This window comes from Halorarum sp. SLYT50, from assembly GCF_059821265.1.
In genome coordinates this window covers 2,657,418-2,710,182 of the sequence record NZ_CM187555.1, presented here as the reverse complement: position 1 = coordinate 2,710,182, position 52,765 = coordinate 2,657,418, and the positions used below count along the sequence as shown (strand labels likewise).

The 52,765-nt window shown below is 71.8% G+C and carries 62 protein-coding genes (2 of these 62 only partly in view); 25 read left to right on the top strand and 37 right to left on the bottom strand.

The window, feature by feature from the left end:
• Nucleotides 1-586 carry the 5' portion of a thermosome subunit alpha gene (gene thsA / locus AC6RUA_RS14200; RefSeq protein ID WP_499813653.1) on the bottom strand. The gene continues 971 nt to the left of window position 1, outside the view, so only the first 586 of its 1,557 coding nucleotides appear in the window; its start codon is at nt 584-586; the stop codon falls past the left edge of the window.
• Nucleotides 587-819: 233 nt separating this feature from the next.
• Here thsA and AC6RUA_RS14195 point away from each other — a divergent pair, with 233 nt between their 5' ends.
• The gene (locus AC6RUA_RS14195) at nt 820-1,650 is read left to right on the top strand and encodes an amidohydrolase family protein (RefSeq protein ID WP_499813652.1); all 831 of its coding nucleotides are present in this window, start codon (nt 820-822) and stop codon (nt 1,648-1,650) included.
• A gap of 43 nt (nt 1,651-1,693) precedes the next feature.
• On the opposite strand, the gene AC6RUA_RS14190 is transcribed toward AC6RUA_RS14195, so the two are convergent.
• Both AC6RUA_RS14190 and AC6RUA_RS14185 read right to left on the bottom strand, forming a co-directional pair.
• A complete protein-coding gene (locus AC6RUA_RS14190) occupies nt 1,694-2,605 on the bottom strand; it encodes a glycosyltransferase family 2 protein (RefSeq protein WP_499813651.1) in 912 nt (303 codons plus the stop codon).
• 79 nt (nt 2,606-2,684) lie between these two features.
• Nucleotides 2,685-2,957 (bottom strand): MarR family transcriptional regulator, encoded by a 273-nt coding sequence (locus AC6RUA_RS14185; RefSeq protein ID WP_499813650.1) that lies wholly within the window; start codon nt 2,955-2,957, stop codon nt 2,685-2,687.
• Nucleotides 2,958-3,087: 130 nt separating this feature from the next.
• On the opposite strand from AC6RUA_RS14185, the gene AC6RUA_RS14180 reads away from it, so the two are divergent.
• Nucleotides 3,088-3,480 carry a PPOX class F420-dependent oxidoreductase gene (locus AC6RUA_RS14180; protein WP_499813649.1) on the top strand — a complete coding sequence of 131 codons (393 nt, stop codon included), beginning with the start codon at nt 3,088-3,090 and terminating at the stop codon, nt 3,478-3,480.
• 392 nt (nt 3,481-3,872) lie between these two features.
• On the opposite strand, the gene AC6RUA_RS14175 is transcribed toward AC6RUA_RS14180, so the two are convergent.
• Nucleotides 3,873-4,169, bottom strand: coding sequence for a hypothetical protein (locus tag AC6RUA_RS14175; RefSeq protein WP_499813648.1), 297 nt, complete (start codon nt 4,167-4,169; stop codon nt 3,873-3,875).
• A gap of 315 nt (nt 4,170-4,484) precedes the next feature.
• Nucleotides 4,485-5,825 carry a hypothetical protein gene (locus AC6RUA_RS14170; RefSeq protein ID WP_499813647.1) on the bottom strand — a complete coding sequence of 447 codons (1,341 nt, stop codon included), beginning with the start codon at nt 5,823-5,825 and terminating at the stop codon, nt 4,485-4,487.
• 298 nt (nt 5,826-6,123) lie between these two features.
• Between AC6RUA_RS14170 and AC6RUA_RS14165 the strand changes: the two genes are divergently transcribed.
• Nucleotides 6,124-6,828: a class I SAM-dependent methyltransferase gene (locus AC6RUA_RS14165; RefSeq protein ID WP_499813646.1), complete on the top strand. Its 705-nt coding sequence runs from the start codon at nt 6,124-6,126 to the stop codon at nt 6,826-6,828.
• A 40-nt stretch (nt 6,829-6,868) separates the two neighbouring features.
• Here the strand turns inward: AC6RUA_RS14165 and AC6RUA_RS14160 are convergent, their stop codons facing one another.
• The 3 genes from AC6RUA_RS14160 to AC6RUA_RS14150 all read right to left on the bottom strand — a co-directional run bounded on the left by AC6RUA_RS14160 (nt 6,869) and on the right by AC6RUA_RS14150 (nt 8,564).
• Nucleotides 6,869-7,180, bottom strand: coding sequence for a hypothetical protein (locus AC6RUA_RS14160; protein WP_499813645.1), 312 nt, complete (start codon nt 7,178-7,180; stop codon nt 6,869-6,871).
• A 72-nt stretch (nt 7,181-7,252) separates the two neighbouring features.
• Nucleotides 7,253-7,657 (bottom strand): TRAM domain-containing protein, encoded by a 405-nt coding sequence (locus tag AC6RUA_RS14155; protein WP_499813644.1) that lies wholly within the window; start codon nt 7,655-7,657, stop codon nt 7,253-7,255.
• A gap of 97 nt (nt 7,658-7,754) precedes the next feature.
• Nucleotides 7,755-8,564, bottom strand: coding sequence for a YkgJ family cysteine cluster protein (locus AC6RUA_RS14150; protein WP_499813643.1), 810 nt, complete (start codon nt 8,562-8,564; stop codon nt 7,755-7,757).
• Between the two features lie 121 nt (nt 8,565-8,685).
• Between AC6RUA_RS14150 and AC6RUA_RS14145 the strand changes: the two genes are divergently transcribed.
• Entirely contained in the window at nt 8,686-8,898 is a 213-nt protein-coding gene (locus AC6RUA_RS14145; protein WP_499813642.1) for a DUF7511 domain-containing protein, read from the top strand.
• 42 nt (nt 8,899-8,940) lie between these two features.
• On the opposite strand, the gene AC6RUA_RS14140 is transcribed toward AC6RUA_RS14145, so the two are convergent.
• The 3 genes from AC6RUA_RS14140 to AC6RUA_RS14130 form a co-directional block, all read right to left on the bottom strand.
• Nucleotides 8,941-9,735 (bottom strand): MBL fold metallo-hydrolase, encoded by a 795-nt coding sequence (locus AC6RUA_RS14140; RefSeq protein WP_499813641.1) that lies wholly within the window; start codon nt 9,733-9,735, stop codon nt 8,941-8,943.
• Nucleotides 9,735-11,534: a radical SAM protein gene (locus AC6RUA_RS14135; RefSeq protein ID WP_499813640.1), complete on the bottom strand. Its 1,800-nt coding sequence runs from the start codon at nt 11,532-11,534 to the stop codon at nt 9,735-9,737. Before AC6RUA_RS14135 ends, AC6RUA_RS14140 begins: the two co-directional genes overlap by 1 nt.
• A gap of 104 nt (nt 11,535-11,638) precedes the next feature.
• Nucleotides 11,639-11,866 carry a hypothetical protein gene (locus AC6RUA_RS14130; RefSeq protein ID WP_499813639.1) on the bottom strand — a complete coding sequence of 76 codons (228 nt, stop codon included), beginning with the start codon at nt 11,864-11,866 and terminating at the stop codon, nt 11,639-11,641.
• Between the two features lie 231 nt (nt 11,867-12,097).
• Between AC6RUA_RS14130 and AC6RUA_RS14125 the strand changes: the two genes are divergently transcribed.
• Together AC6RUA_RS14125 and AC6RUA_RS14120 are read left to right on the top strand one after the other, a co-directional pair.
• Nucleotides 12,098-12,256, top strand: coding sequence for a DUF7559 family protein (locus AC6RUA_RS14125; protein WP_499813638.1), 159 nt, complete (start codon nt 12,098-12,100; stop codon nt 12,254-12,256).
• A 20-nt stretch (nt 12,257-12,276) separates the two neighbouring features.
• On the top strand, nt 12,277-12,906 hold the full coding sequence (locus tag AC6RUA_RS14120; RefSeq protein ID WP_499815453.1) for an Hsp20/alpha crystallin family protein: 630 nt from the start codon (nt 12,277-12,279) through the stop codon (nt 12,904-12,906).
• 34 nt (nt 12,907-12,940) lie between these two features.
• On the opposite strand, the gene AC6RUA_RS14115 is transcribed toward AC6RUA_RS14120, so the two are convergent.
• The 4 genes from AC6RUA_RS14115 to AC6RUA_RS14100 all read right to left on the bottom strand — a co-directional run bounded on the left by AC6RUA_RS14115 (nt 12,941) and on the right by AC6RUA_RS14100 (nt 16,886).
• Nucleotides 12,941-14,113, bottom strand: coding sequence for an NAD(P)/FAD-dependent oxidoreductase (locus AC6RUA_RS14115; protein ID WP_499813637.1), 1,173 nt, complete (start codon nt 14,111-14,113; stop codon nt 12,941-12,943).
• On the bottom strand, nt 14,110-14,877 hold the full coding sequence (locus AC6RUA_RS14110) for a creatininase family protein (protein WP_499813636.1): 768 nt from the start codon (nt 14,875-14,877) through the stop codon (nt 14,110-14,112). The genes AC6RUA_RS14115 and AC6RUA_RS14110 overlap by 4 nt, the downstream gene beginning before the upstream one ends.
• A gap of 102 nt (nt 14,878-14,979) precedes the next feature.
• Nucleotides 14,980-15,936, bottom strand: a complete 957-nt coding sequence (locus tag AC6RUA_RS14105) for a phosphotransferase family protein (RefSeq protein ID WP_499813635.1) — start codon at nt 15,934-15,936, stop codon at nt 14,980-14,982.
• A 92-nt stretch (nt 15,937-16,028) separates the two neighbouring features.
• Nucleotides 16,029-16,886 (bottom strand): DUF7388 family protein, encoded by an 858-nt coding sequence (locus AC6RUA_RS14100; protein WP_499813634.1) that lies wholly within the window; start codon nt 16,884-16,886, stop codon nt 16,029-16,031.
• A gap of 230 nt (nt 16,887-17,116) precedes the next feature.
• On the opposite strand from AC6RUA_RS14100, the gene AC6RUA_RS14095 reads away from it, so the two are divergent.
• Nucleotides 17,117-17,269 carry a hypothetical protein gene (locus tag AC6RUA_RS14095; protein WP_499813633.1) on the top strand — a complete coding sequence of 51 codons (153 nt, stop codon included), beginning with the start codon at nt 17,117-17,119 and terminating at the stop codon, nt 17,267-17,269.
• A 9-nt stretch (nt 17,270-17,278) separates the two neighbouring features.
• Here AC6RUA_RS14095 and AC6RUA_RS14090 read toward each other — a convergent pair whose 3' ends face one another.
• Together AC6RUA_RS14090 and AC6RUA_RS14085 are read right to left on the bottom strand one after the other, a co-directional pair.
• Complete coding sequence (locus AC6RUA_RS14090; RefSeq protein ID WP_499815452.1) at nt 17,279-17,923, bottom strand: DUF2270 domain-containing protein; 645 nt, start codon at nt 17,921-17,923, stop codon at nt 17,279-17,281.
• Nucleotides 17,924-18,106: 183 nt separating this feature from the next.
• Entirely contained in the window at nt 18,107-18,706 is a 600-nt protein-coding gene (locus tag AC6RUA_RS14085) for an NUDIX hydrolase (protein ID WP_499813632.1), read from the bottom strand.
• Nucleotides 18,707-18,811: 105 nt separating this feature from the next.
• Here AC6RUA_RS14085 and AC6RUA_RS14080 point away from each other — a divergent pair, with 105 nt between their 5' ends.
• On the top strand, nt 18,812-19,438 hold the full coding sequence (locus AC6RUA_RS14080) for a class I SAM-dependent methyltransferase (RefSeq protein ID WP_499813631.1): 627 nt from the start codon (nt 18,812-18,814) through the stop codon (nt 19,436-19,438).
• A gap of 20 nt (nt 19,439-19,458) precedes the next feature.
• On the opposite strand, the gene AC6RUA_RS14075 is transcribed toward AC6RUA_RS14080, so the two are convergent.
• Nucleotides 19,459-20,568, bottom strand: a complete 1,110-nt coding sequence (locus tag AC6RUA_RS14075) for a glycosyltransferase family protein (protein ID WP_499813630.1) — start codon at nt 20,566-20,568, stop codon at nt 19,459-19,461.
• Between the two features lie 87 nt (nt 20,569-20,655).
• On the opposite strand from AC6RUA_RS14075, the gene AC6RUA_RS14070 reads away from it, so the two are divergent.
• Nucleotides 20,656-21,180, top strand: a complete 525-nt coding sequence (locus AC6RUA_RS14070) for a DUF8526 domain-containing protein (protein WP_499813629.1) — start codon at nt 20,656-20,658, stop codon at nt 21,178-21,180.
• Between the two features lie 22 nt (nt 21,181-21,202).
• On the opposite strand, the gene AC6RUA_RS14065 is transcribed toward AC6RUA_RS14070, so the two are convergent.
• Complete coding sequence (locus AC6RUA_RS14065; RefSeq protein WP_499813628.1) at nt 21,203-21,871, bottom strand: ArsR/SmtB family transcription factor; 669 nt, start codon at nt 21,869-21,871, stop codon at nt 21,203-21,205.
• Nucleotides 21,872-21,997: 126 nt separating this feature from the next.
• Nucleotides 21,998-22,684, bottom strand: a complete 687-nt coding sequence (locus AC6RUA_RS14060) for a DUF1405 domain-containing protein (RefSeq protein ID WP_499813627.1) — start codon at nt 22,682-22,684, stop codon at nt 21,998-22,000.
• 173 nt (nt 22,685-22,857) lie between these two features.
• Here AC6RUA_RS14060 and AC6RUA_RS14055 point away from each other — a divergent pair, with 173 nt between their 5' ends.
• The 4 genes from AC6RUA_RS14055 to AC6RUA_RS14040 all read left to right on the top strand — a co-directional run bounded on the left by AC6RUA_RS14055 (nt 22,858) and on the right by AC6RUA_RS14040 (nt 27,710).
• On the top strand, nt 22,858-23,652 hold the full coding sequence (locus AC6RUA_RS14055; protein WP_499813626.1) for a DUF1405 domain-containing protein: 795 nt from the start codon (nt 22,858-22,860) through the stop codon (nt 23,650-23,652).
• 24 nt (nt 23,653-23,676) lie between these two features.
• Nucleotides 23,677-24,771, top strand: coding sequence for an enolase-like domain-containing protein (locus tag AC6RUA_RS14050; protein WP_499813625.1), 1,095 nt, complete (start codon nt 23,677-23,679; stop codon nt 24,769-24,771).
• Nucleotides 24,772-24,947: 176 nt separating this feature from the next.
• On the top strand, nt 24,948-27,047 hold the full coding sequence (locus AC6RUA_RS14045) for a S9 family peptidase (RefSeq protein WP_499813624.1): 2,100 nt from the start codon (nt 24,948-24,950) through the stop codon (nt 27,045-27,047).
• A 249-nt stretch (nt 27,048-27,296) separates the two neighbouring features.
• Nucleotides 27,297-27,710, top strand: coding sequence for a carboxymuconolactone decarboxylase family protein (locus AC6RUA_RS14040; protein WP_499813623.1), 414 nt, complete (start codon nt 27,297-27,299; stop codon nt 27,708-27,710).
• A 122-nt stretch (nt 27,711-27,832) separates the two neighbouring features.
• On the opposite strand, the gene AC6RUA_RS14035 is transcribed toward AC6RUA_RS14040, so the two are convergent.
• The 4 genes from AC6RUA_RS14035 to AC6RUA_RS14020 form a co-directional block, all read right to left on the bottom strand.
• The gene (locus tag AC6RUA_RS14035; protein ID WP_499813622.1) at nt 27,833-28,750 is read right to left on the bottom strand and encodes an HFX_2341 family transcriptional regulator; all 918 of its coding nucleotides are present in this window, start codon (nt 28,748-28,750) and stop codon (nt 27,833-27,835) included.
• A 74-nt stretch (nt 28,751-28,824) separates the two neighbouring features.
• Nucleotides 28,825-29,034 (bottom strand): hypothetical protein, encoded by a 210-nt coding sequence (locus AC6RUA_RS14030; protein ID WP_499813621.1) that lies wholly within the window; start codon nt 29,032-29,034, stop codon nt 28,825-28,827.
• A gap of 112 nt (nt 29,035-29,146) precedes the next feature.
• Nucleotides 29,147-30,655 (bottom strand): sodium:solute symporter family protein, encoded by a 1,509-nt coding sequence (locus AC6RUA_RS14025; RefSeq protein WP_499813620.1) that lies wholly within the window; start codon nt 30,653-30,655, stop codon nt 29,147-29,149.
• Nucleotides 30,648-30,872: a DUF3311 domain-containing protein gene (locus AC6RUA_RS14020; RefSeq protein ID WP_499813619.1), complete on the bottom strand. Its 225-nt coding sequence runs from the start codon at nt 30,870-30,872 to the stop codon at nt 30,648-30,650. The genes AC6RUA_RS14025 and AC6RUA_RS14020 overlap by 8 nt, the downstream gene beginning before the upstream one ends.
• A 288-nt stretch (nt 30,873-31,160) precedes the next feature.
• Here AC6RUA_RS14020 and gatD point away from each other — a divergent pair, with 288 nt between their 5' ends.
• From gatD to AC6RUA_RS14000, 4 genes are read left to right on the top strand one after another with little or no spacing between them, the layout of a single operon-like run.
• On the top strand, nt 31,161-32,420 hold the full coding sequence (gatD, locus tag AC6RUA_RS14015; protein ID WP_499813618.1) for a Glu-tRNA(Gln) amidotransferase subunit GatD: 1,260 nt from the start codon (nt 31,161-31,163) through the stop codon (nt 32,418-32,420).
• A complete protein-coding gene (locus AC6RUA_RS14010; RefSeq protein WP_499813617.1) occupies nt 32,411-33,352 on the top strand; it encodes a GNAT family N-acetyltransferase in 942 nt (313 codons plus the stop codon). Before gatD ends, AC6RUA_RS14010 begins: the two co-directional genes overlap by 10 nt.
• Nucleotides 33,353-33,407: 55 nt before the next feature.
• Nucleotides 33,408-33,647 (top strand): hypothetical protein, encoded by a 240-nt coding sequence (locus tag AC6RUA_RS14005; protein ID WP_499813616.1) that lies wholly within the window; start codon nt 33,408-33,410, stop codon nt 33,645-33,647.
• 45 nt (nt 33,648-33,692) lie between these two features.
• Nucleotides 33,693-33,914 (top strand): hypothetical protein, encoded by a 222-nt coding sequence (locus AC6RUA_RS14000; RefSeq protein ID WP_499813615.1) that lies wholly within the window; start codon nt 33,693-33,695, stop codon nt 33,912-33,914.
• A gap of 13 nt (nt 33,915-33,927) precedes the next feature.
• Here AC6RUA_RS14000 and AC6RUA_RS13995 read toward each other — a convergent pair whose 3' ends face one another.
• Complete coding sequence (locus AC6RUA_RS13995) at nt 33,928-34,386, bottom strand: DUF7975 family protein (RefSeq protein ID WP_499813614.1); 459 nt, start codon at nt 34,384-34,386, stop codon at nt 33,928-33,930.
• A 134-nt stretch (nt 34,387-34,520) separates the two neighbouring features.
• Between AC6RUA_RS13995 and AC6RUA_RS13990 the strand changes: the two genes are divergently transcribed.
• Nucleotides 34,521-35,138: an adenylate kinase gene (locus AC6RUA_RS13990; RefSeq protein ID WP_499813613.1), complete on the top strand. Its 618-nt coding sequence runs from the start codon at nt 34,521-34,523 to the stop codon at nt 35,136-35,138.
• A 340-nt stretch (nt 35,139-35,478) separates the two neighbouring features.
• Nucleotides 35,479-36,411, top strand: a complete 933-nt coding sequence (locus AC6RUA_RS13985; protein ID WP_499813612.1) for a DUF106 domain-containing protein — start codon at nt 35,479-35,481, stop codon at nt 36,409-36,411.
• A gap of 54 nt (nt 36,412-36,465) precedes the next feature.
• Here AC6RUA_RS13985 and AC6RUA_RS13980 read toward each other — a convergent pair whose 3' ends face one another.
• Complete coding sequence (locus AC6RUA_RS13980; protein ID WP_499813611.1) at nt 36,466-37,191, bottom strand: SDR family NAD(P)-dependent oxidoreductase; 726 nt, start codon at nt 37,189-37,191, stop codon at nt 36,466-36,468.
• Between the two features lie 85 nt (nt 37,192-37,276).
• Between AC6RUA_RS13980 and crtID the strand changes: the two genes are divergently transcribed.
• Genes crtID through cruF form a run of 3 tightly spaced genes read left to right on the top strand, consistent with a single transcriptional unit; the run spans nt 37,277 to nt 40,556 of the window.
• The gene (gene crtID, locus AC6RUA_RS13975) at nt 37,277-38,773 is read left to right on the top strand and encodes a bifunctional phytoene desaturase/3,4-desaturase (protein WP_499813610.1); all 1,497 of its coding nucleotides are present in this window, start codon (nt 37,277-37,279) and stop codon (nt 38,771-38,773) included.
• Nucleotides 38,770-39,666, top strand: coding sequence for a prenyltransferase (locus tag AC6RUA_RS13970; protein WP_499813609.1), 897 nt, complete (start codon nt 38,770-38,772; stop codon nt 39,664-39,666). The genes crtID and AC6RUA_RS13970 overlap by 4 nt, the downstream gene beginning before the upstream one ends.
• Nucleotides 39,663-40,556: a bisanhydrobacterioruberin hydratase gene (cruF, locus tag AC6RUA_RS13965; protein WP_499813608.1), complete on the top strand. Its 894-nt coding sequence runs from the start codon at nt 39,663-39,665 to the stop codon at nt 40,554-40,556. Before AC6RUA_RS13970 ends, cruF begins: the two co-directional genes overlap by 4 nt.
• Nucleotides 40,557-40,636: 80 nt before the next feature.
• Here cruF and AC6RUA_RS13960 read toward each other — a convergent pair whose 3' ends face one another.
• Nucleotides 40,637-41,590 (bottom strand): phytoene/squalene synthase family protein, encoded by a 954-nt coding sequence (locus AC6RUA_RS13960; protein ID WP_499813607.1) that lies wholly within the window; start codon nt 41,588-41,590, stop codon nt 40,637-40,639.
• Between the two features lie 132 nt (nt 41,591-41,722).
• Nucleotides 41,723-41,884, bottom strand: a complete 162-nt coding sequence (locus tag AC6RUA_RS13955; protein ID WP_499813606.1) for an HVO_2523 family zinc finger protein — start codon at nt 41,882-41,884, stop codon at nt 41,723-41,725.
• A 611-nt stretch (nt 41,885-42,495) separates the two neighbouring features.
• Between AC6RUA_RS13955 and AC6RUA_RS13950 the strand changes: the two genes are divergently transcribed.
• The 3 genes from AC6RUA_RS13950 (at nt 42,496) to AC6RUA_RS13940 (ending at nt 45,350) form a co-directional block, all read left to right on the top strand.
• Complete coding sequence (locus tag AC6RUA_RS13950) at nt 42,496-43,599, top strand: molybdopterin-dependent oxidoreductase (RefSeq protein ID WP_499813605.1); 1,104 nt, start codon at nt 42,496-42,498, stop codon at nt 43,597-43,599.
• A gap of 43 nt (nt 43,600-43,642) precedes the next feature.
• The gene (locus AC6RUA_RS13945; RefSeq protein WP_499813604.1) at nt 43,643-44,497 is read left to right on the top strand and encodes a ZIP family metal transporter; all 855 of its coding nucleotides are present in this window, start codon (nt 43,643-43,645) and stop codon (nt 44,495-44,497) included.
• Nucleotides 44,498-44,558: 61 nt separating this feature from the next.
• Nucleotides 44,559-45,350 carry a DUF3267 domain-containing protein gene (locus AC6RUA_RS13940; protein WP_499813603.1) on the top strand — a complete coding sequence of 264 codons (792 nt, stop codon included), beginning with the start codon at nt 44,559-44,561 and terminating at the stop codon, nt 45,348-45,350.
• Here AC6RUA_RS13940 and AC6RUA_RS13935 read toward each other — a convergent pair.
• The 9 genes from AC6RUA_RS13935 to secY all read right to left on the bottom strand — a co-directional run.
• Nucleotides 45,286-45,606, bottom strand: coding sequence for a DUF8060 family membrane protein (locus tag AC6RUA_RS13935; protein ID WP_499813602.1), 321 nt, complete (start codon nt 45,604-45,606; stop codon nt 45,286-45,288). The two genes, AC6RUA_RS13940 and AC6RUA_RS13935, sit on opposite strands and share 65 nt — an antisense overlap.
• Nucleotides 45,603-46,610 (bottom strand): DUF7490 domain-containing protein, encoded by a 1,008-nt coding sequence (locus tag AC6RUA_RS13930; RefSeq protein WP_499813601.1) that lies wholly within the window; start codon nt 46,608-46,610, stop codon nt 45,603-45,605. Before AC6RUA_RS13930 ends, AC6RUA_RS13935 begins: the two co-directional genes overlap by 4 nt.
• A gap of 98 nt (nt 46,611-46,708) precedes the next feature.
• The gene (locus AC6RUA_RS13925) at nt 46,709-47,632 is read right to left on the bottom strand and encodes an alpha/beta hydrolase (protein ID WP_499813600.1); all 924 of its coding nucleotides are present in this window, start codon (nt 47,630-47,632) and stop codon (nt 46,709-46,711) included.
• 440 nt (nt 47,633-48,072) lie between these two features.
• On the bottom strand, nt 48,073-50,340 hold the full coding sequence (locus AC6RUA_RS13920) for an amino acid permease (protein ID WP_499813599.1): 2,268 nt from the start codon (nt 50,338-50,340) through the stop codon (nt 48,073-48,075).
• Nucleotides 50,341-50,460: 120 nt separating this feature from the next.
• Nucleotides 50,461-50,898 (bottom strand): universal stress protein, encoded by a 438-nt coding sequence (locus AC6RUA_RS13915; RefSeq protein WP_499813598.1) that lies wholly within the window; start codon nt 50,896-50,898, stop codon nt 50,461-50,463.
• Between the two features lie 173 nt (nt 50,899-51,071).
• Complete coding sequence (locus AC6RUA_RS13910) at nt 51,072-51,563, bottom strand: universal stress protein (RefSeq protein ID WP_499813597.1); 492 nt, start codon at nt 51,561-51,563, stop codon at nt 51,072-51,074.
• Complete coding sequence (locus tag AC6RUA_RS13905; RefSeq protein ID WP_499813596.1) at nt 51,560-51,793, bottom strand: hypothetical protein; 234 nt, start codon at nt 51,791-51,793, stop codon at nt 51,560-51,562. Before AC6RUA_RS13905 ends, AC6RUA_RS13910 begins: the two co-directional genes overlap by 4 nt.
• 85 nt (nt 51,794-51,878) lie before the next feature.
• Nucleotides 51,879-52,067: a DUF7511 domain-containing protein gene (locus AC6RUA_RS13900; RefSeq protein ID WP_499813595.1), complete on the bottom strand. Its 189-nt coding sequence runs from the start codon at nt 52,065-52,067 to the stop codon at nt 51,879-51,881.
• 144 nt (nt 52,068-52,211) lie between these two features.
• Nucleotides 52,212-52,765 carry the final stretch of a preprotein translocase subunit SecY gene (secY, locus tag AC6RUA_RS13895; RefSeq protein ID WP_499813594.1) on the bottom strand. 925 nt of this gene lie beyond the right edge of the window, so the window shows 554 of its 1,479 coding nt (coding positions 926-1,479); the start codon falls outside the window, past its right edge; its stop codon occupies nt 52,212-52,214.

Sequence of the window (52,765 nt, the reverse complement as noted above, 5' to 3'; positions counted from 1 at the left end):
TAAACACGTGGATGTCGTCGCGGTCGACGCGACCCTCGCGACCGACCTGCGTGACCGCCGCGACGACGAGTTCCGCGAGGCGGTCGGCGGTGAGGTCGCCCGTCCCCTTGCCGGTCATCGCCGACTCGGCGACCGCTCGGAGGACGTCCTCGTCGGCCTCCCCGTCGAGGACCATGCCGTCGACGGCGTCGAGCGCGAGCCGGAGCGCCTCGTAGTACCCCTCAACGATGGCCGTCGGGTGGATGTCGTCGTCGAGCAGGTCCTCGGCCCGCCCGAGCAGTTCGCCCGCGAGCACCGCTGCCGTGGTCGTCCCGTCGCCGACCTCGGCCTCCTGCGTCTCGGCGACCTCGACCAGCATCTGGGCGGCCGGGTGTTCGATGTCCATCTCGGTCAGGATGGTCGCGCCGTCGTTCGTGATGACGACGTCGCCCGAGGAGTCGACCAGCATCTTGTCCATGCCGCGCGGGCCGAGTGTCGTGCGGACCGCGCTGGCGACCGCACGGCCGGCCGCGATGTTCGCCGTCTGCGCGTCGGTACCGTGGGTTCGCTGGCTGCCCTCCGCGAGGATGTAGAGTGGTTGTTGCATGTATGCCATGATGCTCGAAGAGATAGATGGCGGCAGTTCTATATGAAGATTTCGTAAATGAGGGCGCGAAAACTGCCAGACGGTAGCGTGATACGGCGTTACACTCTGCGGGGCGGTATCGGGCAATTCCCGATCGCGCGACCGGTCGGGACGTCGCGTCGACACCTCCCCGGGCTCCCCTGTCGGACGCCGCAGCGAACACTCAAGACGGCCGGCGCACACCCACCGCTCGGATGCTGGAACTGGAACACGGGTTCCGGGTCGTGGACGTTCACGCGCGCCTCGACCCGGACGAGGCCGCCGTCGAGACCCACGGCCGGGACGTCTCCCCGGAGCGCCTCGAACGGGAGATGCACCAGGCGGGGGTCGTGCGGGCGGCCGTCTCGCCCGGGCCGCGGCCCGACGGGGACGGCTACCTCCGGGTCAACAACGCCGTCGCGCGCCTCTCGGTCGACCGGCCGTTCGTGGCGCTCGCGCGGGTGAACGGGCCGCGAGACCCCGCCGGGACGGCGGCCGCGCGCCTCCGAAACCTGACCGCCACCGCCGCGCAACACCACACCGACCCCGAGAGCGTGGAGCGGTACGCGTACGACGACCGGTTCCACGGCTTCGTCCTCGACCCGGCGCGTGACGGCCTCCCGGCCGCGGGCGTACTCGACCGCATCGCCGACGCCGGATCCCCAGTGCTGCTCCACGCCGGGCGGCGGTTCCCACCGGCGGCCGCCGCCGAGACGGTGCTGCGGTACGACTTCCCCGTCGTGCTCGCCGGCTTCGGCGGCTTCCCGCTCGACCGCGGGCTGATGGCGGACGCGCTGGCGCTGCTCGATTCGAACGACGACCTCCACCTGGACACGAGTTTCGTCCGCTACCGGGACGTACTCGAACGGGGTCTGCGCGAACACCCCGACCGCGTGCTGTTCGGGTCGGGCGCGCCGGCCGCCCACCCGGACGTGGGCGTGATGGAACTGTTGACGCTCGACGTCTCGGAGGACCTGATGACCAGGGCCTTCTCGAAGAACCCCGCCCGCGTGGTTCCGGCGCTCGGACACGGCGCCGACGGGTGAACCTCGGGTTCGGTGGGCCGCGCGGGCGACGGGGGACCGGCGGCTACCGGTGGTCGTACGTCGCCACCGCGCGGTCCGTCCGCTTGCTCAGCCCGTTCGGGTTCCGCGTGGGCGAGCGGTCCTTCGCCCGCGCGACGAGTCCGGCGGACGCACCGGTCAGCGTTCCGGCCGCGACGTCGCGGCCGTTGGCGGCCCACACGGTGGGCGTGACGGTCCCGCGAACCATCTCCCGCAGCGTGTCTCGCGCGTCGCCCACGGCGTGCGAGAGCGTTCGACGGACCACCGTCGGGCGCACGCCGTAGTTCTTCACGAGCCGGTACGCCAGCGCGCGATACTTCCAGTCCCAGTGGCGCGTCTCGCGCCCGCCGTCGGCCTCCGCCTCCACGTCGCGGCGCGCCGCCATCGCCGGTCGCCACGTCACGTCGATGTCCATGCCGGCGAGCCGGTGGGCCGCGTCGCGCGCGCCCCCCGTCTCCAGGTACTCGTCGAAGCCGTCGAGCGACTCCAGCACGTGCGACCGGAACGCGACGTTCCGCCCGTTGAAGTACGTCACCTCCCGGTCGGCGATGGAGCGCCGCTCCGCGTCCTCGCTGGTCGCCCCGCCCTTCACCGTCCGCCGCAGCGGGCCGGTCACCACCTCCGCGCCCTCGACGAGCGCCTCGCGGGCGCTGGCGAGCCAGCCGTCCTCGACCCGGTGGTCGTAGCCGAGTAGCGCGACGGCGTCGCCGCTGGCGACTTCGATGCCGGCGTTGCGCGCGACGTTGACGTTCCGCGCCGAGATCTCCACGAGCACGTCCACGTCGTCCCGGTCGCGAATCATGCCGGTGGTCCCGTCGGCCGAGGGGCCGTTGACGACGACCACCTCGGCCCCCGGGGCGCGCTCGGCGAGCGAATCGAGGCTCGCCGCCAGCCGGTCCCGGCCGTTGAGAGTCGGGACGACCACCGTGAACTCCATACCCCCCAGTAGACGCTCGGGAACTTAAAAGGGGGGAATTCGACCGGCCGCGCGTGTCGTCGACTGGTGAGACGGGGACTCAGACGTTCAGGAAGTACACCTGCTTGCGCGCGTCCTTGAAGGAGTAGCGCGAGCCGACGAGGTCGCACTCCTCCAGCCGGTTCAGCGCGTACCGGACCGTCCGGTCGGGCAGCAGCGACTCCTCGGCGAGCTGACCCTGCGAGAGCGGAGCGTCGCCCTCCAGCACCTTCGCGACGAGCTTCGCGCTGGGGGGGAGCTCGCGGAGTCGCTCGCGGTACTCCGTTTCCGATAACAGGTCTGCGCTGTCCGCGTCCGCCGTGCTTGTGCTCATACGTCCAGCGAATCCGAGCTCAGTGGTAAAGGTTGCCTCAATACAGGGCAATATGCACCATATCATATACACATAATATGTTTCGACGACGGCAGGAACTGTGAAGTGCCGTCCGGGCGAGGACGAGACCGTGATTCCGGAGTCCTACCGCGACATCTTCGAGTCGGAGGCGTTCGCGCACATCTCGACGGTCATGCCCGACGGCACGCCGCAGGTCACGCCCGTGTGGGTCGACCACGAGGACGGGGAGTACGTGCTCGTGAACACGGCACGCGGCCGACAGAAGGAGCGGAACATCGCGCGGAACCCGGAGGTCGGCCTCTCGGTGCTCGACCCCGAGGACCCGTATCGGTACGTCTCCGTCCGAGGGGAGGCCGAACTGACCGAGGAGGGCGCCGACGACCACATCGACGCGCTGGCGCGGCGCTACATGGACGTCGAGGAGTACCCCCATCACGACGACGAGGCCGGTCCGCGGGTCATCGTCCGCATCCCCGCCGACCACGTCGTCACGAGCGGGTAACCCGGCCGCTCACAGGAACTCCGAGAGGCGGTCGAACGCCCCGAAGAGCCGCTCGGACGCCCGTCGGCTCGTTTCGGCGGCGGCACGTCTCGGCGGCGAACCGGTCCGCAGGAATAGCGTGCCGTCGAGCGTGACCTCCGCCCCTCCGGAGAACGAGGCGGACGCGAGCCCCGGAGACAGTACGCGTCCCGGTCGGTCGACTCGACGACTCGCGAGACCGACCGGGTGACGGCCTCCGTGTCCCTCCGCTCGGAGTCGCCGACGCGGACGGTCGCCCCCGGCGTGGGGACGAGTTCGTACGCCACGGGGTCGGTCCCGGCCTCGGCGACCGCGATGCCGACGAGGGACGCGTCGGGAACGAAGAGGGTCGGCCGCTCGGTCAGCAAACCGTGCTACGTCGCGGCGTCGGTCCGCCGCGAGACGTTCCGCCGCGTGAGTCGCGGAGCGTCGACCGACGGGACGACCGCGTCGGAGCCGTCCGGGTCGACCACGGTGGCCGGGTCGCCGCCGCCGCCGACGTCCCGACCGGCCACGTCGACCGCCGCGTGTGCTGCGCAGTCGCCCGAGAACCGAACCGTGTCGAGCGCGACGTCGTACGGCGGGGCGGACCCGTCGTGCCGGAGGTAGTCGGGACTGACCGCTCCGGGGCGCTGCGCCTCGATGGCCGGTGCGCTGGTGTCGCCCCGCACGTCGATAGTCGCCCCTTCGGAGAAGGGAGAGCGCCCCGCGTCGGGTCGGACGACGACGTCGGTGTTCGGACCGACGTCGTCGAGACGGAGGGGGTCGTCCCGTCCGGCGTCGTGCCGAGGTCGTCGACCGCGTGGAGCGTCGTGTCGTAGCTCGGGTCAGTCATCGGGTCGACCCGCGACACTCGGAAGTGGTGCCGTGGAGTGGACGGTCGTGGGGGGCATACAGTAATTATTCGGCCAGTAGGTTGACAGCGTGATGTGTCTTCTGCCGGGCGAGGCGCGCGTACGTCGTCCGCCACTCTGCCGAGCGTGCCGTCACGGGCGGGTGAGCAGGTCGTGCCACGTCGCTGCGTCGACCCGCGTCGAGACGCCGCGCTGGACGAGTCGCGGGCGCTCCCCCGGGAACGTCCCGGGACCGCCCGACGCGGTCACCACGGCGGGGTCGCCGCCGACGCCGACGTGACAGTCCATGAGCGTGCAGTCGCCGTCGACGACCCGGAACCCGTCGCGGTCGTCGTCGAACGCGACGAGCGTCCGCCGCGCGGCGACGTCCCGACCGGTCACGTCGACCGCCGCGCGCGCGTTCCCGTTCCCGTTTCCGGAGAGGCGAACCCTGTCGAGTGCGACGTCGTACGGCGGGTCGGGTTTGGCGTGTCGCGCGTAGTCGGGGCCGACGGCGCCCGGTCGGTCGGCCCTGATAGCCGGTGCGCTGGTGTCGCCCTGCACGTCGACGACAGTCCCCTCCGAGACGGAGAGCGCACCCGCGTTCGGTCGGACGACGACGGCCCCGTGCCCGGTCGGGACGTCGCGGACGACGACGACGGAGTCCGCGATGCGCACCCGGCCCGGCGAGTCGAGCGCCGCCTCCTTCGCTTCGACCCAGACCGCCCGGAGGTTGAACGCTCTCGACTCGAACCACGGTTCCCGCGGCCCGGTGTACCGTTCGGCGTCCACTCCGACGACGGTACGCCGTATCTCGCAGCCGTCGGAGCCGAACCGGAGTGACGCGATATTGTTGTTCCAGAACGCGCTGTCCTCGACGACGATGCGGCCCGGCGCTTCCGACCCGTACACCCCGTTGTTGCCGAACTCGGCCGCCCGGCAGTTCCGGACGCGGAGCGTACCGACGTGCTGGGAGCCGACCCACATGAACGCCCGCCCGTCGCCGTTCTTGTACCGCGCCCACGCCGACCCCTCGAGGGCGGTGACGTTCCGGACGGTCCCCACGCCGTCGGGGTCGGTGACGGCGAGCGAGAAGCAGTTGGTGACCTCGCTGTCGGGGTGCGTGCCCCGGCCGCGGAACTCGACGTCCCGAACGTCGAACGCGTCGGCCCGGACGCCGAGTCCGGTGACGCCGTCGGAGACGTCGATGTCGATGCCCTCGAACGCGAAGTACTCGCAGTCGACGGCCACCAGACGACGGTTGTGACCCGGCGGCAACACCAACACCGGGGAGGCCCCCTCCTCGGCCCGGAACCGGAGCGCTCCCTCCCCGAGCACGGTCGTCCCGAGGACGGCGAACTCGCCGTCCGGGACGACGACGTCGGTGTTCGGGCCGATCTCATCGGCGTCGAACCGGATGGGGACCGTTCCGTCCGGCGTCGCGCCGAGGTCGTCGACCGCGTGGAGCGTCGTGTCGTACCTCGGTTCTGTCATTGTTCAGGCGACGTGTCGGGTAGAGTGCGGGTGATTGTCGCGTGACGCGCGTGTCGTGTGGTCCGGAAGGAGGCGAGCCAGCGGGATGTGGGTTTCGTCGACGCGGGCGGAGTCGGCGACGCTCGGCGGAGCGATACCCCGCGACGGTCGAACCGACCGCCGAGAGATCGCTCACGACCGAGTCGGGTCGGGACCGCCCGCCCTCGCGACGTCCGGCGCTGCTGTGCCCGGTCGAACCGGCGACCGGTGGGGAGATTCCAGCACGGTTTTACCCCTCGGGCGTGCAGGCGGTGATAGCGTGAAAGGGCAGGAGTGGTACCAGGCCGACGCAGTGGCCGAGGAGTACGACGCCAAGCGGTTCTCCAAGGGCGGCCGTCTCATCGACCGACGGGAGAAGGAGGCCGTATTGAGCGCGCTGGGTCCGGTCGAGGGCGAGGACGTGCTCGAAATCGCCTGCGGGACCGGCCGGTTCACCGCGCTGCTGGCCGAACGCGGAGCCGACATCGTCGGGCTGGACATCTCGGACGCGATGCTCGCACAGGGCCGCGAGAAGGCCCGCCGCGCGGGCGTCGCGGACCACATCGAGTTCATCCGCGGGGACGCCGCGCGACTCCCGTTCCCCGACGACCACTTCGACACGGTGTTCGCGATGCGGTTCTTCCACCTCGCGGAGACGCCCGCGAAGTTCCTCGCGGAGATGGCACGCGTCTCGAAGCGGACCGTGTTCTTCGACACGTTCAACGACGGTTCGCTCCGTCTCCTGTACAACTGGGCGCTCCCGATGGGGTCGCACCTCTACTCGCGCGAGGACGTGGAGCGCCTCCTCGACAGCGCCGGCCTCCGACTCGACGCGGAGGCGCACGACTTCGTCTTCCCCTACGGGTTCTACCGCGAGGTACCGAACGCCATCGCGGACCCGGTCCGCGGCGTCGACACCACCCTCGGGGACAACCCGGTCGGGCGCAAACTCGCGTCGGTGTCCTACTGGACCGCCCGGGTCTGAGACGGCGGTCGGAGCGGTTCGCCGACAGGTAGGGTAACCCTCAATCACCCGCGAGAAGGAGCGACGCCACCACCCCGGTCGCGACTCCCCCGAGCGTCAGCGCCGCCCACGGCCGGAGGCCGAGTCGACAGCCGAACCGGGGGGCGGTCGTGACGGTGGACGTGGCGACGCCCACCGCGAGCGTGGTCGCCGCGAACCGGCGCGAGAACCGCGGGGGTCGCCCGTCGGCGCGACCGGGTGCGAGGAGCGCGACCGCTCCGACGAGAGCCACGACCACGGCTACCAGTTCTGGGAGTCCGGGATACGGACGAGGGAGGACGGCGAACCCACCGGCGTCGCAGAAGCCGGACACGTCCGACCGACGACGCGGCGGCTGGTAGCCCTTCCGGGCCGGCGACTGCGGGACCGGCGGACGGGGGCGGTCCTACAGGTCCTCCTCGATGACCTCGCCGACGGCGAAGTTCGACTTGACCTCGGCGACCTCGATCTTCACCCGTTCGCCCACCTCCGCGCCGGGGACGATGATGACGTACCCCCGCTCGACGCGGGCGATGCCGTCGCCCTGCTTGCCGAGGTCCTCGATCTCTACGTAGCGTATCTCGCCGGGTTCGACCGGCGGCTGCGGGCCTTCACTCACGGTTCCGGTCGCGTCCTCGTCGCCGGCGCTCTCGTCCTCGACGGCGCGCGAGATGAGCGCGACTCGGTACACCTCGCCGGGCGTCACGCTGCCGGTTTCCACCTCGCGGCGGGGGACCTCGAGCAGGTACCTGTCGTCTTCCTCGCGGACGTCGGCGCTGAACAGACAGAGGAGTTCGTCGGAGATTTCCACGGATATAGACCTCTGTCACCGTCCTTCGGACGGGAGAACAAAATACCTACCGCCGCTCCGGCGCGGCGTCGCTCGCTTTCGGACCGTCGTTCCCGTCTCACTCGCGGGCGTCGGGGGGGTCGACTGACGTCCCGTCGGGACGCTTCGCCCCCTCGGAGTCGTGGACGGCCACCTCGCCGACCCCCGTCTCGACCGGGACGTAGTTGTCGCGCACGCCGACAGCCTCCTCCAGTTCCCGTACGGCGCGCTCCTTCAGCGCCCGCGCCAACTCCTCGGCGTCCGCGCGAGAGATGTCGCGCCCGAGGCCCTCGCACTCGTGGGCGCGGACCATCCCGTCCCCGTTGTCGGGTTCGCCGACTTCCGGTTGCCCCTCCAGGGCGACGCTGTCCACCGCCTCGCCCATCGGCTGGCTCGTCCCGTCGAACGCGACCGAGAACGGGTACGTCTCGCAGATGAGCGGGCGGTCCTCGTGGACCGTACACGCGCCGACGCCGTCCGTCTCGTCGTAGAAGACGCAGTCGCCGCAGGCGTCGGTCTGGAGCGCCCACTCGAACGTCTCCCCCTCCGGGCCGTCGTCGCCCTCGGTCAGCCCGTACGGCATCGGCCGCGCGACGTCCCGCCACTCACGCGAGACGTCGGCCGAGCGTGAACGCCGAGGAGCGTCGTTCCGAGGCGACTCGCGCGACGCGTCCGGCGAGTCGGCGTCGTCCCCCGCCTCCTGCAGGGTGCGAACCTCGTCGGGGAACACCGTCGCCGTGTGCGGTTCCGGCTCCCCCTCTGCGGTCGTCTCGCCCTTGCAGCAGGCCCCGCAGCGGGTGCACTCGAAGCCGATGGACTCGACGGCGTCGGCCAACTCGCTCACGTCGAGTTCGCGCGCCCGCGCCAGTTCGGTTTCGAGCGTCTGCACGCCTGGAGGTGGGGGACGCGCGCCCAAAACGCCGTCGGGTCCCCCGCGCTCTGGACCGCTCAATAGCGCCCCCGACCGCTCTTAGCGACGGTTAAGGCCCCCCGTGGGAGTTGCCTACTCGATGTCGGCAGAGCCCGACCGTCAGACCGAAGGGGACGGGACGCCCGACCCCCGGTTCGCCGCGCCGACCGGCCTCCGCGCGACCGTCGTTCGCTACGAGGGCGAACCGAACCGGTGTACCGTCTTCCCGTCGGACGCGGACGAGGGGGAAATCGTGACCCACTGGCTGAGCGCGAACGCCGACTGTTTCGTCTCGCTGGAAGAGACGAGGTAGTCCGTCGGGCGCCGACCCGAGCGGTCGACGCCCGCTCGCCGCTCACGGTGGGGTGACGCGATCCGCGTCCGGGTCCCACCGGAGGCGCCGTTCGCGCGCGAGTTTCTCCAAGTGCGCGCGGACCGTCGCTCGCGCCAGGTCGCGGACGCCCGTCAGGTCCTTCTCGTAGGCCGCCGCCAGCACGCCGTCGACCGACCGCGCGCCGCTCTCGACCGCCGCGAGCACCGCCCGCTCGCGGGCGAGTCTGTGCTCCAGCAACCGCGCGCAGGTCTCGCGCGCGTCGTCGACGACCGGCCCGTGACCGGGGTAGAGCCGCGGCGGGTCGCGGGCGTGAAGCCGCCGGAGCGCCGTCAGGTACGCCCGCATGTCGCCCTCGGGCGCGGCGACGACGACGCTCCCCTCCGCGACGGCGACGTCGCCGCACAGCACCCCGTCGGGCGTCTCGAACCCGACGTGGTCGGGCGCGTGCCCCTGCAGGTCGAGGACACTCGCGGGGCCGACGCGGTCCCCCTCGGCGAACGTCCGGTCCGGGTCGACGCCGGTCGCCGCCGAGAACGACGCCTCGCGGCCGCGGCGCGCCCACACCGTCGCCCCCGTCTCGGCGGCGTAGTCCGCCACCGCGCCGACGTGGTCGGGGTGGGTGTGCGTGACCGCGACGTGCGCGACGTCGGCTCCGTGGACGGCCTCGTCGAGGGCGTCGGTCCGCGCGGCCGGGTCGACGAGGAGCGCCCCGGCGTCGCTCCCGCCGTCCTCGGTCGCACCGGTCACCACGTACGCGTTCGTCGTCCCCGTCGGCGCGCGCGTCTCGACCGGGACGGGGACGCGCTCGACCGGCATCAGTCGGCCCGCTCGGGCGCCGCGTCGGGGCCGTCGACGCCGGGCACCTCGGCGGCCGCGAACCGCGAGAGGTCGATGCCCGCCACCTCGCTGGCTTCGGCGGCGTCGGCGTACGGCCGGTTCACCACGAGGTCGCCCGCGGTCCCGCTCCCGATGCCCGGGACGGCGGTGAGTTCGTCCATCGACGCGGCGTTCACGTCGAGCGGGTACGGCACCGCGGTCACCGAGCGGTACCCCCAGTCGACGACGGCGACGTCGAGCGTCCGCCCCAAATCGCGCTCGCCCGGCAGACCCACCAGGATGGGGTAGGTGCCGAGTTGCCGGCCGAACGTCGTCCCCTCTTCGTGGTACTCCAGGTGGACGTCCGGGAGGACGGTCCCGCGCGGCATCACCCGTTCGAGCATCGGCCGGTCGACCGTCTCGCGCACCTCGCGCTTGTACTCCTGGAACTGCTTCTTGTGTTCTCGCGCCAGCCGCGCGCCCGTCTCGGCCATCTCCGTCCCCTCGAACGCCATCACCTGCCGGATGTTCACCCGGCGGAGCAACAGCCCCTCCTCCAGTACGCTGTCGAGGAACGTCCGGTTGTGCTCGAACGTCTCCTCCGTCTCACCCTCCAGCCCGTGGACGAGGTTGATGCCCGGAAGGAGTTTCGGGAGGCGGCGCGGCGCGTCCGCGCCGTAGCTCGGCGCGTCCTCGCGGGCCTCGCCGGGCCGCCGGCCCGCCTCCTCGTTGACGACGCGGACCGCCTCCAGACACTCCTCGGCGCTCACGAGGAGGTTGTTCGCCTCGCGCACCTCGGGGTCCGCCGACTCCAGCCCGAACGCCGCGGTATCGCCCGGCGTGTTGTACTCGGCGATGACGCGGATGGCCTCGCGGGAGGCCCCCGGGTAGTCCGTGATGGTCACGGGGTTCATGTTGTCGAGGTGGAGGGTGTCGAGGCCGGGCGCCACCTCCCGGATGCCCGCGTACAACTGCTGGAGCGCATCGGGGTTCGGTGCCTCGCCGTCGCCGCCGAACGCGAGGATGTCGGCCTGCCGGCCGAGGCGGAAGTGGCTCACCCCGTGGTCCGAGAGCGCGTCCACCTCGGAGACCACGTCGGGCGCCGTGCGGAAGTCGGGGTTCCCGTACATCGGCTCGGTGCAGAACGAACAGCGGTACGCACAGCCCCGGGAGGTCTCCAGTTCCGCGATGAGGTAGTCGGGGTGGTTCGGGTGCTGTTCGACGACGAACGCGCCGAGGCTCGACCACCGGGCCACCTCGTCGTAGTCGCGGATGCGGTCGCCGTACCCCTCCAGTCCGTTCCGCACGAGGTCGTGCGCCGCCGCCTCCACGTCGCCCATCGAGACGAAGTCGTAGTCCAAGTCGTCGCGCTGCATCTCCTGTGCGCCGGCGTTCTCCTCGCCGACGCCGAACCGGACCGGCCCGCCGAGCAGTGTGACGCCGTCGGCCGTCCACGCCAGCTTTCGCACCTCGTCGGGTTCCGCGGGCGTCCCCCCGACGTACTTGCCGGGGACGGTCATACCGCCGACGTAGACGAGGAGGTCCGCGTCGGCCACGTCGGCCCACTTGCGCCGGTCGTCGCGGAGTTCGTCGATGGTGTGGTAGGTGACCGCCGACTCCGGGACGCCCGCGTCGACGAGCGCGCCCGCGGTGAACCGCGGGTACGTCGAGACGTACGGCGGGACGCCGAAGTGGGCGGGTTCGTCGACGTAACCGTCGACGATGGTGACCGCGAGGTCCGCGGGGTCGGGGGATGGGCGGGCCGATGCGCCGTCGCCGCCGGACTCTGGCACGGTCATGGTCGTCCGGTTCTGGGTGACCGAGCGGCTAAAGCCGTGCGGTCGCGGGACGTGGTGCGCGGCTCACGGAGTCGTGTCGCTCACGGCGCGCGCGGGTCGAACCGTCACTCGTGTCCGCCGCGCCACTCCAGGTAGTTCCGAACGCCGACGACGCCGTTCTTCGCGTGGGTCGCCGTTCGGTAGTCGAGGCCGTCCTCGCCCGCACCGAGCAGGACCGCGTCCTCGTGGGTCGCGGCGAGTTCCCCGTCGAGTTTCTCGAGGAGTCGCTGAAGCCGCCGCACCTCCTCGGGAGTCAGCCGCTCCGGCTCCGAGCGTGCGTTGGCCTTGTTCACGTGTGACACACCCGCACGGCGGTTCGGTATCCACGACCGTATGTGTTGTCTCGACCGGGAGATGTGGGCAACAAGTCGGTATCCGACCCCGAACCGAGCGCACCAGCGGCGCACGGGCCGGCGACGCGAGGGCAGTGGACCCAGACCGTCGCGCGGGGCGTGGTGGCGACGGCGGGGCTTCGACCGATGCTCCCCACGCCGTTTATCACCGGCGGGGCCCTAGCGTCGCGTATGCCCGCCACGAAGGAACTCATGTGTACGAGCGACGACTGCGAACTCGACATGTTCGAGAACCACTACACCTACGACATCGCGGACGACCACGGGGTCTCGGACCTGTCGTGTCCGCTGTGCGGGGGGACCGACTGTCTCGAGGAAATCGAGCTGTGACGATGAACGAGAGCGACGGCGTGGACGACCTCCGCGAGTTCGGCCGCTCGGCGATGAACACCGTCCTCGACCGGGTCGGACGCGGCGTGAGCAGGGTACAAGAGCGGACGCCGCTCGCGTACGACCTGCTGGAGTCGCCGGACGCGTACCTCGTCGTGTTCGACGCGCCGGGCGCGACGGACGGCGACCTGCAGGTTCGGTTCCGCGAGGGGGCGGTCGAGGTTCGTATCGACCGGTTCCGCGACTTCCACGAGGGGTTCGACATGCGCTTCCCCGGACGCGGCCTCTCGCTCGACGGCCGTGCGGAACTCCCGCACGACGCCGCCGTCGACCCCGACGGTGCGACCGCCACCCTCTCGAAACACGGGACGCTCCGCGTCCGGATCCCCAAGTCCGAGGCGGACCACCGGGTCGTCGTCGAGAACGAGGAGACGGGCGTGTCGAGGGAGTCGAGCGCGGACGACGGTCCCGAGCGCATCGACGTCGGCGACGCGAGCGGCGTCGACGACACCGACTTCGGTGACGGGGACGACGAGGCAGCCCTGTCGGAGGACGGTGACGGCGGCGTCGCACCCTCGGAGAGTAACGACGATGAGGACGAAGCCGTCCTGTCCGACAGCGACGACGACCACGGCGACGGCGAGAGGTAGCGACGCGACCGAGACGAGACGCCGAACCCCGCGGCTACGCCCGGTCGTCGCTCCGCTCCGCGTCGACGGCCATCCCTTCTCGCACGGCGAACGACTCGTCACCGTCGAAACGCGCCGGGTCGAACGGGCCGATTCCGTCCCCCGCCCCGAGCACCTGTCGCGCGATAGCCTCGCCCGTCGCCGGCGCGCGCATGAACCCGTGGCCCTGCCACCCGGCGGCGACGTACAGCCCCTCGCCGAGTTCGCCCAGCAGCGGGTCGCCGTCCGGCGTCGCGGTGCAGAGGCCGGCCCACGCCCGTTCGACCGCGGGGTCGTGACCCGCGCGGCGGCGGAGCGCCGTCGAGCAGTCCGAGACGAACCAGTCGTCGGCGTCGCGGTCCCAGTCGTCCGGGTCGGCCTCGACCGGGACGGTGCCGTCGCCGCCGAGCAGACCCGACGGGTGGGGGCGGAAGTAGACGCCCGCCGAGGCGTCGTAACACATCGGCCCGTCGTACGAGCGGGCGCTGACCATCGCCTGCACGCGGTACGGCTTCAGCGGAATCGGGACGCCCGCGTCCGCGAGCAGGCGCTTGGTGTGCGCGCCCGCCGCGACGACCACCGCGTCGTACTCGTCGACGCCGCGCCGGGACCCTCGGTCGCCGTGTGCCGAGCCGCCGTCGCCCACGACGCCGAGCGGGTCCGTCGAGACGGCGACCGGTGCGTCGGTCCGAACGTCGGCGGCGGCGGCTTGCACCCGGTCGGCCATCGCCTCGACGTACGCGGTCGGGTCGGTCCAGCCGGCGTTCGTCGCGACGGCCGCGACGGCCACGTCGCCCGTCCGGAGCGCGGGGAACCGAGCCGCGAGCGAGTCGGCGTCCAGTGTCTCGACGGACCGGCCGTGCGCGCGCATCCGTTCGGCGGCGGCCTCGATGGCGTCCGCGCGCGCGTCGTCGCCCTCGCGCGCCAGCATCACGTACGGACACGCCTCGAAGGAGAACCCGCCCGTCCCGGAGAACTCCCGGAACCGCTCCATCGCGCGCGCGCCGACGGCGGCGTCGACGTCCTCCGCGTACGCGTCGTAGAGGACGCCCGCCGCTCGCCCCGACGCGCCCGAACCCGGCGCTCCCCGCTCGAAGACGGTCACGTCCGCACCGCCGGCCGCGAGGTCGGCCGCGGCGGTGAGTCCGACCGCGCCGGCCCCCACGACGGCGACCCGCTCGCCCGTCATCGGTGCGGTTCGGGCGTCAGCGCGTCGAACGGTCGGTCCGCCAGCCAGCCGACGAGCGCGTCGAGTTCGGCGGTGGCCCGCTCGTACAGTTTCTCACCCTTCTCGGCGCTCCCCTCGGTCGGCTCGCCGACCGCACCCGACTCCGAGAAGTCCGCGGTGTCGAACCCGACGTTCGCGCCGTGGACCGACCGGCCCCACGCCTCGGCCGCGCCGGCCTCGGCGTCCGAGAGCGCGGCCTCGCGGACCAGGTCGGCAGCGACGTGAGACACCATGCTCGTCTCCATCGCGTCGGCGTGGCCGATACCCCCGCTCCCGAACAGGTCCTCGTCGAGGCCGTCGAGGCTCGACCACCAGTTCCACGGCGCGGCGAACGCGATGGCGTCGGCTCGGAGTCGGCGGGCGGCCCGCGAGAGCGCGTCCGCGTTGCCCCCGTGTCCGTTGGCGAGCACCACCTTCCGGACGCCGTGGGAGGCGACGCTCGCGACGATGTCGCGCACGTAGTTTTCGAACGTCTCCGGTTCCGCCCAGAGCGTCCCGTCGAACTGCCGGTGGTGCGCGCTCACGCCGACGGGAACCGTCGGCAGGAGCACCGCGTCGTCGCGGTCCACGCCGCGCGCGACGGCCTCCGCCGCGAGGAAGTCGGTGCCGAGCGGGAGCGCCGGGCCGTGCTGTTCGACCGACCCGGTCGGGAGCACCGCCACCTCCACCTCGTCGGCGAACAGGTCCCCCGCCTCCGTCGTCGTCAGTTCGTGCAGGGTTCTCACACCGTCCGGTTCGCTCGGCGGGACGTAGGCGTTCGGGTGGCGGTCGCCCCCCGCGGGCGCGGCCGTTCGAGACGGCGCGGCCGCTGGGCCGACGACCGCCCCCTACGTGATTCGCGCCAGCCGCCGGTCCATCTCCTCGTCGGCCCACGCCGCGAACTCCTCGAGTGGGTCGTCGCAGTACTCCGCGTACTTCTCGACGAACCCCGAGACGCCGAGGAACGTGACCGCCTCGTAGACGGGACGGCGCTCCCCGAACCCGTCCGGGAGGCTCCCGGCGCGCTCGCGGTAGCCGCCGTGGAGCGCCGCGACGAGTCGTTCGTCGGCCGCCTCCCGGACGCCGCCGAGCAGTTGGCGGCGGGCGCGGACGAGTTCCCGGCCGGGGTCGCCGACGTGCGACAGTTCCCAGTCGAGGAGACCGACGCGCCCCGGGGCGCGAACGAGGTTCGGTCCGGCCGGGTCGCCGTGAACCAGCGCCGCCGGCGCGCCGTCGAGCAGTCCGCGGTTGGCCTCGACGGCGTCGGCGACCGCGTCGAAGTGGACCCCGAACCGGTCGCTCGGGCTCGACGCCCGGACCGCCTCGACCTGGTCGACGAGCACGTCCGTCCACGAGCCGTGTTCGACGTCGAGGCCGGCCGCGCCGCCGCCGCCGACGCGGCCGTGTGCGTCGAACTGGTCGGCGTGGAGCGCCGCGAACGTCCGGCCGACCGAGTGAATCAGATTCACCCGTTCGCCGCCGGCGTCCGCCCACACGCGGTGGAACGGCCGGCCGTCGAGCGGCGCGGTGGCGAGGTAGGGCACCGGCGCGTCGGCGTCGGCGGCGACCACGCGCGGGACCGGTACCGTCTCGACCGCGGCGACGTAGTCGAGGACCGCTCGCTCGCGGGCGACACGGGAACCGTCGCCGTCGACCGCGACCTTCAGATACGCCGCCCCGTCGTCGGCGAACGCGACCCCGACGGTGTGGTTGCCGTCGTTCCACGAGGGCCCCGTCGCCTCGACCCCGTCGACCGTCCGGTCCGGGAACGCCGCGTCGAGCGCGGTCGCCACTCCGTCGTTCACACCCACCGGTTCAGCGCGCGGACGAAGGCTCTTCGGACGGTGTGCGAACGAGTGTCGCGGACGAGGGCGAGGGGACCCAGTCGGCCCGCCGCCTACCGGAACGTGGCGACGCCCGCGGCGGGGTAGCCGACCACGAGGTCGGCGCCGGCCTCCTTCAGGGCGGCGACCTGCTCGCCGACGGCGTCGGGGTCGCCAACCAGCGCGTACTCGCGGACCGCCTTGCTCAACACCTCGCGAGCGCGGCCCGTCGCGCTCGCGTCCGTCGCGGCGCCCCCGGGGAGCGCCTCGCGGACGGGCTTGCGGCGGGCGGCGTACGCGCCGACGGCGTCGAGCACCGCGTCCTCGTCGTCGGTGGGGACGGTCGGGGCGTAGACGGCCACGTCGCCGTCGAACCCCGCGGTCCGGAGCGCGCGCAGGTCGCGCTCGGTCGTCCGGGAGAGCAGTTCGTACTGCGTCCCGCCGGCGGCGAGCGCGACCCGCTCGATGCCCTCGGTGCCGACCCAGGGGTCGGCCGACGCGCCGACGGCGTCGCCGAGTCGGGGGGCGACGGCGCGCCGTCGCTCCTCGTCGGTGAGGTACGCGGGGTGGCCCGCGACGAGCACGCGCCCCACGGCGTCGGGGAGCGCCCGGGAGAGCGAGTCGTCGCCGCGGGGGTCGAACCCGTCGGCGCGGACGGGCGTCGTCAGCCGGACGGTCCGGTCGCGCGCGAGGTCCGCGAGCGCGTCGAACGCGGGGAGCGACTCCCGGCCCTCGTAGTCGACACACACGAGTTCGAACGGGAGGTCGACGGCGACGCGCACGTCGCACTCGGTCGGTTTGAGCGCCACCCCGTCGAGACCGGTCCGGGCCGCGGTGTCGCGGACGCCGCTGCCGGCCGACTCCGCGGTCTGGTCGCCTCTGTCTACGGCTACACCGTCGTCGCTGTCGAAATCCGTGTTCATCGAACTCATGTGCGGGCGGCACCCTCGCTGGTGGTCGTCGCGGTCGATACGGTCGCTACTCGCGAGACTCGGCGTACTCGGGGAGAACTAGGACGGTCGCGGAACGCGATCCATCGCCTGTGCGGCCATGGAGGTACCGAGTCGCGTCGAGTAGATAAACGTGGCGCTCGTGTCAGATACGACGACTGGTCGGCGTCACCGGACAAGACTTACCACTCGAAGTACCGAACGCGCGGCGCGTGGACCTCGGTGACCTCGGTCCGGAACGGCTGACGGGCGGGGAGGGACAGGACGACGGCGTCATGGGCGGCAAGAGCGCGAAGACCGTCGGAGTGCTGCTCGCGTTCCTCGCGCTGCTGTTCGGCGCGCTGGTCGTCGCGAGCTACGTGTAGGCTGAGCGCTCAGTCCTTCCACTCGCCGAACTCCCCCTCGCGGAACTCCCCCTTCGCGCGCCGCTCGCGCGGCCAGAACGCGAGCGCGAGGAGCGCGAGCGAGAACGCGGCGACGAGTCCCACGACGACGGGACCGGGTACGACTTCGATGGCCGCCGAGTCGAGCCACGACTGGCGAGGGGTGAACACGGTGATGCGGAACGCCCACGCCGCCAGCATCACGCCGAACAGCGGGAGGTAGACGTGGCGCAGGCGGTTCGCGAGCGCCTCCCCCCACGGAACCTTCAGCGTCGGCCGGCGGTAGTCCTCGCTGAGTTTCCGCCGCCAGTCGCGGTGGACGACGCCCGCCGACGGGTCGAGCGCGTTCGCGACGAGGTTCTGCTGGATGATGCGGATGCGCGAGCGGTACACGTCGTAGTCGCGGTAGCGCCGGGCCTCGATGCCCGCGAACGCCGCGAGCATCACCACCCCGACGAGGAGGACGTAGTGGGGGTTGTCCGGACTGGAGAACGCCCACGTCAGGATGGCCGCCATCACCGTCACCGCCCACGTCGTGGTCTGGTCGAGCCGCGAGCGCCACGTCGTCTCCTGGTCCATCTCCCCCCGGTAGGTGTGCGCCATCACCGACCCCAGGCCCGTGCTCTCGTCGACCATCTCCCGGCCGATCTCCCGCTCCTCGGGGGCCTCGGGGTCGAACGTCCCCGCCTCGTCGCTCGTGTCGTTCACGCGAGAGAGAGGACGCCGACGCCGATAAGGGGGACTGCAGGCGACCGCAAGGCGCTCGCTCGCCGTGTGCCGGCCCGACTGGCGGACGCGGTCGCGTCGAACCCGAGGGGGTCAACCCGGGAGGTCCGCGTCGGGGTCGACCACGCGGTCCACCTCGGCGGGCATGCGCCAGTCGGTCGCCAGTTCGAGCAGTTGGACCAGCATCCGGGCGGTCACCCCCCAGACGGTGTAGCCGTCGACGCGGAAGAAGTGGATTCGGACGTCGCCGTAGTGGGGGTGGTCGCGCCGCTCGGACTCGTAGTTCGCCCGGTCGGTGAGCGCGGGGACGGAGAGGACGGCTATCTCGGCCACCTCGGCGTCCGAAGGGACGTACTCGCGGTCGGGAATCGTCCCGACGAACGGGGTGACGACGTACTCGGAGATGGTCTCGACGTCGTCGAGTCTGCCGACCACCTCGGCCTCCTCCGGGCGGAGACCGATCTCCTCGTTCGCCTCGCGGAGCGCCGTGGCCTCGAGGTCCGCGTCGCCCGACTCGGCGCCGCCGCCGGGAAAGCTCATCTGTCCGGGGTGGTTTCCGAGGTGGTCGGCGCGCTTGGTGAAGAGGACGTGTGGGGTTGCGTCGCGGTGGAGGACCGGCGCGAGCACCGCGGCGCGGCGCTCGGCGTCCGCGATGGGTGCCGGCGTGTGCCGGCCGACCCCGTCGAGGTTCATACCTCTCATCGCGGTTCGACGCTCTTCAACGTTGCAGTCGTCCCCACCCGCGCGACCGGCGACCGGACCGAAGACCCAAGGGCCGGTCGTCGAAATCCCGCGGCGATGGACGAGAAGGAGGCGGGTCGACGAGGGTACGACCGACTCGCGGAGACGTACGCCGAGCGACGCGCCGAGGACGAACGCGGGGCGACCGTGCTGCGCGAGTTCCTCGACTCCCTGTCCTCCGACCCGAGTCGCGTCCTCGACGCCGGGTGCGGGCAGGGGACGCCCGTCCTCCGCCGGCTGAACGGGGAGGCGACCGGCGTCGGCGTCGACTTCTCGCGGGGGCAACTCCGCCTCGCCGCCGACGCCGTCCCGAACGCGTCGCTCGTGCAGGGAGACATGACGACGCTCCCCCTCCGGGACGGCGCGTTCGACGCGGTGACCGCGTTCGACTCGCTCATCCACGTCCCCCTCGACGACCACCGGACCGTCCTCGACGAGTTCGCTCGCGTCCTCGCGCCCGGCGGTGGCCTCCTCCTCTCGGAGGCGCCGGCGGAGACCGAGCGCACGACCCCCGACTGGCTCGGCGCCGGCGTCGAGATGCGCTGGAGCATGGCCGGCGCGGACGCCACCCGGCGTCAACTCCGCCGCGCGAGGTTCCGGGTCGTGAACGAGTGGGAGGCGCCGGACGTGCCCGCCGGAGACCGCCCGCAGCCGCCGTTCTTCGCGGCCCGGCTGGAGCCGTGAGGCCCGCGAGGCGGCTCTCCTCACTCCTCGGCGGCCGCCTCCGCGACGTCTGCCTCGACGGCGGCGGCCACGTCGCCGGCCGAGACGGGCGCGTCGCGCCACGGCGGGAGGCGGTCGTCCGCGCCGGGCGGGCTGACGGCGTCGGCGTACGTCTCGACCTGCCGCCGCTCGTCGGCCGAGTCGTACGACAGGCCGTTGAACGCCGCGTCGGTCGCGTACGACCGGACGAGCGCCTCGCCCGCCTCCCGGTAGCGCGACGGGAGCGTGTCGTACGCCGGGTCGACGCCGTGCTCCTCGACGGCGCGCAACAGCGTGTTCCCGACCGACTCGCTCATGTCCGAGAGGCCGGCCGGTCCCGAGACGGCGCGGTGGTCGTGCTCGTAGCTCCCGAGGTCGACCTGCGCGCACGCCTCGACGCCGACGGCGTCGTACGCGCCCGCGAGCGTTCCGACCTCCAGCCCCCACGTCCGCGGGACGCGCAGCGACGCGACCACCTCGCGCGTGGCGGCGAACTCGCCGGCGAGCGCGTACCGGAACGCGTCGAGGTACCGGAGGAACGGGGCGTCGTGCGCGTCCGACAGCGCGCGGACGAGCGGCGCGTAGAACAGGCGGAACAGCCGGCCGTACAGCCGGTCGTTCTCGACGCGGGCGTAGTACCCCTTCGAGAACGCGAACTCGCGTGTGAGCGGGAACAGCAGGCGGCGGACGTACTCGCGCGAGTACGACGCCGTGTCGGCGTCGTGGACGACGACGAACTCCGCCGCGTCGACGGCGAGCGCGCGGCCGAGCGCGAGCCACACGTCCCGGCCCTTCCCTCGCTCGCCGTTCAGCCCCGCCGAGTCGAGCAGGTCGACGAGTCGGGGGCCGTCGCACCAGACCACGTCGAGCGCGAGGTCGAACCCGTCGAGCCACTCGCGGACCGCCGTCACGCTGTCGGGCGAGGCGCGCAGGGGGACGACCACCCGGGCGGGGTCGACCGCCTCCAGTTCCGAGAGGACGCGTTCGGCCGCGAGGCCCGCGTGCTCGCGCTCCGTCATGGGGACGACGACGGCCGCGCGGCCCGCGGGCGCGTCCGGGGTCGAGCGTCCGAGGTCGTGGAGCGTGGTGACGCGTTCCTGGACGTACTCCATCGGCCCGACGCAAGGGAGTACGGAGCATAAAGGGAGCGTCACGCGGGCGGGGAAAGAGCCATACGCCAGCCACGCCGACGGGGCCGTATGTCCAAGAGTCTCGAAGAACTACAGGAGTTGGCCGACCGGGAGGTGGGCGGCGGGTCGGCCGAGTCGGCGGAGGACGAGGAGCGGGAGTCGACCCGGACCGCCGACGCCGACGGTCGGCGCTCCCGGCTCGGCCGCTCGCCGGTGAGGCCGAGGGGACTCCTCGTCTCGTTCGTCGTCGCGGCCGCCGGACTCGTCGCCGGCGGGGCGGTCCCGCTGCTCGGCGGTCTCCTCCAGTACGTCGGGCTGTTCGCGGCCGCGTTCCTCCTCGGCGCCGTCCGGTCGAGGCGGGCGTACCTCGAGACCGGTATCGCCGGCGCGGCCGCGTCGGGACTGCTGTTCGTCGCGAGCACCCTCACGTCGGTGAACGTGCTCGTCGGCGCGAACCTCCTCTCGGAGTACGGGTTCGCGGCGACGGGCGTCGCCGTCGCGGGTATCGGCGTCACCGCCGGACTGCTGCTGTCGCTCACCGGCTACTACTTCGGGCGCGACCTGCGGGACGGGCTCACGCGGGATGTGGGGTAGGCCGACCCGGGTCACCCGTCGCTCAGGCGACCTGCCACGCGTCGCCGCGGTTCGAGAGCAGGCCGCCGTCCGCGAGGCGTCGCAGTCCCTCCTCGACCGACTCGCGGTCCGCGCCCACCTCCGCGGCCACGGCGTCGACGCTCCCGTCGGTGCTGACGACGGCGGCGAGCAGTTCCGCGAAGAACCGCGAGTCCGCGTCGACGCCGAGCCGTTCGTTCAGCCGGTCGAGCACGTCCGTCATCCGGCCGTGGACCCAGCGCTGGGCCAGCGAGAGTTCGTTCTCCAGTTCCTGAAGCCGGTCGAACTCGCTCGCCAGGTCGCCGATGGCGGCGCGTGAGTCGTCCTCCCCGGCCGGGAGGTCGAAGTCGATGCGCATGTGTGGACACCGGCCGCTGATGTCGAGGCTCGGGTTCGCCGGATAGGCGCTCTTGGTGCCGAACCCGTGCCGGGAGACGTTCACCTCGAGGCGGACGTCCCGGGCGATGTGGAAGTACTTCCGGCGACGGTCGTCGGTGTGGCTCTCGATGAGCCCCGCGTCCTCGAGTTTCCGGAGGTGGTCGATGACCGCCTTGGGGGACACGCCGAGGTACTCGCTGATCTCCGTGACGTAACACGGCTTGTGCGAGAGCAGCCGGAGGATGCGCCGGCGGTTCTCGTTGCCGAGGAGATCGAGCAGTACCGCGGAGTCCATACACGTGAGGTAATCACCCAGCAGGTAAAAGGTGTTCGCCGGGCGTCCGTGCGGTCGACCCACTCGCGGACGGGCGACCGCGAGGCCGTGCGACGGCCGCTCCGTCGGGCGGGAGCCGCTCGCCCGTCACCCGTCCCCCCGGGAGCCACCCGGGAGCAGCGCCGCGGCGGCGGCGACGGCGACCACGGAGGTGACGAGGCTCCCGAGCGCGAGGAGGCCGCCGGGGTCGTAGCGCACCGGCGGGTAGTTCGCGAGCGGGAGTCCCAGGAGGAAGCCGTAGTCGAACAGGTCGTTCGCGAGCGCGAGCAGGCCCGCCGCCGCGAGCGCCCGCCGACTCGTCCGGCCGACGTGCGCGACGAGGACCGCCTCCCCGATGAACGCGAGGTGGGTGAAGAGGATGCCCCAGTACGCCCACAGCGAGTCGGCGTCGAAGCCGACGTACAGGTCGTTCGGCAGGTCCGGGCGGACGAGCGGGACGTTGAGCGCGAGGAACGTCCACAGCCCCGTCTTCACCAGCCAGACGACCGCGAGCGTCGAGAGCGCGCCGAGCAGTCGCGTCCGCGGCACCTGCGAGAGCCGTCGGCCGGCGAACGGGACCAGCGCCGCGAGCACGAGCGTGCCGTACGCGATGGCGGTCGGCGAGTCGGCGTACAGCGGCCACGCGAACGTCGCGACGGGCGGCATCGTCGCGACGTAGTAGCGGACGCCCACGAGGAACGCCAGCGCGTTCGCGACCAGGAGCAGCGCGAGCGTCCACGGCGTCGTCAGGTAGAACGTCGCCACCTCGCGCGGGATGAGGTCGTCCGGGTCCACGGCCGGTGTCTAGCCGGCCGCGTCATAGCCCTCCCGGTCGGGGTCCGACGCGCGGGGACGGTGCGGCGGCGCGAGCGGCCTCGTCGGCGGCCGGCGGAGCCGACGGGTGTCGAACCGGCGGCACGGACCGCCACCGCTATACGCCGCCCACCCCTCCCACGGACACTCACAAGATGGCCACCCGCTCGTCCCTGCGTGCGCTGTTCGACGGCGACGGCCTCCCCCCGGCCGACGACCTGCCGTGGTACGTCGCCCCCCTCCCGCGGTGGCTGGAGAACTTCGGCCTCCGCCTCGCGGCGCTCATCGCCGGCGTCAACCTCGTCGGTACCGCGTTCGGCTTCTGGTACTACGGCTTCCACCCGCTCCCGCTGTCGGACCCGCTGATTACGGGGCAGTTCGCCGGCGAACCGCCGCTGTTGTGGCCGCTCGTCCCCGACAGCCCCGTCGCCACCATGTTCATCGGGCTGGCGCTCGCGCTCTGGTGGCTCGACCGGCCGAACGAGTACGTCACCGCGCTCGCGTTCTTCGGCTGTCTGAAACTCGGCCTCTGGACGCCGTACGTGCTCACCGTGTTCGCGGACGGCTTCCTCGCGGGGACGGCGCTCCCGATGTACGCGTTCCTCCTCACCTCCCACCTCGCGATGTCCGTCGAGGCGTTCCTCCTCCACCGCTTCTCGTCGTTCCCGGTGCGGGCCGTCGCCGTCGCTGTCGGCTGGTACCTCCTGAACGACGTCGTGGACTACTTCGTCCCCCTCCTCGGGACGCCCCACCACACGCTGGTGCCCGGGCAGACGTACGACGCCGCGCTCGGTGGGTTCACCCACCCCGCGTCGACCCACTACCCGGCCGCCGCCGGCGCGGTGGTGCTCACCGTCGCCGCGACGTTCCTCGCGCTCGCGACCCGGGTGGAGAAACTGGAGGCGGACGCGGCCGCCGAGGCCGACACGCCGGGCACGCGGGAGAGCTAAACCCCGGGCGACCCACCGGACCCCATGAGCCTGTACGACGCCGTCGCCGACCTCCCGCTGACCGTCGAGTCCGTCGGACTCCGGCGGCGCGCGCGAGACACCTCCTCGGGGTTCGAGCGCGTCACGACGACGTTCCGCCTGCGCGGCGCGGGCGAACTCGGTCGCGGCGAGGACGTGGCGTACGACGCCGCGGACCACGACGCGCTGTTCGGGGAGCCGATAGACGGGACGGGCGACGCGGGCGACGACTGGCCGGCCGCCGTCGACTTCGCCGACGAGCTGGCGGGCGAGTGGACGGTCGGCGAGTTCTCGGAGCACCTCGACGGGGTGGACCTGTTCCCGGTTGACGCCCCCGAACGGGAGACAGCGCGGCCGTACCGCCGGTGGGCCGTCGAGAGCGCCGCACTCGACGCCGCGCTCCGACAGTCGGACACCCACCTGGCCGCGGTCCTCGGCCGGGAGCGCGACCCCGTCGAGTTCGTCGCATCGACCCGACTGGGCGACCCGCCGACGACCGAGCGAGTGGACGCCATCTCCGCCCGGGTTCCGGGCATCGGGTTCAAACTCGACCCGACGAACGACTGGACGGACGAGATAGTCGAGGCGCTCCCCGACGACCGGGTCCGCATCCTCGACCTCAAGGGACTGTACGAGGGCACCGAGGTGGACCAGGAGCCGGACCGGGCGTTCTACGAGCGGATGCTCGCGGCGTTCCCCGACGCCGTCGTCGAGGACCCCGCGTTCACCGACGAGACGCGCCCGCTGTTCGACGGCGAGGAGGACCGCGTCTCGTGGGACTACCCCATCACGGGCGTCGAGAGCGTCGAGGCGCTCCCGTTCGAGCCGCGGTGGCTCAACGTCAAGCCGTCCCGGTTCGGGACGGTCGAGTCGCTGTTCGAGACGCTGGAGTGGGCCGACGCGCGCGGCGTGTCGCTGTACGGCGGCGGCCAGTTCGAACTGGGCGTCGGCCGGTCGCACCTCCACCTGCTCGCGTCGCTGTTCTACCCCGAGGGGCCGAACGACGTGGCCCCCGGGGCGTACAACGACCCCGAGGTTCCGGACCGCCTGCCCGCGGGGCCGCTGTCCCCGTCGCCCGCGCCGCGCGGGTTGGACTTCTGAGAGGGAGTATCGGACCCACCCGGAGTGAGCCGCTCCGCCCACCGGGCCACGTCGAACGACTCTCCGACGAGAACTCCTGAACTCCTACGGGACTCCCTCCGAGCGGCGGTCGGTCGAGAACCGGCCGGTTCGGCCCGGAGCCGGAGCCTTTTGGTCCGGTTCGCCAACCACGCCCCATGACACTCCAGTTCACCGTCGACGACGCACTCGACCTCCGGACGGTGGCCGCCCCGGCGTGGAACGACGACGCGACCCGCGCGGGCTACCTCCGGACGGGCGACGGCGAGACGCGGTTCGCACACGGGACGGGCGACGGCGACCCGACGGTCCTCGACGTCGAGGGAGCGTCGGGGTTCGACTGGCGACCGGACCACCCCGACGAGGCCGCGGTGGTCGCCGACGGCGACGTGCTCCTGTTCGACGCGGGCGCGGACGAGGCGCGGTCGCTCGCCGCGGCGGACGCCGGTCACGCGAACCCGACGTGGGCGGACGCGGAGACGCTGCTGTACGTCCGCGACGGCGCGGTCTGGGAGCACGGCGTCGGGGAGGGGAGCGTCCGCGAACTGTTCGACGACGTCCGCTCGACGCCGTTCGGGGCCGCGCCGCTGGCCGTCTCGCCCGACGGGCGGTTCCTCGCGACGGTCCGCGACGCCGACCCGGACGGCGGGCCGGGCGAACTCCTCGCGTACGACCTCGCGGCGGGCGGGCGGGCGTGGTCGTGGCGGCCCGACGACGGGCGCGTCGTCCCGGCGTACGACTGGGCCGACGACGGGACGCTGGTGTACGCGCTCGACGAGACGGACGCCTCGGCGCGCCGCTACCGCGCGGTCGACGTGGCCGCGGCCGACGCGGGCGACGCCGGCGAGACGCTGCTCTCCGAGGAGAGCGACGTGCTGTCGGTCCAGCCCGACCCGGTGGGGAGCGGCGACGGCCACGTCGCCCTGCTCTCTGACCGGGACGGCTACGCGCACCTCTACCTCGTCGACGTGGCCGCGCGCCGCGCCGCGGTGACCGGCGAGGGGGAGGACGACGGGGACGCCGACCCCGGCTACGACGGCGACGGGGTGGTGCAGGTGACGTCGGGCGCGTTCGAGGCGCGCGGCGACGCCCTCGACACGCCGGCGTGGTCCCCCGACGGCGAGCGGGCCGCGTTCGTGACGAACGAGGCCGACCCGGGCGAGCGTCGCCTCCACGTCGCCGACCGCTCGGGGGACGTCGAACACGTCGCGGACGCGCCGGGTAACGCGCTCCGCCCCGACTGGGGCGCGGACGACCGCCTGCTGTGCATCCGCGCCGGTCGGACGGACCCGGCCGACGTCTGCGTCTACGACCCGAGCGGGGCGGCGGCGAACGACGGCGACGCCGAGGGTGCGAGCGCGGGGGGCGACGCGGACGCGAGCGGGTTCGCGCGGGTCTCGGACGCCTATCCGGAGCGCGACCGCCTCGCGTCGTTCCCCGACCCGGAACCGGTGTCGTTCGCGGGGACGGGCGGCGAGACGGTTCGGGGGTACCTCTACGCGCCCGACGACGCCGCTCCGGGTGACGAGCGGCCCGCGGTGGTGTGGTGTCACGGCGGCCCGGTCAGGCAGATGCGCCGCGGCTTCCACCACATGCGCTCGTACGGCCAGTTCCACCTGTTCGACCACGTCCTGCTGTCGCGCGGCTACGTCGTCCTCGAACTCAACTACCGGGGCGGCATCGGCTACGGCCACGCGTTCGAGCAGGGTATCGCCGGTGCACTGGGCGTCGACGAGGTGGACGACTGCGTCCGCGCGGCCGCGTTCCTCCGCGACCGGCCGGAGGTGGGCGACCGTGTCGGCCTGTGGGGGCTGAGCTACGGCGGGTTCCTCGCGAACGCGGTGGCGACGAAGACCGACGCGTACGACGCCGCGGTCAACTTCGCGGGCATCTGGGACTGGGCCGCGTGGGTGGAGTACGCCGCCTCGTTCGGGTGGGGGGCCGCCCGACGGTTCGCCGCGCAGTTCGGCGGCTACCCCGACGAGGCGGGGACCGACCCGGCGTACGAGCGCGCCTCGCCGTACGCGTACGCCGCCGACCTCGACACGCCGCTGTTCGCGCTCCACGGCACGGACGACCCGAACGTGGACTTCGAGCAGATGGACCTGCTCGTCGACGACCTGGTGGGGCGGGGGCTGCCGTTCGAGATGGCGTACTACCCCGAAGAGAACCACATGTTCGAGGACCCCGCCACGTGGCGCGACGCCCTCGGGCGCGTGCTGCCGTTCCTCGACGACCACCTCGGGGAAGAGCGGTAGGCCGACGCTCTCCGCTCCCCCGGACCGCGTCGACTCGACCGGCGTCCGTCGCTGAGACGGCCCGCTGTACCGAACCGAATCAGATTCGCTCCCGACGCGACGGTAAGTGGCCGACATTAGATAATGGTTGTTTATTATATTACTCGACGACGTATACGGTGACCCTCGGTGGACGCACTGCGGCCGGAGAGCTTCTCCTCTCTATCGCCGGTCACGGACGAATCCGGCGGGGGTCGACGGAGAGAGACAATGAGTACCACATCGGCGGAACGGGACTACGAGGAGACGCGCAAGGACGTCGAGGCGACGCTCGGGGCGATGCCGGGCTACTTCGACGCGTTGAACGAACAGGACCTCGTGAACGAGTGGCCCAACTTCAAGCGCTACGCGTTCGAGGAGACGGCGATTCCGGCGAAGTACAAGGAGCTCATCGGACTCGCCATCGCGGCCAACATCAAGTGTCCGTACTGCCAGTCGTTCCACAGGGCGGCCGCCGAGATGCACGGCGCCACCGAGGAGGAACTCGCGGAGATATCGTTCCTCGCGAGCTGGACGGCGCGCTACAGCGCGCTGATTCACGCACAGAACTACGACATAGCGACGTTCGAGCAAGAACTCGGCGAGACCCTCGACCACCTCGAAGAACAGATGGCGACGGACTGACCGCGACGCGTGCGGCGGACGGACCGCCGACCCGACGAGCTGTTTTTTCCCACCCCGGGCGTCTGTGCGAGCGGACGGCGTTCTTCGGGCGTCGCTCCCCGCTCGAGTCGCCGGTGGGGCGTTCAGGCGTCGGAGTCGTCGTCGGCGTGCGCGCGCACCCACAGTTCGCCGATGCGCGACAGACGGGTCCGGTAGGACTTCCCGCCCGCCTCCTGTTCGATGTACCCCTTCCCGCCGGGGCCCAACCGGTCGACGTTGTAGATGACCTTCGAGCGGAACGAGTCGGTGTACTCCTCGCCCATGTCGCGCGCGAGCGCCTTCGCCAGTTCGCTCACCGACTCGAACTCGCCGTGTTCTCCCAGCACGAACAGGATGACCTCCTCGAACGGCTTCACGTTCGAGAAGGATGCGACCGGGAGTTCGACGATGTGGCTCCCGTCGATCTCCTTCGCGCCGATGGTGACCCCGCGCTCGTCGAACTCCTCGAGCAGGTCGGTCGCCGCCGTCAACCGCTCCTCGACTCGGGCGTCGTCGACGGAGTCGACGCCGTCGGTGCCGTCGTCGAGCAGGTCGGCCAGGAGGTCCCGCTGTGCGCGCAGTTCCTCCGCGAGTTCCGTCTCCAGGTACTTCTCGGGGGCCGTGTAGTAGGTGTGGATGCGGTCCCGGTCCTCCTGTCGCTCCAGCGTGATGGAGTGGGCCGCCGTGGCGAACGCGAACGAGACGGGCCGGGGCATCGCGCTCACGTTCACCCACACCTCCGCGCCGGCGTCGAGTTCCGCGTTGATGAGGTCGTACGCCTGCTCGAACGCCGCGTCGTAGTCGTACACGTCCGCCACCTCGACGCGCTCCGTCTCGGCGCCCAGCAGGTTCCCGAAGTCCGCCTCCAGCTTCTTCGAGAGGGTCCGCGAGTACTCCACGTTCGCCTCGCTGCCCACGGCGCCCTCCAGTAGCACGACCCGGTCCACGTCGAGCTGGTCGCGCACCAGCGGGGCGATGAGCCGGTCGTAGTCGAAGCCGACCGGGACGACGTGCGTCTGCATGTGCGGTAGTTGGCGAGGACGGTTATATATCCAAGCAAGTAGCGTACGGAGGGGCCACGCGTTCTCCGCCCAGTCTACCGTTCCGCCGCGCTCGCGTCGCGCCTGCGACGGACGACGAGGAGCGCGAACGCGGCGAGACCCAGGGCGACCGAGAGGACGCCGGCGACCCAGACGCCGCCGAACTCGGCGAGTGCGACCAGGTACGGGACGACGAGGAGAGCGACGACGAGGCGCTGTCGGCGCTCGATTCGGCGGAGCCGGTCGTGGAGGGCGGAATCGTCCATACGGACTCGAACTCGAAACCGAACTAAAATCTGCTCACTCCGACAGCGGCGGGGGGCGGGGAACGGTCACCGCCGACGGCGCGGGTGGGGCCGCTCGTCGGCCCGGCTCAGTTCAGTCCGCGCCGACGCCGAACTTCGCGGCGTTCTCGCCGTACGAGTGAGCCGTCGCCTTCGAGACGCCGACGGTGACGAGGGCCCCGAGGAGCATGCACCAGAGCGCGAAGTCCCACGTCAGGTACGTCGCGCCGAGCCACGTCACTCCGCCGACCTGCACCTGCGGGACGAGCACGTGGAGCAGGTAGACGGCCTGTCCCACCACCACGCCCGAGACGATGCCCGTCCGGGTGACGCCCCCCCAGTAGAGCGCGAGCAGCACGGGAATCGTGAGCTGTGCGTACCCGCCGAACGCCGTGTCGCCCAGCGTGACGAGGAAGTCGAGTTCGGCGGTCCGGCCGGCGAACAGCGACGCGACGAACGTGAGCGTCGCGAACGCGGCGACGCCGACGCGGGCGACCCACCCCTCGCGGGCCTCGGTGGCGTCGGGCGCGACGAACGGCCGGTAGAGGTCGCGCGTGAGGTACGACGACCCCGACAGCAGCATCGAGTCCGAGGAGGACATCATCGCGGCCATCGCGCCGGCGACGACGAGCGCCGCGAACCACACCGGCGTGTACTCGGTCAGGAGCGCCGGCAGCACGTTGCTCCCCTGCGGCACCTCGATGCCGAGCCCCGCCGCCCACGTGCCGAGGAGGAAGGCGGGGACGAACAGCAGCAGGACGAGCACGGGCCACAGCGCGAACGACCGCTTGAGCGTGGCCTCGCTGTCGGCGACGAAGAAGCGCTGGTTCACCTGCGGGAACATCGTCACGCCGAACGCGATGACGACGGCCTGAGCGATCATCCACTGGGGCGAGTAGAGTCCCCCGCCGAGCGCGAGGAACTCCGGGTTGTTGGTCGCGAGCGCGTCCGAGACGGCCCCGAGGCCGCCGGCGGCCGACAGCACCCACGCGACGGCGGCCCAGACGATGCCGAGCATGAACAGCCCCTGGAGCGTGTCGGTCCACGCGACGCCGCGCAGGCCCGCGAGGACGACGTACGCGACCATGAACACCGTGATGAGCGCCGCGCCCGCCCAGTACGGCACCACGCCGTCGGTGAGGCCGACGAGCGCTTGGCCCGCACCGACCTGCTGGAGCATCACGTACGGGAACAGCCACACCAGGCTCACAACCGCGACGAGTCCCCGGAGCGAGGCCGACCCGAAGCGGTCGCCCAGCATCTCGCCGAGCGTCACGTAGCCGTGTTCGCGCCCGACGAGCCACTGTTTGTAGCCGATGACGTACCACAGCACCGCGAAGACGATGCCGTCCATCAGCCCCATCACGAGAATCCACTCCGGGCCGGCCCCGTACGCGAGGTTCGGTCCGCCGAAGAAGGTGAACGCCGACAGCAGCGTGGCGAACGTCGTGAACAGCAGCACGACGGTGCCGACCGACCGCGACGCGAGGTAGTAGTCCTCGGCGTTCCGCTCGGTCAGCCGGTACGCGAGCAGTCCCACCGCGAGCGCGAGGACGAGATATCCCCCGACGACGCCGAGCGAGAGAACGGTGTCGTCAACCACGCCGCAACACCTCCCGGTCGATACCCCGGTCCCACGCGCCGCGCGTGAACCCGTAGAAGACGGCCGACGCCAGCGCCATCCAGCCGATGTGCCACCAGATCCACACCGGAAGCCCGGCCACCACCGTCGCGTTCCCCCACAGGAACCAGGGGATGGCGAGCGCCACCAGCACCGCGAACGCCACCACCCAGAGGGGGTCGTACCTGTTCCGTGTCATCGGGGACCGTAGTCGGTTCTCGCACGTAAACATTACTAAAGTACGCGTCAAAGGCCGGTTTTGAAGAAGTATGTTCTTCAATTCGGGCGTGTGGTGACGAGTGGTTCGATTCGTCGAGCGACCGTCGGAGTCGGTCGGGACTGGGGGGTCGGCCGGGGGCGAGGAGCGTCCGAGTGAAGGCCGCACCGGACCGCGCGTCGGCAGTGGACCGGAGCGGAAAGCGGCGGTGGAGCGGGAGGGAAATCGGACAAGGGCAGTTTCAAGTCCGCGCCGGCCGGACGCCCGCACATGACACCGAGCCCCGGCGACCGCGTCCGCGTCACCCGCGGGGACGTGACGAACGAGGGCGTGTTGATGCCCTCGACGGACGAGGACCACCTCGTCGTCAAACTCGACGGCGGGTACAACGTCGGCGTCGACCGTGCGGACGCCGACGTGGACGTACTCGAACGCGGCGTTCGCGACGTGGACGGCGAGGAGGACGACGACGACGGCGAGTCGGCCATCGAGTTCGACGAGGACCTGCCGACGGTGGCGCTGGTCTCGACGGGCGGCACCATCGCCTCGACCGTCGACTACCGGACGGGCGCAGTCACGGCGCAGTTCGACGCCGAGGACGTCCTCCGGGCGGTGCCCGAACTGGCCGGGCGGGCCAACTACCGAGGTCGAGTCGTCGCCAACATCCTCTCGGAGAACATGGACCCGGGCGTCTGGCAGGACCTCGCGGAGACGGTCCGCGAGGAGGTAGCGAACGGCGCGGACGGCGTCGTCGTGATGCACGGGACGGACACGATGCAGTTCACCGCCTCGGCGCTCGCGTTCATGCTGGACACGCCGGTCCCGGTCGTGTTCACCGGGAGCCAGCGCTCCGCGGACCGGCCCTCCTCGGACAACGTGATGAACGCGGTCTGTGCCGTCGAGGCGGCCACGAGCGACTGCGCGGAGGTGATGGTCTGCATGCACGGGACGCCGTCGGACGACTACTGCGCGCTCCACCGGGGGACGCGCGTCCGGAAGAACCACACCTCCCGTCGGGACGCGTTCGAGACGGTGGGGGCGGAACCGCTCGGACGCGTCGACTACGAGCGCGAGACGGTGACGTTCGCCGACGGGAAGAGGTACGCCGGGCGCGGCGAGGCGGACCTGGCGCTCGCGCCGGACCTCGACCCCGGCGTGGAACTCGTCAAGTTCACGCCGGGCATGGACCCCGCGGCGCTCGACTACCTCGACGGGAAGGCCGGCGTCGTCGTCGAGGGAACGGGTCTGGGGCACGTCCACACCGACCTCATCCCCCGGCTCGCGGACCTGGTGGACGGCGGCACCACCGTCGTCATGACGAGCCAGTGCATCGAGGGGCGCGTCTGCGACCGCGTGTACGACACGGGACGGGACCTCCTCGACGCGGGCGTCGTGGAGGCGGGCGACACCCTCCCCGGGACGGCGAAGGTGAAGCTGATGTGGGCGCTCGCGAACGCCGACGACCCCGCGGACGCGATGGGTCGGAGCCTCGCGGGCGAACTCACCGCCGAGTCCGCGCCGTGGACGTGACCGTCGACGACCCCGACGTGACCGTCCGGCAGGCGCGCGCGGACGACGCGGAGGCCGTCGCCGCGTTCACGCGCGACACGTGGAGCGAGCGGGGGCGGGGGGATTACCTCCCGGAGGTGTTCCCCCGGTGGGTCGAGACGGACGGCGGCGACCAGCGGACGTTCGTCGCCGCCGTCGACGGCGACGCGGCCGGCGTCGTGCAGGGGCGGGTGCTCTCCGAGTCGGAGGCGTGGGCGCAGGGGATGCGCGTCGACCCCGACCACCGGGGACGCGGCCTCGGGACGGCGCTCACCCGCGCCGCCCTCGCGTGGGCGCGCGAACGTGGGGTGTCCGTCTGTCGGAACATGGTGTTCTCCTGGAACGTCGCCGGTCTCGGCGTCTCGCGCGACGCGGGGTTCGACCCCTGCACGGAGTTCCGGTGGGCACGGCCCGCCCCGGACCCCGACGCCGACCCGGACCTCGACGTGTCGGCGGACCCGGCGGACGCCTGGTCGTTCTGGACCGCGAGCGACGCCCGCACGGCGCTCCGGGGGCTGGCGATGGACGGGGACGAGACGTGGGCGGTGTCGGAACTCCGGCGCGAGCAACTCCGCGCGGCCGCGGACGACGACCGCCTGTTCGTCGCCACCGACGGCGGGACGCGCGGGTTCGCCTACCGGGCGTACGACTACGACCGCGAGACCGAGGACGGAGAGGAGACGTGGGGCATCTACGGCGTCGGCGCGTGGGACACGCCCGCGGCGGCGCGCGCGGTGCTTCGCGCCGTCGCCCGCGACGCCGCCGCGGCGGGGCTGGACAACACGCGCGTCCTGATTCCCGAGCACGTCCGGACGGTCAGCGACGTGGCGGCCGCGCGGGTGGCCGTCTCGGACGAACCGGACTTCGTGCTGGCCGCCGACCTGAGCGACCCCGGCGTCGTCGACGGCGCGTGAGCGGCCGAGCGGCGAGTAGCACAAACGGTTTCACCCGCGCCCCCGACGGCCCGGTATGGTTCCCACTGCTCCGCTGTTCGGCGGGATGCCGGGCGGCCCGGAACTGCTGCTCGTCGGCGTCCTGAACCTCGTCATCGCCGTCATCGTCGGCTTCTGGGTGTACCGCGACGCCTCGCGGCGCAACAACGACGCGGCGGCGCTGTGGGCGGTAGCGGTCGGACTCGCCTCGCTGTTCCTCTCGCTGTTGGGGTTCCTCGTCGTGTTCCTGCTGTACATCGTCGTCGGGCGGGACTGACGCCGACCGGCAGCCTTTCGGTCCTCGCTCCGTGTCGACCGGACGATGGAACGACCACGCGCGACCGGTCTGCCCGCACTCGTCCTCGGAACGTGGCTGGCGGGGTCGCTGGCCGCGGACCTCCTCGCCGCGTCCGGACCGTGGCACCTCCACGAAGCGGCGGCGCTCGCGGGCGTCGTCGGCGGGTGCGCGCTCGCGGCCGTCGGACTGGCGGTCCTCCGTGGCTGGGGCGAGTTCGCCGTGAGCGACGACGGCCTCGGGCACTGACCGGTCGAATCGGTCAGACCCGCACTACCCACGCCCGGTAGTCCTCGGGTCGCTCGTACACCTCGCGGAACGCCCGCTCGACGAACGCGGCCAGCCGGTTCGCGTCCGAGCGGGCCGAGACGCGCACGTTCGTCCCCTCGGCGTCCTCGGGGGAGTCGAGCGCGTCGATGCGGAACTCGGGGAACTCGTCGAGCATCTCCTTCAGCCGGGCGAGTTCCTCCGCCGAGCAGTCGAGGTTGAACGTCTTCTCGGCGAACTGAATCCACGGCGGTGCCTCCGGGTCGTCCCCGTCGTCCTCGTCTGTGTCGCCGGCGGCGGCGTCCGCGCTCTCCCCCTCGCCGAACTGAATCTCGTCCGCCGGGAGCGCCACCTCGACTGTGAGGAAGGGACTCCCGCGGGTCCGGTGGGCGGTGACGGCGTCCGCGAACAGTTTCCGGCGGTCGGCCGGGGTGTCGGCGTCGAACCGGGTCATGACCGTGGGTACGGCCGGCCGGCGAAAAAAGCGACTGGTCCCCGGCGGCGCCGCGCGGACGGGGCGAGACCGAGTCGCTGGCAACGCGAACGGTATTCAGCACGCCTTTTACCGTGGCGCGGGACGGTCCGGGCGTGAGCGACTACCGAATCCTCCTGCTCGGCCCGCCGGGTGCCGGGAAGGGGACACAGAGCAAGCGCCTCGTCGCCGAGTACGACCTCGACCACATCACGACCGGGGACGCGCTCCGCGCGAACAAGGAGATGGAGACGGAGTACGGTACGCCGGGCGAGTACATGGACGCCGGCGAACTCGTGCCCGACCCCGTGGTCAACGAGATCGTCGTCGCGGCGCTGGCGAACGCCGACGACGGGTTCGTCCTCGACGGCTACCCGCGCAACCTCGACCAGGCGGAGTACCTCTCCGCGCAGACCGACCTCGACCACGTCGTCTTCATCGACGTGCCCGAGGACGTACTCGTCGAGCGGCTGACCGGGCGGCGGGTCGACCCGGAGACGGGAGAGAACTACCACGTCGAGTTCGACATGCCCGCCGACGAGTCGGTCCGCGAGCGCCTCGTCCAGCGGGAGGACGACCAGGAGGACACGGTGCGCGAGCGCCTCCGCGTCTACCGCGAGAACACCGAACCCGTGGTCGAGCACTACCGCGAGGAGGGGTCGCTCGTCGAGGTGTCCGGCGAGGGGACGCCCGACGAGGTCTTCGAGCGACTCCGCGACGTCATCGAGAACTGACCCGACCGCCGCCCGCTCGCGGACGCGACGCCCTCGTCGGCCGCCGTCTTTATCCGCCCGTCTAGTCGTGAGGTACTCGGGAAGCGCGACACGGACGCGAGGGGAGTGTGAGGCTTTCCACCGGAACGACCGGAAACGGCGGACCACAGCCGACCCGAGTACGCCTCGCATCCGGTCGAGCACGTGGATGGAGCGGTGCGGTGTGTCCACCGGCACCGGACCGCCCCGTTCCCGCCGCTGACCCCTTCGAGCGACCGAGGCCCACTGACCGGAGACGTGCCGGTGTGGCGTCGTCCCGATTGCTAAAGCTTCTTACGCGGTCGTCGCTTACGGCGCGGTAATGGCACGCATCGAAGAGCGCGTCCGTGACCTCGCATCCGACCCGGAGATGCGCGAGGCCATCGAGACCGTCCTCGCGCGCGCCGAGGACGGCGAGGTGAAGTGGACGGACGTGCGCGACGACATCACGAGCGGGCAGTGGGGCCGGCTCATCGAACGCGGAATCCTCGAGGACGGCGAGGCGGGGTTCGCGCTGGCCGACCGGGAGGCCATCGAAGCCGGCCTCCGGCCGCCCGACGCGGGCGAGAGCGGTACCGACACGAGCGCGGATACCGACTCCGACGACGAGGACGGAGGGACGTCGTGGAGCATCTACGACAAGGCCGCGGCGGTCCTCACCGTGGCGTTCTTCATCGGGTACTCGTACGGCCCGGTCAGGCAAGTGGTCGGGACGACCATCGACGTCGTGCTCGGTCCGCTCCAGTCGGCGCTCCCGCTGTACGCCGTCATCATGATAATCGCGACGCTCACCGGGCTGTACTCCACGCTCCTGCGCGCGAGCCTGATGGACATGAGCCAGATGGCCGGCCACCAGGAGCGGATGCAGGAACTCCAGCAGCGCCAGAAGGACGCGAAAGAGCGCGGCGACGACGCCGCCCTCGAGAAGATTCAGGAGGAGCAGATGGAGGCGATGGGCGACCAGCTCGGCATGTTCAAAGAGCAGATTCGCCCCATGGTCTGGATCATGCTGCTCACCATCCCCGCGTTCCTGTGGATGTACTGGGGCATCGGCTTCCGGGGCGCCGAGGGCGTCTGGACCGACCTCGAGAACATCGTCCTCCCGTTCGTGGGCGAGGTGTCGTGGACTGAGAACATCATCGTCATGCCAGCCTGGATCGTCTGGTACTTCCTCTGCTCGATGGCGTTCACCCAGATCATCCAGAAGGGGCTCAACATCCAGATGTCCCCCACGACGTCGTCTTCGTCGTCGTAAGGTCGTCGCTTCCGTTCCGAATCCCCGGCCTCGTCCCTCCTTCGGTCCGCTCCCTCACCGCGTCGCCGCTTTCCACTCGCGCAGGCCGACGACCCCGCCGCCGTGCTCGACGGGGTCGGCGTCGGTCGCCGCCCAGACGAACAGCGGCGCGACGTCTCCGGGGTCGCGGCCGTCTCCCCCGCTTAGGTCGGTCGCGACGAGGCCGGGGTCGACGGCGAACGCCGCCGGCGCGGCGTCGCCCGCCTCACCGTCCTCGTCGCGCAGGTCGGCGTGGAACCCACGGACCAGTGCCTCGGCGCCGGCCTTCGAGACCGCGTACGCACCCATTCCCCGCTCGGCTTCCCGAGCGACCGGTCCCGACGGAACGAGCACCCGCGCGCCGGCGCTCAGGTGCGGGACCGCCTCCGTCACCGTGGTGAACACGCCCCGGACGTTCGTGCGCATCGTATCGTCGAACCGACTGTACGGCTCCGCCTGGAGCGGCATCTCGCCCGGCGTACCGTGTGCGACCCCCGCGTTCGCGACCACGACGTCGACGTCACCGGCCCGCCGCGCGACGTCCTCCATCAACCGCTCGGCGTCGTACTCGTCGCGCACGTCCGCGCGCACCCCCGTCGCCGTCCCCGGTCCGGCGGCGTCCACTTCGCCGGCCGCCGTCGCCGCGGCGTCGCCGTCGCGCGAACAGAGCGTCACGTCCGCGCCCGCCTCGGTGAACGCCGTCGCGACGGCCCGACCCAGTCCGCGCGTTCCACCCGTCACCACGACAGCCTTCCCGTCCATACGAGGCGGTCGGCGGCGGGCGACTTAGCAGACACGGACGCCGGGTATCGACCCTTTAAGAATATCCGTCCCGTGTATTGGTTCGATGCGACCTCCCGTGGACCTCTCGACGCTGGCCGGCGAGTCCGTCGTCGTGGTCGGTGGCGGCTTCGGCGGCCTGTCGACGGCCTGTTATCTCGCCGACGCCGGTGCCGACGTGACCCTCCTCGAGAAGAACGAGCGGCTGGGCGGACGCGCCTCCGTGCTGGAGACGGACGGGTTCCGCTTCGACATGGGGCCCTCGTGGTACCTGATGCCGGACGTGTTCGAGACGTTCTTCCGACACTTCGGTCGCGGGGTCGAGGACTACTACACGCTGTCGCGGCTCGACCCCCACTATCGCGTCTTCTTCAAGGACGGCGACAGCGTCGACGTGGCCGCGGACCGCGAGGAGAACCGAGCGACGTTCGAGTCGTACGAACCGGGCGCGGGCGAGGCGTTCGAGCGCTACCTCGACGAGGCGGAGCGCACGTACGCCATCGGGATGGAGCACTTCGTCTACGAACGCCGCGACCGGATTCGCGACTTCGTGGACCCGGACGTGCTCCGGTACGCCTCGGGCCTCTCGCTGCTCGGGACGATGCAGGACCACGTCGAGTCGTACTTCGAGCACCCGAAACTCCAGCAGTTGATGCAGTACACGCTGGTGTTCCTCGGCGGGTCGCCGCACAACACGCCGGCGCTGTACAACCTCATGAGTCACGTGGACTTCAACCTCGGCGTCTACTACCCCGACGGGGGCCTCGGCGCGGTCGTCGATGGCATCGCGGACGTCGGACGGGAACTCGGGGTAACGTACCACACCGACAGCCCGGTGACGGCCATCGGCGGGAAGCGCGGCGGGTTCCGCGTGCGCACGGCGTCGGGCGAGGACTACTTCCCGGACCTCGTGGTGAGCGACGCCGACTACGCGTACACCGAGCAGGAACTGCTCGCCCCCCGGAAGCGCCAGTACGACGCCGACTACTGGGAGTCGCGAACGTACGCCCCCTCGGCGTACCTCCTCTACCTCGGCGTCGAGGGCGACCTGCCGGACCTGGCCCACCACACGCTCGTCCTGCCGACCGACTGGGACGACCACTTCGCGGAGATATTCGACGACCCCGAGTGGCCGGAGAACCCCGCGTACTACCTCTGCGTTCCCTCGGAGACGGACGACGACGTCGCCCCCGACAGGCACTCGAACCTGTTCGCGCTCGTCCCCCTCGCGGCCGGACTCGACGACACCCCCGAGCGGCGGGCGGCGTACCGGGACCTCCTGCTCGACGACATCGCGGAGCACACCGGGACCGAACTCCGCGACCGCATCGTCCTCGAGGAGGAGTTCTGCGTCTCGGACTTCGCGGACCGCTACAACGCGACGCGGGGGACCGCGCTCGGCCTGGCGCACACGCTCCCCCAGACGGCCCCGTTCCGCCCGGGTCACCGCTCGACGGCCGTCGACGGACTCTACTTCACGGGGTCGTACACCACGCCCGGCATCGGCGTCCCGATGTGTCTCATCAGCGGATTGCTGACCGCGGAGGCCATGGCCGACGGGTGAGTCGCGTGTCCCCATCCCCCACCTCCACCGAGTCCGCCGGCGACCGTCGGGCGCGACTCCGCGCGCTCGTGACGCTGTCGCGCCCGCGATTCTGGCTCTACCTCGCCGGACCGGTGCTCGTCGGCGTCGCGGCCGGCGCGTCGGCGGTCGCCGACCTGGTCACCGCGCGCACCGCCCTGGTGTTCGCGTACTTCCTGGTGCCCGCGAACGTGTTCCTCTACGGCGTCAACGACGTGTTCGACCGCGACGTGGACGCCGCCAACCCGAAGAAGGAGGGCCGGGAGGTCCGCTACGAGGGCGACCCGCTGGTCCCGGCGGTCACCGTCGGGTCGCTGCTCGTCGGTGTGGGTCTGTTCGCCGTGACGCCGCGGGTCGCGTGGCCGTACCTCGCCGGGTTCTTCCTGCTCGGGGCGGCGTACAGCGCCCCGCCGCGGCTGAAGACGACGCCGCCGCTCGACTCCGTGTCGAACGGGCTGTACGTCCTGCCCGGCGCGGCGGCGTTCGCGCTCGTCTCGGGGACGAACCCGCCGCTCGCGGCGCTCGCGGGCGGGTGGCTCTGGGCGATGGGCATGCACACCTTCTCCGCGGTGCCCGACGTCGAACCCGACCGGGCGGCCGGCATCCGGACGACGGCGACGGTCCTCGGCGAGACGCGGACGTACGCGTACTGCGCGCTCTGCTGGCTCGCCGCCGCGGCGGCGTTCGCGCTCGTCGACGCCCGCATCGCGCTGCTCCTGCTCGTCTACCCGCTCGTCGCGCTCTGGGTCGCCCGCCCCGCGGTCGCGGTCGACCGCGCGTACTGGTGGTTCCCGGCGCTCAACACGCTCGTGGGGGCGCTGCTCACGCTCGGCGCGTTGAGCCGGTTCCCGCCGCTCCGGGCGGTGGTGCCGTGAGCGCCACGAGCGCGACGGCCGTCATCCGCGAGTGGTGGCCGACCGACCGCCGGGAGGCCGAGTCGCGCGCCGAGGCGCTCGTCCGCGAGAACCGGTTCACCATCTCCGTCGTGTTTCCGCTGGTGGGAGCCGCCCTGCTGCTCGCCAGCGCCACCCTCCCGGGGCTGCCTGACTGGCTGGCGTTCAACGGCTGGCTCGTCCTGTTCGGGACGGCGGTGATGCGCTCGCCGCTCGTCGTCGGTCTCGCGCCGTTGGTCGACCGGCGGGCGCTGACGGGCGTCGGCCTGCTCGCGCTGTACGCGTACGCCGTCGAGTACGTCGGCGTCCACACGGGGTGGCCGTACGGCGAGTTCGTCTACGGCGTCGCGCTCGGGCCGACCGTCGCCGGCGTCCCGCTCGGTCTCCCGGTGTTCTTCCTGCCGCTCGTGGCGAACGCGTACCTGCTGTGTCTCCTCCTGTTCGGCGGACGAGCCACCGGCTGGCCCGTCCGGCTGGGAACCGTCGTCGCGCTCGTGCTGGCGATGGACGTGGTGCTCGACCCCGGCGCCGTCGCCCTCGACTTCTGGACGTACCCCGGCGTCGCGAACGCCGGCGCGCTCGGCGTCCTCTACGGCGCGGGCTTCTACGGCGTGCCGCTGTCGAACTACGGCGGGTGGGTCCTCTCGGCCACCGTCGCGGTGGTGACGCTCGACCGGTCGTTCGACCGCGCGGGCCTGCGGCGACGACTCGCGACCTGCGAGTTCCTGCTCGACGACATGGTGAGCTTCGTGCTCCTGTGGGGTGGCGTCAACCTCGCGTTCGGCAACTGGCTACCCGTCCTCGTCGCCGGCTGCATCGGCGCGGGGCTGGTCCGAGCCGACCGGTTCGACGCGTCGCTGCTGCGGCGGTAGACCGGCACGCGGGCGGAGACCGAGCGGAGAACAGCGGAGCGAACCGGGACGGTCGGACGCCCGTTCGGGCGGGGGGAGCCTCACCGGACGGGGACTCGCTCGCCGTGCCCCTGTCCGCCGTGTGACTGGTCGCCGTACGGGACGCAGCTCACCCGTCGGAAGACCGACTCGGGGTCCTTCGTCCGGAACCACGTCCACCGGGTCTTCGCGAGCAGTTTCACCTTCCGGAGCGAGCCGAGTTGCGGTGTCGCCGCGAGCGTGTCGTACCCCCGTTCGCGGACGAGCGCGTGGTGTTCGACGTAGAGTACCGACGCGAGCAGCACCGCGAACTGGCAGTCCTCGGGGAGGTACTTGATGCCGGCGACGCCCTCCTTGTACAGCGACTCCGCGCGGCGCATCTCGTGGCGCATCGCCTCCGCCACGCCCGCGTCGAACTCGAGGTTCAGGAGCTGTTCCTCGGTGACGCCGTACTGGTCGAGCGTCTCCAGCGGGAGGTAGATTCGGTCGCGCTGGACGACGTCCTCGCGCACGTCCCGGAGGAAGTTCGACAGCTGGAACGCCTCTCCCAGCGCCGTGGCGTGCGGGAGCGCCGTCTCGGGGTCGTCCGGGTCCATCACGGCGGTCATCATCCGCCCCACCGCGGCCGCCGACCCGTCCATGTACGCCTCCAGGTCGGCGTACGTCGGGTAGCGGTCGGTGTCGATGTCAGAGCGCATCGCGTCGACGAACGTCTCCACGTCGGCGTCGGCGATGCCGAACTCCTCGCGCATCTCGGAGAACGCGGCGAGCACCGGGTCGTCCGTCGGCGTGCGCCCGAGCACGGCGTCCCGGAGGCGGTCGAGTTCCTCCCGCTGCTGGGCGGGCGGCGCAGTCTCGGCGGCGTCGACCACCTCGTCGGCGACGCGGAAGAACGCGTACAGTACGTAGGTCGGGTGGCGCACCCGTTCGGGGAGCAGTCGAGTGGCGAAGTGGAACGTCCGTCCCGTTCGCTGCTGGATGCGCTTGCTCCGGGCGACCTGCTCGTCGTTTACCATGGCGGGACTGTCGTCGTCACCGCTCGTCCCGTCCGGTTCCCTCCGGGCATGCAGTAACAGTATTACGAGTCCGGACACTATAACAGTTGGTACCACGCCTGCGCGCGGTTTTCCACCCGTCCGGTCGCAGACCTATCGGTGAACGAACGTGTCTGAGCAGTCCATGACGACGCCGTGGGCCGGACAGACGTACTTGCAGTGGCGGTGCTGCATCGACGCGCCGCAGTACGGACACGGGCGCGTCCGTACGTCCCCCGTCTCCGGCTCCTCGCTCTCCCGTACAGCGTCGGCCATGGAGGGGAGTTAGCGGCGACGCACAAGAGCGTTCGGTCGGGCGTCTCCCGCCGGGACGGCGGGGCGGCGTCCCGCGCGAGTGACCGAGGGTACGTGGGGCCGATGGCGCACAAGACGGTCGGTCACGGGGTCGGCCGCGTGTGTGTCACCCGTGCGAACCCGAGGCACGGCTTTTGTGCCTCCGGCCGTAGTACGGGTTATGGATACTCCGACACCGCGTCGCGTACTCGTCGCCGTCGCGTCCGGAGTCGCGGTCGCGGCGGGGACGTTTCTCGTGACGGGGTTCTCGCCCCGCTGGGTCGTCGTCGCGGTCGCACAGACCGTCCTCTATCTCATGCCGGACGCCCTGCTCGCGGCCGGGATTCAGGGGCTGGGCGACCTCGGTCAGCCGCTCCTGCTCGCCGGCGGCGGGGGGCTCGCCGTCGCGCTGTCGCCCTGCTCGCGCTCGGCGCGTTCCGAGCGACGCGGGCGCTCGGTCGGGGGTACGACGAGTCGGTGTTCGCCGTGGGCGTCGCGCAGGCGCTGGTCGCGTTCGCGCTCACCGTGGCTCCGCTGCCGGCGCTCGTCGGCGCGTCTGCGGCGGCCTGGTCGCCGCGCTCGGCGGGCGGGGAATGACCGACGGGGTCGACGTCCCCCGGCGGAACCTCCTCCGCTCGGCGGGGGTCGCCGCGGCGACGCTCGGTCTCGCGGGCGTGTTCGGTCTCCGGCACGCCGCCGGGAGCGGCGGGAACGACGACGAGGAACCGGTCGACGACCCGCTGGTGCGGGCGCTGCTCTCGACGGCCGCGGACCGCTCGCTGTCCGTCCCGGACGTCGAGGGGCTGGTGTCGGACGAGTTCTACCAGGTGGACATCAGCACGGCCAATCCCGAGATCGACAGGGAGGAGTGGTCGCTGCGGGTGACCGGTGCGGTCGAGGAGGAGACGGAGTTCGACTTCGCCGACGTCGCCGGCCGGCCGGCCCAGCACCGGTTCGTCTCGCTGCGGTGCGTCGGCGACTCGCTCAACGGCCGGAAGATGGACACCGCGCTGTGGACCGGCGTCCCCGTCATGGACCTCGTCGAGGAGGCGGGCATCCCCGAGGACGAGGCCTGTTGCGTGATGCTCCGCGCCGAGGACGACTACTACGAGGAGTTCCCGCTGGAGGCGCTCCGCGAGGGGTTCCTCGCCTACCGGATGAACGGCCGGGACCTCCCACGCGGGCACGGCTACCCGCTCCGGGCGCTCATCCCCGGTCACTGGGGGGAGATAAACGTGAAGTGGCTGACCGAAATCGAGGTGCTCCGAGAGGAGGCGCTCGGCTACTGGGAGGAGCGCGGGTGGCACGGCACCGGTCCCGTGACGACGGTGGCGAAGATACACGGCGTCGAGACCGAGGGCGGGCGGGTGACCGTCGGCGGGCACGCCTACGCCGGCACCCGCGGCGTCTCGGCGGTCGAGGTGTCGACGGACGGCGGCGAGACGTGGGCGGAGGCGGACCTCTCCGAACCGCTTCCGGGGGCGGTGTCGGCCGACGCAGACCCCTCGGACCCCTCGGTCGTCGACGGCGAGGCGGCCGACGCGTGGCGGATGTGGCGCTACGAGTACGAGGCCGACGGGGAACACGAGGTGGTCGCGCGCGCCGTCGAAGCCGACGGCACCGTCCAGACGGACGACGAACGGAAGCCGTACCCACGCGGGGCGACCGGGTGGGTCTCGCAGACGGTCTCGCCCTGACGCGACCGGAGGAGTTACTAACTCGAAGCGTCCCGTTAGTAACATGGGCGAAGTTATTAACTCCGGCGAGGGAGTTCACAACCGCCGGACGACGTACCTCGGCGTCGCGAGCACCGCCGCGCTGGTGCTCGCGGGGGCGCTCGCGCTCCTCACCGGGCGGACGACGCTGTTCGGTATCGCGTGGGTCGCGTTCCTCGGGATGGCGGTCGGCGGCTGGTTCGGCGGGCGCGCCGCGCGCAGGCACGCCCGGACACTGGTGTGGGGGTACGGGCTCGCCAGCGGCGCGATGGTGACGAGCGCGGCGGTGTTCCTGCTCCCGCAGGCGCTCGGGCAGCACGCGACCTTCGGCGGGTTCGGCGTCGCGCTCGGCCTGCTCGTCGGATTCGCCGCACACACGCTCGGGCACCGGCTGGCGCACATGGACCTCCCCGTCGACCGGACGCTGGCGGAACTCACCGCTCACGCGGTGTCGGCGGGCGCCATCATCGGCGTCATCTACGGCAACATGACGCTCGGTCCGCTGCTCGGCGTCGCCATCGTCTCGCACAAGGGGCCGGCGGGGTACGCCGCGGCGAACCGGTACGTGGGCGGCGGGGGCGACTGGCGCGCCGTCCTGCTCCCCGCCGCCGGCGTCGGCGTCGCCGCGGTCGGCGCGTCGTTCCTCGCGCTCCCCGCCGCCGACCCGGTTCGGGGGGTCGTCTTCGGCTTCGCCACCGGCGTCTTCCTCCACGTCGCGATGGACTTCCTGCCCGAGTGTGAACTCGGGAGCGAGATACACGATTCGCTCGCGTCCGAGGGCGACGCGCACGCGGTCCTCGACCGGATGCGCTCGCACGCCGTCGCCAGCACGGCGCTCGGCGGACTCGCGGTGTTCCTCGGCTGGCTCGTCGTCGCCTGACCGGAGCGGCCGCCGCGCCCGCGTGCCCCCGTGTTTTCCCTCCGTGACGAGACCTGTCGCCGTGAGCGCTCCCCCGACGGATCCCGACCGGCACGAACTCGCGCCGGACCCACCCGAGGGGTACGAGCCGCCGTGGGCGTTCTCGTACCCCGTACTCGCGGTGAACCTGCTCGCCGCGGCCCTCGCGGTCGTCGCGCTCGCCGGGTTCGGCGCGCTCGCGCTCTCGCTGCGCCGGGCCGAGTTCGTCGAGTGGGTCGTCGTCAGCGACACGCCCGACGGAATCGTCCTCGACTTCTCCGGGGCCGTCGTCGCGTTCCTGGCGGGACTGCTCCTCACCGTCCCGCTCCACGAGGGGGTCCACGGCGCGGCGGCGAACGCGCTCGGCTACCGCGTCTCCTACGGCGTCGCCACGAACGTCGGCGGGTTCTACGCCGCCGCGTTCGGGCAGTTCCAGCCCCGCGAGCACCTGTTCCCGGTGGTGCTCGCGCCGCTGGTCCTCCTCGACGCGGTCGGTCTCGCGCTCGTCGCGTTCGCGCCGGTTCCGGTCGCCGCCGCGGCGTTCGGCGGACTCGTCCTCAACACCAGCGGGGCGGCGGGCGACCTGTACGCGACGGTCGTGGCGCTCCGGACCCCCCGGGGACGCTCTTCTACGACGTCGACACGCGCCACTCGTACGTGTTCGAGCCGTCCGAGCGAGTCGAAGAGCGAGGCGCGTGAGTCGAGAGCCGACGGAGCCGAGGCGACGCGGTCCGGCCAGTCGACGCCGCGCGGCGTCGGGCGACCCGCGGTCAACCGAGCCGCCGGAGCTGGACCGAGACGCCGAGCGCCGCGAGCAGGAGCACGGCCAGGTTGAACGCCGCGTGGAACAGCGACCGGTACTCGGCGGCGACCCAGCGGTCGATGGTGCTCCCGGCGGCGAGGTAGAACCGGAGGCCGGCGACCAGCGCCAGCAGGACCAGCCCCGCGAGGACCGCGTAGTTCAGGTAGCGGCGCAGGTCGCGTGAGGTGGACTCGCGGTCGTCGGTCTCGTCGGTCTCGTCTGTCGCGTCACTCGCGTCCGTCGTGGACGGCATCTGCTCGGACTGTCGTGCGGTGTCTGTGTCGGTCATCGGGTCGTCCTCCGTGCGAGGAGCGCCGCCGTGAGGAGGGCCACGGCGGCGAGCCCGGCCGTGAAGCCGGGTGTCTGCGCGCCCGTCGTCCCGCGGGCGGGCTCTTCCGTCCGCTCCGGACCGTCGCCGCCGCCCGCGAAGTCGCTCACCTCGAACTCGACCTCGCGCTCCGTCTCGTTGGCCGCGATGCGCTCGGTCGGATCGAGGTTGGCGACCGAGCGGGCGGTGTCGACGAGGACGCCGTCCTTGTACAGCGCGGCGTCGACGTAGTAGTTGTACTCCGACGGCACCGTTAGCGTCGCCGTCGCGTCCTCCGTCCGGCCCGGTCGAATGGTGCCCACGTCCGCGTCCGCGCGGGCGGCGACGAGGTTCGACTCGGCCTGCCGGAGGATGAACTCGACGCGGAGGTCCTCGCTGGGCGCGTCGCCGCCGTTCGTCAGCGACGCCGCGACGCGCAGCGTCGTGCGGTTGTCCTCGACCGAGTCGACGGACACCGCGAGCGGCGGGACGGCGTCGCTCTCGGTGAAGCGAACCGCGGTCCGGGCGTACGCCGGGACCAGCGCCTCCATCCCCGACACCTGCCGTCGCTGGCTGTCGACGACCTCCCCGTCGCGGAACACGGTGGTCTCCACGACGTACCCGCCCTCGCGCGCCACGCGGACGGTGGCGTTGACGGGGACGCTCCGGTCGCCCTCCAGCGTCCCGAGGCCGACCGTCTCCTCGGCCGTCAGGAGCCCCGACTCCGCGTCGTACGCGCGGAAGCGGACCGAGACGTTGTGCGCGGGGTTGCCGCCGTGCCGGACTCGCGTCTGCAGGTCGAGTTCGGCGGTCGCACCGCCCACCTCGCCGTGCGAGATGGCCACGGGTTCTGCGACGCGGACGGGCCCGGGGCGGAGGGGTTCGTCGGCGGGCGCCGCGATGACGCCCGGGGCGACGACCGCTCCGAGGAGGGCGACGGCGAGCACGGCCAGCGCCGCACCCGCCAGGTATCGTTCGCGGGGCATACCGCTCGGTTTCTACGAGCCGACTAAATGCTTTGTGTGCGCACGGTCCGGAGTGAGCCAAAAGCGGGCGGTTCGGAGCGACCGCGCGCGGCGCGCGGCTACAGTCGCGCGTCGAGGAACGCGACCTGCTGGGCGACGAGTTCGTCGAACCGGACGGTGTACGCGTCGAAGTGGCCCATCGGAACGCGCAGCAGCGAGGCGTCGGGGAGTTCGTCGGCGAGCGTCTCGACGGAGTCGTACGGGACGACGTCGTCGTTCGTCCCGGCGACGAGGAACGCGGGGCACGTCACCTTCGCGGCGTCGCTCGCGGGATTGTACCGGGGGAGCGCGAGGAACGACCGCGCGCGGGTCCGGTTCTCGAACCGGGACTCCCGGGGGACGAGCGAGAGGTAGCCGTCCTTCGCGCCGGGCGCGTTCAGCGCCGCGAACTCGTCGGGGTCGCCGTACACCTTCACGTGGTGCGGGCGGTCGACGAGTCCGCCGACCCGGTCGCGCACGCCCGCGAGGAACGCCCGCAGTTTCCCGACGATGCCGTGCGTGCCGAGCAGCGACCGTCCGCTGGCGAGCGGCATCTGCGCGAGCAGGACGTCCACGTCCGTCCGCTCGGCCGCGAGCGTGAGCGCGTAGCCGCCGGAGAGCGCCGTCCCCCACAGGACCCGCTCGGATCCGACGGCGTCGACCGTCCGCAGGCGGTCGAGCGCGGCCCGCCAGTCGTCTAGCTGGCGACCCGGCAGGACGAGCGGGTCGCCCGCCGAGGGGCCGAACCCGCGGTAGTCGAACACGAACGCGGCGTACCCCGCGGCGGCGAACGACTCCGCGTACCGCGGGAGTCCGAACGACGCCTCGGCGGCGTAGCCGTGCGCCATGACGACCGCCGGCGGGTCGTCGGCGTCGGCCGGCAGGTACAGCGTGCCGACGCAGCGGTCCCCCTCGACGTCGAACCCGACCTTCCGGGTGGCGAACGCCTCCCGCGACGGCCGGTCGACGTCGACGGACGCGAGGGTCGGTCGGCGCTCGGTCATCGCTCGTCGGCCCCGCGGTCCGCGGCCTCGGCGCTGGTTCCGTTCGTTCGACGTGTCGTCTCCCGCGGCGCGTCGTCGGTCATGCACTCGGATACCGTAGCCGGTGACTTACCGGTTCCGGGGGACGCGAGAATCGGGCGGCGGGGAGACGGCGGGCGTCCGAGAAACCATGTCAGAGGCACGTGCACCCACCGTTCCGTCGCCACGAGACAGTGGGGGGGCTCGATACTTAACCGCTCGGTGAAGCGACGTTCACTTCACGTCACGGAGCGAAAACGACCGGTCGCGACCCGTCGATAACCGAGTGACTGGAGCGGGACGGAGGGAATAGCTACCATCGTCGGTTAGCTATAATAACTGCGGCCGGCTCCGGTCGCTGCCGACTCGCGGTCCTCGGAGACCGCTCGGCGGTGGGTGGACCGCTCCGCGGTCGGACCGGGTCACCGCCGGCCGAACAGTCGCTCGCGTAGCGACCGCGAACGGGCGCGCTCGGCCATGATGACCGAACAGTCCACGTCGTCGACCACCTCCATCGCGAGCGCGCCGCTGAACAGTCGAGAGAGCAGGCCGCGCTCGGTGGCTCCGAGCACGAGCAGCGAACAGTCGGCCGCCGCCGCCTCGATGGCCGCCTCCACGTCGCCCGTCTCGACGACGAGTTCGGCGTCGCCGAGGCCGTGAGCGTCCGCCCACTCCGCGAGGAACGACTCGCCCGCCTCGCGGTCCTCCGGGTCCGCAACCACGTGGAGCAACCGGACCGTCGAGCCGTACGCGTCCCGCAGGGTTCGAGCCGTCTCCGCCGAGAGGTCCGAGTCGGGACCGCCCGCGGTCGGCACGAGTACGCGCTCGGGGTCGAACCCGCGGTCGCGCAACACGAGGAAGTCGCACGGGAGGTCCTCGGTCAACTCGTCCATGGCCGTCTCGACGCGCCCCGGCGAGCCGTGGCCGTCCGATCCCCAGCCCATCACGACGAGGTCGGCCCGGTGGTCGCGTGCGGCGTCGAACACCTCCTCGAACGACTCGTGAGAGATGACCGTCCGTGTCTCGACGGGGACGCCCAGTTCCTCGGCGTCGACGCGGGCGCGACGCAGGAGTTCGCCGGCGTAGTCGTCGAAGCTGTCGACGTGGTCGGCCGCGTACGCCAGCGCCGTCTGGTCCGGCACCGAGACGATGTGGACCGCCTCGAGGACGCCCCCCCGTTGGTCCGCGATGGCCGCCCCGAGACGGACGAGGTCCCGTTCGTGCTCCGGGTTGGCGAGCGGCACCATCACGCGGAAATCACCCCCGTCCGGCTGGACGGACGCGGCGGCCGACACCGCCACGTCGGGCATCCGGTCGGACCGCGAGAGGACGTACTCGGAGAGCACTCCGCTGGTGGTCGTCCGCGTCCGGGCGTACGCCAGGTACCAGACCACGCCGCCGGCGACGAACGCGAGCGCGAGCAGAATCTCGGTGCGGTCCATGAACGCGATGAGGCCGAACGACGTGACCGCGCCGAGCGCGGGGACGACGGGGTAGAACGGCACCTCGAAGTCGGGGTCGTACTCCTCGGCGTCCGACTCCCGCATGACGATGAGCGCCAGGTTCAGCAGGCCGTACACGATGAGGTGGAGGACGCTCCCCGCCTTGGCGAGCGTCTTCACCTCTCCGACGACGATGAACAGGAGGATGAGTCCGCCGGTGATGGCGATGCTCCGGTACGGGGTCGAGAACCGCGGGTGTACCTCGTTGAGCGCCGCGCTGACCAGCCTGTCGCGTCCCATGGCGAAGTTGATCCGCGAGGAGGCGAGGATGGAGGCGTTCGCCGACGAGGCGGTCGCGAGCAGTCCGGCGAACGTCAGGAGACCGACGCCGAGCGCCGCCACGCCGACGCTGCCGAACGCGATCTCCGCCACGTCGAGCACCGGGGTCGTAGTGAACTCGGGGGCGAGCTGTCGCCAGTTCACGACGCCCATCAATACGACCATGATGATGGCGTACATCACGGTGACGATGACGACGCTTCCGACGACCGCGAGCGGGAGGTTCCGCCCCGGGTTCTTGAGTTCCTCCGCGACCGTCGTTATCTTCGCGAACCCCAGGAACGAGACGAACACCAGCCCGGTCGCGGGCAGCACCGCGGCCGCTCCTCCGGTCTCCCCCGGGAAAAGCGGGCGGAGCGTCGAGAGGTCGGCCTGGAGCGCGCCGAGCGCCGAGAACACCGTCAGGATGGCCACGAGCGCGACGACGATGAACACCTGTAGCCGACCGGTCTCCTTCGCGCCGACGTAGTTGACGCCGACGAACACCGCGCCGGCCGCGAGCGCGCCGACCTGGAACGGCGTGAGCGTGAGCACGCCCAGCGGAACCGCCGGGATGGGGAGGAACGTCGCGAGGTACTCGCCGAACCCGAGCGTGTAGAACGCCGACGCGAACGCGAGCCCCATCCAGTTGCCCCACCCGGCGATGGAGCCGAACAGCGGGCCGAGCGCGTGGTTGACGTAGTAGTACCCGCCGCCGGCCTTCGGCATCGCCGTCCCGAGTTCGCTCGCCGAGAGGGCCGTGAACAGCGAGATGACGCCGCCGATCACGAACGAGAGCGCGACCGCGGGACCCGCCGCCGCCGCCGCCTGCCCGGGAAGGACGAAGATGCCCGCGCCGATCATCGTCCCCACGCCGATGGTGAGCGCCGAGAGGAGACCGAGGTCCTTGGCGAGTTCCTCGTCGCTCACGGCGACCACCGCCGCTGGCGGGAGGTGCGAGCGGAGCGAGCGGACGCGAGCGGGCGGACGGACGGAGGCGAGAAGGGGGGGTCGAACGACGCGGGAGCGCGGGCGGAGGCAGCGACCGACTCACGTTCCTCCACCGCCCTCGGGGTGCGGGAGGCTCACGACGGGGAGGGGTGACTCCGTCACGAGCGAGAGCGTCACGTCGCCGCTGAGGAACCGGACGATTCGACCGCCCGACCGGGGCACGAACACGACGGCCGAGGCGCCCGTCTCCGCGGCCGCCTCGACGATGCCGTCCACGACGTCGGTGTGAAAGACCGTCCGCGTCTCCACGTCGGCGTCGGGGAGCGCGTCGGCGAACGCGTCGAACGTCTCGGCCGCGACGCCCTCGCGCTGTTCGACGCCCGCCTTGTCGGGCGCGCCGCCCGCCTTCTCGATGACGTGGACGACCGAGATGTGGCCGATGCCGTCGGTGTACGGGGCGAGCGCGCGAGCGGTGTCGCGCGCGTCCCCCTCCGAGGCGACGGGGACGACGACGCGCTCGAACAGCGACGAACTCACGGCCGACCTCCGGCCGGAGCGGTCGGACGCTGGCGCGTGCGGTCGCCGGGTGACGCCGTCGGATGGGGTCGCCGACTCATAGCGGTCACACGGACGGCGTCGGATTAAGTTGTTCGTCCTGACCGGCCGTCGTCGCCCGGTCCGGTGGCCGCCGGCGACCGTGGTCGTCGGCCCTACCGGCCGAACAGCCGACGGAGCTGTGAGGTGATGCCGAGATTCTTCTTCGCCATGATGACGGTGCCGGACGCCTCACGGCCGACCTCCTCCGGGACGGTGCCGAACACGAGTTGCTGGAGCAGCCCCTCCCGGGTCGCGCCGATGATGGTGAGGTCGTGCGCCTCCGACCGCTCGACGATGGCGGCGGTCACGTCGTCTGACTCGACGACGGCCGAGGTGACGCGTCCCTCGGGGAAGTGCGCGCTCGTCTCGGTCAGCGTCGCCTCGGCGCGCTCCCGCTCCCGTCCGCCGGCGCCGGAGTCGACGACGCGGAGCAGTTCCACCTCCGCGCCGTTCGCGTCCGCGATGGCGCGCGCTACCTCGGCCGCGTAGTCGGCGTGGGGACCGCCGGCCGTCGGCACGAGTACGGAGTCGAGCGAGCCGGCGGTCGTCCGGCCGTCCTCGCCGATTCGCTCGACGAGCACGTCGCAGGGCGCGTTCTGCGTCACCTCGTCGACGATTGAGCCGAGGACGACTTCCCGACGACGGCCGCGATGAGGAACGCGACGATGGCCATCGCGCCCACGTCGCTCACCGCGAGGCCCGAGAGGACGAAGATGCCCGCCGCGATCATCGTCCCGACGCCGAGAGCCACCGCGCCCACGATGCCGATGTCCCGGTCGAGTTCCGTCTCGACGCCGGCCGCTCCCGGCCCGTCACCGCCCGAAGAACCGCTCATTGCCCGCCGTTCGACCGGCCCTGTTAAAGTCTCGGCGGCCCCGACCCGGAGCGTCCGAACCCGGTAACCGCCCGACTCGACGGCGTTATCTGACGTCGTCGATAGACACCGTGCCGCTGATGTCCGCGGCGACCCACCCGGTGTCCGGCGCCTCCGGGTCGTACACCGTCACCGACGCGGGCGATTCGCCGTCGTCGAACAGGTAACTGAGGTGGAACTCCGGAAACTGCTCCAGCGGTTCGTCCGCCCCCGTGTGCGCCTCCGTCGTGCTCATGGCTCCACTGCCGACGCCACTCTACTTGAACGTACGCCGCCGCCTCTCGCGGGTGAGAACGCACCCTAACTACGGAGTAACTATTCGGAGACAACCGAACGCCACGAGAGAACGAAGTGGCCGGAAGGGCCGCGCGGCGGCCGGTCAGTCGCCGCCGCCGAAGACCTGGCGCATCATCGGGTGCATCTCCATGAGCTGTTCCTCCGCGATCTCCTCGTACAGTTTGTACGTGATGGAGACCGTGAGCAGCAGCCCCGTGCCGGAGACGCCGCCGATGGTGCCGAGCATGTTCGCCATCACGGCGAGCAGCCCGACCAGCGCGCCACCGATGACGGTGACCTGCGGGATGTACCGCTCCATCACTTTCTCGATGACCTGCGGGTTCCGCCGGAAGCCGGGTATCTGCATCCCCGAGTTCTGAATCTGCTGGGCGGTGGACTCGGGGCCCATCCCGGTCGTCTCGACCCAGAAGATGGCGAAGATGGCGCCGCCCACGACCATGACCGTCAGGTCGATGAGCACGCGCAGCGCGATGTCCGCCGGGTCGCCCGCGGGGGCGTACACGAACCACATCCAGTCCTGTCGCTGCTGGATGGGCGCGAGGTAGTAGAACAGCCCGCCGACGGGCTGCCCCTGCGAGTAGACACCGAGCCAGTCGGGCATCCCCGCGTCGCCGAGTTGCGAGTAGAGAATCTGCC

What these genes read in the sequence shown, in the direction of transcription:
- crtID (WP_499813610.1), top strand. Translation starts at nt 37,277, where the DNA reads ATGCGACCTCCCGTGGACCTCTCGACGCTGGCCGGCGAGTCCGTCGTC.
- AC6RUA_RS14030 (WP_499813621.1), bottom strand. Translation starts at nt 29,034, where the DNA reads ATGGACGATTCCGCCCTCCACGACCGGCTCCGCCGAATCGAGCGCCGA.
- gatD (WP_499813618.1), top strand. Translation starts at nt 31,161, where the DNA reads ATGACACCGAGCCCCGGCGACCGCGTCCGCGTCACCCGCGGGGACGTG.
- AC6RUA_RS14190 (WP_499813651.1), bottom strand. Translation starts at nt 2,605, where the DNA reads ATGGAGTTCACGGTGGTCGTCCCGACTCTCAACGGCCGGGACCGGCTG.
- AC6RUA_RS13935 (WP_499813602.1), bottom strand. Translation starts at nt 45,606, where the DNA reads ATGACCGACACAGACACCGCACGACAGTCCGAGCAGATGCCGTCCACG.
- AC6RUA_RS14045 (WP_499813624.1), top strand. Translation starts at nt 24,948, where the DNA reads ATGACACTCCAGTTCACCGTCGACGACGCACTCGACCTCCGGACGGTG.
- AC6RUA_RS14115 (WP_499813637.1), bottom strand. Translation starts at nt 14,113, where the DNA reads ATGACGGGCGAGCGGGTCGCCGTCGTGGGGGCCGGCGCGGTCGGACTC.
- AC6RUA_RS14070 (WP_499813629.1), top strand. Translation starts at nt 20,656, where the DNA reads ATGTCCAAGAGTCTCGAAGAACTACAGGAGTTGGCCGACCGGGAGGTG.
- AC6RUA_RS13905 (WP_499813596.1), bottom strand. Translation starts at nt 51,793, where the DNA reads ATGAGCGGTTCTTCGGGCGGTGACGGGCCGGGAGCGGCCGGCGTCGAG.
- AC6RUA_RS13925 (WP_499813600.1), bottom strand. Translation starts at nt 47,632, where the DNA reads ATGACCGAGCGCCGACCGACCCTCGCGTCCGTCGACGTCGACCGGCCG.
- AC6RUA_RS14055 (WP_499813626.1), top strand. Translation starts at nt 22,858, where the DNA reads ATGGCCACCCGCTCGTCCCTGCGTGCGCTGTTCGACGGCGACGGCCTC.
- AC6RUA_RS13980 (WP_499813611.1), bottom strand. Translation starts at nt 37,191, where the DNA reads ATGGACGGGAAGGCTGTCGTGGTGACGGGTGGAACGCGCGGACTGGGT.
- AC6RUA_RS13995 (WP_499813614.1), bottom strand. Translation starts at nt 34,386, where the DNA reads ATGACCCGGTTCGACGCCGACACCCCGGCCGACCGCCGGAAACTGTTC.
- AC6RUA_RS14005 (WP_499813616.1), top strand. Translation starts at nt 33,408, where the DNA reads ATGGTTCCCACTGCTCCGCTGTTCGGCGGGATGCCGGGCGGCCCGGAA.
- AC6RUA_RS14185 (WP_499813650.1), bottom strand. Translation starts at nt 2,957, where the DNA reads ATGAGCACAAGCACGGCGGACGCGGACAGCGCAGACCTGTTATCGGAA.
- AC6RUA_RS14135 (WP_499813640.1), bottom strand. Translation starts at nt 11,534, where the DNA reads ATGACCGTGCCAGAGTCCGGCGGCGACGGCGCATCGGCCCGCCCATCC.
- AC6RUA_RS14065 (WP_499813628.1), bottom strand. Translation starts at nt 21,871, where the DNA reads ATGGACTCCGCGGTACTGCTCGATCTCCTCGGCAACGAGAACCGCCGG.
- AC6RUA_RS14085 (WP_499813632.1), bottom strand. Translation starts at nt 18,706, where the DNA reads ATGAACCTCGACGGGGTCGGCCGGCACACGCCGGCACCCATCGCGGAC.
- AC6RUA_RS13945 (WP_499813604.1), top strand. Translation starts at nt 43,643, where the DNA reads ATGGGCGAAGTTATTAACTCCGGCGAGGGAGTTCACAACCGCCGGACG.
- AC6RUA_RS14090 (WP_499815452.1), bottom strand. Translation starts at nt 17,923, where the DNA reads ATGGTCGACGAGAGCACGGGCCTGGGGTCGGTGATGGCGCACACCTAC.
- AC6RUA_RS14075 (WP_499813630.1), bottom strand. Translation starts at nt 20,568, where the DNA reads ATGGAGTACGTCCAGGAACGCGTCACCACGCTCCACGACCTCGGACGC.
- AC6RUA_RS14000 (WP_499813615.1), top strand. Translation starts at nt 33,693, where the DNA reads ATGGAACGACCACGCGCGACCGGTCTGCCCGCACTCGTCCTCGGAACG.
- AC6RUA_RS14125 (WP_499813638.1), top strand. Translation starts at nt 12,098, where the DNA reads ATGCCCGCCACGAAGGAACTCATGTGTACGAGCGACGACTGCGAACTC.
- AC6RUA_RS14100 (WP_499813634.1), bottom strand. Translation starts at nt 16,886, where the DNA reads ATGAGTTCGATGAACACGGATTTCGACAGCGACGACGGTGTAGCCGTA.
- AC6RUA_RS13955 (WP_499813606.1), bottom strand. Translation starts at nt 41,884, where the DNA reads ATGGCCGACGCTGTACGGGAGAGCGAGGAGCCGGAGACGGGGGACGTA.
- AC6RUA_RS14080 (WP_499813631.1), top strand. Translation starts at nt 18,812, where the DNA reads ATGGACGAGAAGGAGGCGGGTCGACGAGGGTACGACCGACTCGCGGAG.
- AC6RUA_RS14170 (WP_499813647.1), bottom strand. Translation starts at nt 5,825, where the DNA reads ATGACAGAACCGAGGTACGACACGACGCTCCACGCGGTCGACGACCTC.
- AC6RUA_RS14145 (WP_499813642.1), top strand. Translation starts at nt 8,686, where the DNA reads ATGTCGGCAGAGCCCGACCGTCAGACCGAAGGGGACGGGACGCCCGAC.
- AC6RUA_RS14040 (WP_499813623.1), top strand. Translation starts at nt 27,297, where the DNA reads ATGAGTACCACATCGGCGGAACGGGACTACGAGGAGACGCGCAAGGAC.
- AC6RUA_RS13930 (WP_499813601.1), bottom strand. Translation starts at nt 46,610, where the DNA reads ATGCCCCGCGAACGATACCTGGCGGGTGCGGCGCTGGCCGTGCTCGCC.
- AC6RUA_RS13960 (WP_499813607.1), bottom strand. Translation starts at nt 41,590, where the DNA reads ATGGTAAACGACGAGCAGGTCGCCCGGAGCAAGCGCATCCAGCAGCGA.
- AC6RUA_RS14050 (WP_499813625.1), top strand. Translation starts at nt 23,677, where the DNA reads ATGAGCCTGTACGACGCCGTCGCCGACCTCCCGCTGACCGTCGAGTCC.
- AC6RUA_RS13900 (WP_499813595.1), bottom strand. Translation starts at nt 52,067, where the DNA reads ATGAGCACGACGGAGGCGCACACGGGGGCGGACGAACCGCTGGAGCAG.
- AC6RUA_RS14035 (WP_499813622.1), bottom strand. Translation starts at nt 28,750, where the DNA reads ATGCAGACGCACGTCGTCCCGGTCGGCTTCGACTACGACCGGCTCATC.
- AC6RUA_RS13950 (WP_499813605.1), top strand. Translation starts at nt 42,496, where the DNA reads ATGACCGACGGGGTCGACGTCCCCCGGCGGAACCTCCTCCGCTCGGCG.
- AC6RUA_RS14195 (WP_499813652.1), top strand. Translation starts at nt 820, where the DNA reads ATGCTGGAACTGGAACACGGGTTCCGGGTCGTGGACGTTCACGCGCGC.
- AC6RUA_RS14020 (WP_499813619.1), bottom strand. Translation starts at nt 30,872, where the DNA reads ATGACACGGAACAGGTACGACCCCCTCTGGGTGGTGGCGTTCGCGGTG.
- AC6RUA_RS14140 (WP_499813641.1), bottom strand. Translation starts at nt 9,735, where the DNA reads ATGCCGGTCGAGCGCGTCCCCGTCCCGGTCGAGACGCGCGCGCCGACG.
- AC6RUA_RS13985 (WP_499813612.1), top strand. Translation starts at nt 35,479, where the DNA reads ATGGCACGCATCGAAGAGCGCGTCCGTGACCTCGCATCCGACCCGGAG.